Raw genomic sequence first — 56,241 nt, 5'->3', positions numbered from 1 at the left:
AGAAATGGTATATTATTGCATGAAAAGAAAATAGCGTAAAGGTATATTTTTACAGAGAATAGGAGGCTTATAACCTCCTATTTGTCGTGTCAAAAAACTTGTTCATTTAGAAATAATTTCATATAAATATATGAATAAAAAATAAAAAGACCGTCTACTGAAATGATTTTAAAAATCATTTCAGAGACAGCCCCATTTTTATACTATATTAAATGTTATACTCTCATAATCTTCATAGTTTACCTTCTTATAAAAACTCTTACTTAATACTAAAAGTCTATATTGCCCTTTTGAAAATGGTAAAAATGTATAGTAATTCTTCTTACTATATTCCTGAACTAAAACCCAATTATTTTCCTTCATCATGTAAAATTCATAACACACATTTTTTCCACCTTTACTAGTTACTTCAAATGTAACTTCTTCCCCAACCTTAATTTCTTTTTTGTTAGCTACAACCTTTGTGGAATTTACAGGCATTACATCTTTAACATAAATTATTACTTCTCTTTTAGAATCATATTCTTCAGTAGATTTAATATTTTTAGCATAAATACTAAAGGCATACTTACCTGGACACTTTGGTTTTACTCTAATAGCTTTATTTTCAACATATCCTGTATCTTCGACATCTTGTCCATTAATCTTAGTTACAAACCTTACTACGGTATCTGTTGTGTTCTGTATTATAGCCTCCATTTCTATAGTATCATTAACTAAATATATTTCTTTATTATTAGTTAATACATAATCAATATTAGCTGGAATATAATCATTACACTTTATATATATAGATGTAGAAGAATCAAAATCTTTAATAGAATATAAATCTTTTACCCTAACTTCTACTTCATATTCTCCCTTTTCTTTTGGAACGAAATTAATCCAATTATTTTTAATATAATCCATTTCTTCTTTTTGGATTCCATCTTTATATACTATAAATTTATAAAGAGCCTTGCATCCACCTTCACATTTAACATTTATATTAAATGGTTGATTAACAAGCGCTGCTCTTCCTTTATCACACTTAACTTCAACTATACGTACTGGTCTATCTCCTTTTTTATCTACTTGATATCCAATAGAATTTATGCTTTCATAATCACCTTTAAAAGAAATATCTTTCACTTTTAAAGTAATATTATATTTTCCTTCTTCTGATGGTTCCCACAAATATCTATTACTTCTTATATAACCACTATCTTCTGAAACAGGTCCTTCAATAATATATCTGTATACTAATTCCCTACCACCATCTACTAATGCCTCTAAATTGATTCTTGTTCCTGTAACCTGAGGTGACTCTATATCAGCCTTAAAATTTCTTATCTTTATTTTTTCATATGGCATTACATCATATACTATAAGCGCTCTATCATCATACTCCTTATTAGAGAAAATATCTCTTACATAGCATAATAGTTTATACTCACCTTCAACTTCTTCTTTAAATGACACTATTGATTTAGATGAAAAATCTTGAACACAAGTATATTTTCCTTCTTTATTAATCTTTACAAATTTATAAAGCAAAGGTCTATTTTCCTCATGATTAGTTTCAACTTTAAATATAAGTTCTTCATTTACTATCATCTTATGAGATAACAACTTAAAATCTGTTATTTCTATAACTTCTAATCCCTTAACATCTATTTTTAATCTTATATAATCATCTACATTATTAGTTGAATCAACCTTTTTACATTCAACTAATATTTCTTTATTACCAGGTTCAGTTGCAGTAAATATATACTTATTATCTGTTGAATAATCATTTAAAATTTCCCACTCATCTTTATTTTTCAGCCAAAATCTATATAAAAGTAATTCTTCTCTTCCTTTAACATTTATTAAAACTTTGTCTCCAACAGTTACTTTGTTTTTATCTATATCTACATTTTCTATTAACTTACTATCTTCAATAATATCGAATTCCAACCTTGCACTATAATCATACGGCTTTGTTGATCCTTTAACCTTTCCTTGGACAAGAATCATATGCTTTCCAGAATTTTTAGGAGTCCATTTACATATCTTTTTTTCTGAAAAGTCTTGTATTGGAGTCCATACTTTATTGTATCCTTCGATAAATTTATACTCTATATCATCTTTTATATTTAAATTAGCCTCAATATTTATATCATTATTTACATAAATAGGCCCTTTATTATCAAAATCTAATAGTAACTCCTTCATAAATTTCTCACCCCACCAAATTTCATCATTTTATTTTACATCAATTAACATAATTTCCTATTTTTAATTATACTCCTTATCCGTTGCAATAAAAATTGAAATTTGTCTATCAGAGATAAAAAAAAGAAATAACCTTTAGATATATTTCTACAGATTATTCCTTCAAATTACTTTTTATTAAAAATAATAAGTTTTTCTTCAATCTTTCATCATCTTCTGATGTTCTTTTTCTAGCATTAGGTGTTCTTCCACCAGCTTTTCTAATTTTTTGCGAGATATGTCTTTGCTCTAACATACCGCTAATATTCTCATTAGTATAAATAGTCCCTCTTGGATTTATGACATGAGCTTTTTTTCCAAGACATATTGCCGCTACTCCATAATCTTGAGAAACTACAATATCATTTTCCATACACTCATTAGATACCTTCATATCTACACTTTGAAATCCACTATCCACAATTTTCACATCACCATAATCCAAAACTATATAGTGATGTATATCACAATATACAATTAGTTCTAAGTTATAATCTTTTGCACACCTTTCAATTATTGAAATTCCAGGACATGCATCTCCATCAACTATAATCCTCATAAACTTTCCTCTTTTATTTCAATTAACCCCAGTAGTTTATAATTATCCACAAACTACTGGGGTAATATTATAATTTTTCTATATTAATTGTTAATAGAATTTAGATTACTATTTTAATCTAGCTTCTAATTCTGCTTTTAATTCTTCGTATCCTGGCTTACCAAGTAAAGCAAACATGTTTTTCTTGTATGCTTCAACACCTGGTTGATCGAATGGGTTAACTCCTAGTAAATATCCGCTTATAGCGCATGCTTTTTCAAAGAAGTAAACCATTTGTCCAAAGTAGTATGGACTTAATTCCGGAATGTTTAGTATCATGTTTGGAACTCCACCATCACAGTGAGCTAATAATGTTCCATTGAAAGCTTGCTTGTTAACGAAGTCAACAGTTTTTCCAGCTAAGAAGTTTAATCCATCAACGTTTCCTTCTGCTTCTTCTATAACTATTTCTTTGTTAGCTTTCTCTACATTAAGAACTGTTTCAAACATTATTCTTGTACCATCTTGTATAAATTGTCCCATTGAGTGTAAATCTGTTGAGAAATCTACTGCAGCTGGGAATATACCCTTTTGGTCTTTACCTTCTGATTCTCCATATAATTGCTTCCACCATTCGTTAAAGTAGTGTAAGCATGGTTCATAGTTAACCATAACTTCAACTTTCTTACCTTTATTATATAAAGCATTTCTCATTGCAGCATATTGGTAACATTCGTTTTCTTTTAATGATGGGTTTGAGTATACTTCTCTAGCATCTGCAGCTCCTTGCATCATTTCATCTATGTTAATTCCAGCAACTGCTATTGGTAATAAACCAACTGCTGTTAAAACTGAGAATCTTCCACCTACGTCATCTGGAACAACGAAAGTTTCGTAACCCATAGTATCTGCTAATCCTTTTAAAGCTCCTCTAGCTTTATCAGTTGTAGCAAATATTCTTTCTTTAGCTCCATTAACTCCATATTTCTTTTCCATGAAGTCTTTGAACATTCTGAAAGCTATTGCTGGTTCAGTTGTAGTACCTGATTTAGATATAACGTTAACTGAAACATCTAACCCTTCGATTGCTTCAAATAAATCAGTTATATATGTTGAACTTATGTTATTTCCAACGAAAAATACCTTTGGAGTCTTTCTCTTATCGCTTGATAACATGTTATAGAAGTTGTTAGTTAACATTTCTATAGCAGCTCTAGCTCCTAAGTATGATCCACCGATACCGATAACTATTAAAACATCTGAATTTGATTTTATCTTTTCAGCAGCAACTTTAATTCTTTCAAATTCATCTTTATCATAATTTACAGGTAGGTCTAACCATCCTAAGAAGTCGTTACCTGCTCCTGTTTTTTCATGAACTGTATCATGAGCATATTTAACCATACCTTCCATCATATCTAATTCTGAAAGATTAGCATATGGTTGAACTTTTGATAAATCTAAGCTTAAACCTTTATTCATTCTTTTACCTCCAAATTTTCTGGAATAATTACCATTTTAATTATATCATAAATTATTAAAACCTAATATTTTTTTCTAATATTTTATTACCTAATAAATACAAATAAAGATTTACATTTTATAAATTCTATTTACTCTATTTACTAAATATATTATATGTAAAAAAGAATTAAGTTATTAATCCAACAAAAAAGAGCTGTTCATAATAAACAACTCTTCATTAACACTATATCTTATAATCCTAAATTAGTTTTTACAGCTTCTATAGCAGCTTCATCTAATTTACTTGCTTTTCCAATTTCTCCATCAAGGTTTTTCCATACATAGTTATGTACTTCTACACCATTACTGAAGTCTCCTTCTTTCCATTTGCTTATTTCTTTATACAAATACCAATCAACTTCTTCTACCATACTCAAAGCTTCATCTATAGTTTCCATAGTAATTTTCTTTGTCCCATTTATTTTACCATCAATAGCTAATATTATAGTATTTGCCATATGATGAACATATTCATTTATTTCTATCATTCTCTGCTCATCAACAGTAATTGTGTGATTCTCATCTTGTGAAGGTTCTTCTTCAGAATCTTCTTTATTATTTCCTACAACTTGATTAGGTTCACCTTCCGGTTTGTTATATGTCGGTGCTTGAGATAAATCATAAAACTTCATTCCACTCCAAGCCATTCCACCTAAAATAATGACTATAGCTATAACAATTCCAATCGCCTTTAATACATTTGAGCCTTTGTGTTCAGATTTTTGAACAACCTTCCAATCATCACTACTGTTAACATTCTGAGCATCACTAATACTTTTTTGTGAGATTTCTTCTACTGAATCTACTACATCATTATCATTTCCATCTATTACTTTATTATCTTTATCCATTTTCTCACCTCATACCTAATTTTTCCCACATTTATACTATAAAGCACACGATATGTCATGTCAATTATTACCATAATACCTTTTACAACAAAATACTACATTTAAAAATAAAGAGAACCCCTGAAATTATTTCAATGGTTCTCTTTTGTTTGATTTAAAATTTATATTTTATGTATATTATTCAAATTCAATAGTTGCTGGTGGTTTTCCTGTACAATCGTACATTACTCTGTTAACACCTTTAACTTCATTTACTATTCTAGTTGTTACCTTTCCAAGTACCTCCCATGGAAGATCTGCTGATTCTGCAGTCATGAAATCACTAGTAGTTACAGCTCTTAAAGCTATAGCATAATCATAAGTTCTTTCATCTCCCATAACCCCTACTGATCTCATATTAGTTAATGCAGCAAAGTATTGTCCTATTTCCTTATCAATTCCTGCTTTAACTATTTCTTCTCTATAGATATAGTCAGCATCTTGAACTATTCTAACTTTTTCAGCTGTTACTTCACCTATTATTCTTATTCCAAGTCCTGGTCCTGGGAATGGTTGTCTGAATACTAAGTGTTCTGGAATGTTTAGTTCAAGTCCTGCTTTTCTAACTTCATCCTTAAATAATAATCTTAATGGCTCTATTATTTCTTTAAAATCAACATGGTCAGGAAGTCCTCCAACATTATGGTGAGACTTAATAACTGCTGATTCTCCAAGTCCACTTTCAATTATATCTGGGTAAATTGTACCTTGAACAAGGAAATCAACTGTACCAATCTTCTTAGCTTCTTCTTCAAATACTCTAATAAATTCTTCACCAATAATTTTTCTTTTAGTTTCTGGATCTTCTACTCCAGCAAGAGCTTCATAGAATCTTTCTTGAGCATTTACTCTTATAAAGTTTAAGTCATATTGACCTTCTGGTCCAAATATAGCTTCTACTTCATCACCTTCATTTTTTCTAAGTAGACCGTGGTCAACAAATACACAAGTTAATTGCTTACCTACGGCTTTTGATAAAAGTACTGCAGCTACAGATGAGTCAACTCCACCTGATAATGCACATAATACTTTACCATCTCCAACTTTTTCTCTAACTTCTTGTATTGTCTTTTCAACGAAAGAATCCATTGTCCAATCTCCAGAACAGTTACAGATATTCTTAACAAAGTTAGTTAACATCTTAGTACCTTCTTGAGTATGCATAACTTCTGGATGGAATTGAACTGCATAAAGGTTCTTTTCTTCACATTCCATAGCAGCTACTGGACATACTGGAGTGTGTCCTATTATATTAAAGTTTTCTGGAGCTCTTTCTATGTAGTCAGTATGACTCATCCAACATATAGTTGAAGATTGTACTCCATCAAATAATTTAGATTTATTATTTACAGCAACTTCTGTCTTACCATATTCACTTACAGGAGCAGTTGCAACACTTCCACCTAAAACATGAGCCATAAGTTGTGAACCGTAGCAGATACCAAGTACAGGTATTCCTAATTCAAATATAGCTTTATCACATAATGGAGAATCTTCTCCATAAACACTGTTAGGTCCACCAGTGAATATTATTCCCTTTGGATTCATTTCTCTTATTTTTTCAATGCTTAAATTATATGGATGAACTTCACAATAAACGTTACATTCTCTTACTCTTCTTGCTATTAATTGATTATATTGACCACCAAAGTCAAGTACTAATACTAATTCTTTATTCATTAAGAATCCCCCTAATGTATTTTTCTTTATTATCTCGTAAAATTGTACATTTTTCAACATAAATATGAACAATTACTTTATTTTTTTAAAAATAATTCGCATATATAACGTAATAAGAGAAAAAATATAAAAACTTTGTTTGTATATAAGCCTATATATCTTTTCTCCCCAATTTCAAATCTATTAATTTTAAATATAAATTATCTCTAAAACTCTATTTTAATAATTAATTAGAAACTATTAAATAGTCAAACTATTCACTTACACTGTAGTTTGGTGCTTCTTTAGTTATCTTTACATCATGTGGATGACTTTCTCTTATTCCTGAAGAAGTTTGGATAACAAAAGTTGCATTTTCATATAAGTCAACTAATGTAGGTGCTCCAAGGTAACCCATCCCTGATCTTATTCCACCCATTAATTGATATAATGTATCTGCTACATATCCTTTGTAAGCAACTCTTCCTTCAATTCCTTCCGGAACAAACTTCTTAGTTCCATTTTGGAAGTATCTATCAGATGAACCTTTCTCCATAGCCCCTAGAGAACCCATTCCTCTGTAAACTTTATATTGTCTTCCTTGATATATTTCTGTTTCACCTGGAGATTCTTCACAACCTGCAAGCATTGAACCCATCATACAAACAGATGCTCCAGCAGCTAATGCCTTAACTATATCTCCTGAATATTTTAATCCACCATCAGCTATTACTGGTATACCATATTTAACAGCTTCTTCAACACAATCCATAACTGCAGTTAATTGAGGTACACCAACACCTGCAACTATTCTTGTAGTACATATTGACCCAGGCCCTATACCAACCTTAACACAATCAGCACCAGCTTCTATTAAATCTTTTGTAGCTTCTGCTGTAGCTATGTTACCAGCTATTATTTGAAGTTCAGGGTATTTAGCTTTTATCTTCTTAACACCTTCAATAACACCTTTTGAATGACCGTGAGCTGTATCTAAAGTAATGACGTCTACCTGAGCTTTAACTAAAGCATCAACTCTATCCATCATATCAGCTGTTATCCCAACAGATGCTCCACAAAGAAGTCTACCTCTTGAATCCTTTGCTGCATTTGGAAACGCCCTAACCTTTTCTATATCTTTAATTGTTATAAGCCCCTTTAAGTTATTTTCATTATCAACTAAAGGTAATTTTTCAATTTTATGAGTCTTTAATATCTCTAAAGCTTGATCTAACGTTGTTCCTTCTGGAGCAGTAACTAATGGACTCTTAGTCATAACTTCTGAAACTAATCTATCATAATTTGTTTCAAATACTATGTCTCTGTTAGTTATTATTCCAACTAATTGAGTTCCTCTTGTAACAGGAACCCCAGATATTCTATATCTAGCCATTAAATCTAAAGCTTCTCTTACTGTATGATTTTCATTTAAGAAAATAGGGTCAGTTATTACACCATTTTCTTGTCTCTTAACTCTATCAACTTCTCTAGCTTGCTCTTCAATTGGCATGTTTTTATGTATAATTCCGATTCCGCCTTCTCTTGCCATAGCAATCGCCATCTTAGATTCAGTAACTGTATCCATACTAGCACTCATTAAAGGAATATTAAGAGTAATAGTTTTAGTTAACTTAGTTTTTAAACTAACTTGATTAGGTAACACTTCTGATTTATTTGGTACTAATAATACATCATCGAATGTATAAGCTGTTTTTAGTATTTTTGCCATAATCCTTCATCCCCTTAAACATTTAATTATAAAAAAAACAGACATATTATCTTCATTAAGTGAAGATAATATGCCTATGCTAAGAAATCCTTGCAAAAACAAGCTATATCAAACTTCACTTATAGTCGGAAATTTACGGCTTCCGGTAGATACTCCCCTCCATATTAGGGGGATATATAAGCAGTCTTTATTGTTCGTATTTTGTTATTGTTACTATTATAGTTTATAGGTATTATCTTGTCAATATTTGTTTCATATAAAAAGCAAGCAATATTTACATCAAAATTTCAATGTTTATACTGCTTGCGTTTAATATGTTAATTTTTAGTTAGAATAGGTCTGGTAGAGTTATACTCTTTTTAGTAGTATATACTTTAACATCCTTACTTTCTCCATTAATCGTAATGTTATTAGTATATTGTCTTTCAAAAATACTACTTTCTTTAGGTATCTTTCCTGTATATCTTATTAAAATTTGAGTATCACTTTGAATATTTTCATTTATTCTAATTTTATATCCAACAGCTTCATACATTACACTTATTTTATTCTTATCTATCTCCTGTAATTTAGCTTCACCAGAACCTTCAACTACTTTATATACCTTTATATTATTTTTTGAATCAGTATCTAGTAATTCATTAGCTACCTTTAATCTAATTTCAACACCATTTCCACTTAATTTAAAAGTAGAACCAAAATTAATATTAGCTTCAGCAGCCATTTCAAAACCATTAATATTTTCATTTATTAAAATTGAATTCCCAGAAACACCTTCATATAAACCGTGAGTCATATCTGCTATCTTTGGAACTAACTTAGCATAGACAATTTGTGAATTTTTTTCATAGTTTAATGTAAATTTATTTGTTGGCAATACTTCTGATATTGTATACCCCTCGCTTTCACCAATACTTACACTGTAACTACCACTTTTAACTGAGTTAAACCTCACTTGTCCATCACTTTCTGATACTCTTCCTTTGATTTGCTCACCATTAGTATTTTCTAATATAACTTCAGTATTTATCGCTAAATTTTCTCCATTTACTCCAGTTACTATAACAGTTACTTCACCTTGTTTACTATTAACTATAATTTTAGCAGTAGTTGTTTTAATATTAGCTTTACTTGTATAGCTTATAGCAATATTAATTTCATGCCCTGCTAAAACATTTTTAGCAACTAAATCTCCTACTAAGTAAGTCTTATTATCTTCATTTATTATATTTATATTATTAATAGAAATATAATCAGAGTTATAACTTTCTTCAGCATTTATATTAGATATATAGCTATTACCATCTTCATTTTGCTTATCTAATTCTATCTTAACTTGAACACTTTCACCTACTAATGTTTCTATATTTTGTTCACTTGCTACTAATAGAGGATCTAATGTAGGTATTACTACATAATCCTTAGTTGTTTTAGCTCCTCTCTTATCCTCAGCTTCAATTGTAATAATCATTTCTTCATCTATAGATCCAAACTTATTTTTAGAAATAGTTATAGGAAAAGATTATCCCTGTGTTTTAAATTCACTTGGAATATTATTACCTGAATTTATACTTTCACCATTTAGCTTAACATTTGTTACTTTAACTAAATCGCCATCAATATCTTTTACCACAATATTAAAATTCAAATCAACATTAGGCGATATCTCTGTTATATTTTCTAATGCAGTTATACTAGGTTTATGATTAGCACCTCTTTCAGCTTTTACTATTGTATTAACAAATAGCCTTAACTCTGAGTCTGGGTATTCTATAGCTTCTCTTTGATTTTCACCTGTTCCAGAAAAAGTAATATTTCCTCTAGAATAAGTATAATAATAATTTCGTGAATCATATTTATTTACTATACTATTTTTATATGCATTACTAAGACTTGAAATATCTCCATTATTATTTGTTAAATTAAATACCGGAACAACATCATCATCTTCAAAGTTAAGTTGTAAGTATTGTCCATGAGTTCTTCTAACTCTTATTGTTTCACCTAGACTAAATGGATAATTAGTTAGAAGTGTTTCATTTGTCTTATACACTTCTATACTATTTGTTAAATTAACCCCTTGAGAGCCATTAATTCCACCAGTTAAATTAGTCATTTCAGCTAAAGTTGCACCTGCTTCATTTGCATATGATTCCGTTGTATTATTAGTGGCTGGAACGTATGAATCATGTTCTATTTTCGTACCATCTAAATCTTTTTCTTCTGGGTTTAAAGGGTCTATATATCTAGACTGCCCTATATAATCTCTAAAAGTTTTAACCAATTCATTTGCTTTTCTAATATTAGCACCATACTGCCAAGTCTTATACCATATTGTATCATGTGTTAACATAAGTCCTTGACCTGTTGAAATAAATTCTTTAATTTCTTCTATTCCTTTCATGCTTATATTTTCTATAAAAGCATCTGCAAAGCCCATTATTACCATGTCATATTTGCTACCATTTAAAGAATCTTTACCAGGTCCTGCATAGTTTCCTTGATAGAAATCCTCATAACTTATTACTTCGACTATGATTTCATAATCTTGAACCTCTTTTTGCTTTAAAAGAGCCTGAAAAGCTGCATTAGTAGCTAAATTAAGATTCCCTCCCCTAGAACTAGCTGATGAATTTGCTCCACTATTCAGGTTTCCTCTTCCGAATGGTGAAATCTGCAATACATTAATAACTTGCTTTTCTTCTGTTAATCTTCTAAATAATATATTTCCATCAAAGTAAGATTTAATAGGTTCATAGTAATTTTCACTAATTTCTTTTACTACTTCTATTCTCCAATCTACATATCCTATAAATTGAGGATAATCATTATAAAAGTTATACTCTAACCTATATCCCTCTTCTGGAATTCTTACATTATTAACTTGTTTTACAATCTCTTCTTCCTTAAATAGTCCATCTCCATTAATATCTAAATATAAATTAATTTTTACATCCTCATCCATCACTGATGATTTAATATCAAATCTCATATTTCTTTTATAAACTACACCTAAAATATCCTCATGTGTATCACCAACAGGACTTGAAGATATTGTTATAGGTCTTTTTACACTAATATTTGAATTAATATAATTTACATATTTCTCAACTATATTGTCTATAGTTATTCTTTTACTATTATCATTTGTGCTAACTCTCATATCTTTTACCAAGTTAACCTTTTGTTGATTCCACTTACCATCTTCATTAACTGTATAATTATATATTTTAAAGCCCTCTGAATTAGTTAGATCATTTATAGCTTCATCTATATATACAAGTTGGCCAGAGTTAATAAATTCTTCAATCTCACTTGCCTTTTTATCAGTTATATCATTTTCTAAAGCTACATAATCCTTAAACCATAAAATGTTCTCACCGTAATTAGAAACACTAAATGAATTATCTACATATCTCCCCACTACTATTACATCGTATTTACCATTTAAGTCATCTACTTTACCGATGAACTCTGACATAGTCATGTGAGTTATTTCTACTTTATATTCATTGTCAAACTGGTTAATTAATACTTCTTCTGTTCCAGTTCCAACAGCTCCTGATTTCCTTGTTAATTTAAAACTATCTGCTGGTTCTATTTCTAATATTCTTATATCAGGTCCATTATATTCAGGTATAACTTCATTTTTAATAACTGTTATAGTTGGCATAGATATATCATTGATAATACTCTCATTATTAGATGATAGTATATTTTCAAATTCTATATTAGCACTCCTAAAAGTTAAGTCATTTCCATGAGTATTTGCTATTACCTTAAATGAAACTGTAAACTTATCAGCAATATATTTATCATTTACACTGTCATAAGTATATTTAATTTTATCTCTAAAATCTAAGCTATATTTTCCATCACTATCTTTAACTAATCCACCATCTTCAACAGCTGTGAACTTATCACCTAGATTAAATAATAATTTAGCATTATTAAAATTAATATTACCTGATTGTGATTTAACAAATTCTTTTGGATCAATTTCATAAGTTATTGTTATTTCATCACCTACATACGGATAACTAGGTGTATTACCTATTAGATTAGCTTGAATATCTAATTCACTTGAAGCAACAGTCCCAGTTACTTTAAATATATAGTTAACTACATTATTTGTATAATTAACTCCAACCTTAGCATTATTCCCACTTTCTAAAGGTGTACATCCATCAGGTAATGATTTAATTACTAGCTCATGATTTCCACTAGAAATATTATTGAATACTATACTACCTTCATTTAGTTCTCCATTTATTTCATTAGATAATTTATCTTTAATTACTATATTAGATAAATTAGTAATATCATTTCCTTCTTCATCTATCACCTTAACATTTATCTGACCTCTTTTTACATTAATAGCTAAACTATTATCTCCATTTATTGATGTATTAGCACCGTTTTGATTTAATATATAGCTATAATTTCCACTTAATATATATACCTTTTCATTATCAGTAGTTACCTCTTCATCATCACCAATTTCAAATTCATATTCCTTACTAATTGTTTTATCAACAGTTCCAAAATACAACTCTACACCATTTTCACCAGTAAGGTTAAAGTTGTTTGGTATTTTGATTGCATTGAACTTTGCATTATTATAAATTATTCCATCCATACCAGGATGAGTTAAAGTAACACTAGCTCTTAAAGTATCACCTATTAAATATCCATTTGAATCCTTATGAAAATCAACACCTAACTTTTGTGCTTCAGAAGCCTCAAAAGGTTTTATAGATATTGTAGTATTTTCTACTGGAATTTCTTTCTTATTCCCATATATATCTGTATATGTTAATTTATCATTACCTTTAAATAAATTATAATCTCCTACTTTATTGGCTCTTATAGTAAATTCAATTATTTGAGTATCTGCTGTATACCAATTACCTTTACCTAGAACATAATTTATTGGATCTACTTTTATTATATTTCCATTCCCATCATCTACTGAAAATCCATCAACAGCTTGTATACTATCTGATAAATTCAAATTTAACTGTGCATCTGAAAACGAATAACTTTTCTCTAAAGTATCAGCAATTTTACTAAATACAGAATCTATAGCACCTGTATCAGTAGCAAAAAAAGTGCTTTTCTCTCCTAATGTTATTCCTCCCATAGATTCATGGATAGTTTTCATTTTAATATTTGCATCACTATCTTCATCACCCAAACCATAACCAATGGTGAATACATTATATTTTTTATCCTTTATTATATTACCTATTGTAGTAGCATATCCAAGTGACATACCATCATTATCACTGCTACCCTTTCCTCCTACAGATTTATTATCATAATTCAATGTTGTATAATACTTATTTACTGTTTCAGTTACTTCTTTACAATTTTTATTCCATCCATGACTATATTTACATGGATTACTACTAGTACATTGAATTCTACCACATCCATTATTTTCAATTCCTGTACAATTACACTTCCAATAACTTTGATTTGTAGTTCCTTCATATGTATAATATGTAGGCTCTCCATCCCCCATAAATATTATAGCTTTATTTGCATCGGATTTTGACTCATAAAGCATATTAGCTCCTTTTCTTAATCCATCACCAGTATTAGTTCCTCCATCTGCTTTTAACCCTTCTATTTCTTTTATTAAATTCTCAACATTTTTTGAATTAACACTACTTTCATTTGTTACTTCAACTAAATCATATTCCTTTTTACCATTTTTACTATAAGTTATTATTCCAATTTTTAAATTACTTATCTTTGGTGTAATTTTATCATCTAATGTATCACTCATTGTATTTATAAAGTTTTTAGCCGCTATCTTTAAATTACTTATTTTAGTTCCCGCCATACTTCCAGATACATCTAAAACCATAACTATTTCTTTCGGCTTTGATAAATTATGTTGAAATGGATGTGGTACTATTTGATATCTAACCTTAAAATCTTGTCCTTCCATTGGATTACTGGGAGTTGTCCCTAAATAATTTATATCAATTTGTGGCTTAATAGTCTCAGAAGCATATAATTCAAGCTCTTCATCATGATTATCTTCATTTATATGTTGATGTTCTTCTACTTCATTAACAGTATCATCAGCCTTAACAATGTCCCCAGACATCCACCCTACAATTAAAAGAAAAATCAATAAAAAGCTAATAATTTTATTCTTATTTATTTCAAATTTATTAAACATTCTCTTCCCTCCCCTTATTAATTATTTCTAAATTTCACCAAAATAGTGCTTTCATATTTAACATCTGAATAGCCCTTTTTCTTAGCTAAAGTTATGTTAAATTCAAGTCCAGGTGAATCACTTAATAGTGTACTTTCCATCTTAATAATCCCTTCATTAACAATCATTCTCACATCTAAAGGTCTTATTTTTATATCTATAACATTAGTTGATAGAATCGTTTCTGCTATATCACTTGTACCACTTTCATCATTAAAACTAGTCTTTAATGTTCCATTACTTTCTAATGTTAATTCAAACCTACTTGTATCTTCATAATTTAAAACTATATTATTTATAGACTTCTTATAGTTCTTTTCTTCAACACTATTAATAGGTAACAACGAATATTTATTAAGTGGATCATTAGCAGCTATATTATCAACAATTTCAATATTCTTAGCCTGAGTTCCTAAGTTTAATAATAACTTTTCAATATTTTCTGCTTCGTATTGAAGTTCTGAATTTATCTCTGTAGTGTTTAAGGTTTTATTATTTGTGAAAAAGAAAGTATATGCTACTCCTATAATCATTGTGGTAATAGCTAGTGTTATTACTAATTCTATTACCGTAAACCCTGTTGATTTTTTCTTCAAATAATTCACCTCTTTACTTTAGTATCTTCCAATTATTTGTTGATAAGTATGAGTCTACCTCATATCCATTTGTAGTAGTTTCTACATTTATTAATTCTCCAACATTAACTTCAGCGTCATTTATTTTGCTTCCTATAAAAATATTCTTTAATACATCATAATTTGATGCTATTACTTTTCTTACTATATTTTCATCATATTCTATCTTTACAGTATTTGAAACTGTATTTTTAAATTCAACATCTCCACCGGCTATAATAATTCCTTTAAAATCAAAATCATCTTCAATATTAATATTATTTTTTACTATAATAACGCCTTCTTTTATTTCCTTATTTCCTATCTTGTTATCTATTATTGTTACTTCTGAAGCTGTATTATCTAAATATACTTGTCCGTACTTTTCATTTAATGTAATACCTTCTACAATTTTTGAAAAATCAACTTGATTACTTACAGTATTAACAACTTGCCCAGCAGAATACAATTCGCTATTATCTTTATCAGAATCTACTCCATTTGTATTTCCCATTGCAAATACATTCCTAGCAAATTCGCTTCTTATTCCATCAATAACAGCATCTCCGCTCCAACTATTGTCATATTGCACTTTGCCAGCTTTATCAATATAAGCTCCAACTGAAGATACATTTCCTTTTAGATTTACTCCACCTGTTTTTAATTCACTTGAATTAGCAGCATAATATTCTTTAATATATTCAGCTTTCTTTTTTAAAGTATCATCCCCATCAATAAATTCAATTAACTGTAAAGGATTGTAATATTTCATAGTTACATTATCTTCATATTCAGCTAATATATCTGTATAAGCTAAGTAATTGCCTTTAACTGCTACAGATTCACCGGTTTGATATTTATTTCCCTCATTATCAGTAGCATTTATATATGCAACTCCCATAATATACGAATCACCATTAACTGTTATTGAAGATGTAGGTGTATTATCTTCTTTAAGTCCAATTTCATTTACAATAATACTACTTGATTTCATTGCTTTTTCTGCAGTATCTGCTACTGTAGTTTTATCATTTATTCCATAAAAATTAGTATCTATATTTATACTACTTTCAGTTGCATTTAAAGCTAAATCATTATTTACCACTAAATTTTTATTTACATTTAAAATGTTATTTGAAGATGTAGCATCCGTGTTATCTTTACCTACATAAGTATTTAAGGCATAAATATCATTTGTTACAGTAACATTTGTATTATTTTTTAATTGTAGCGTATTAGCAGTATATATATTTCCGTCTATATTTAAAGTGCTGTTATCTACTATTACTCCCCCTCTATATTTATCAAAAACATAATTAGGATTTTCTATATTTTCTTGATTACCCTTAATCCAAATATCACCTTTTATACTTACATTACCAGTTACATTCATATTTCCATCTGCCGTTATAGCTTTACCGTCAAATACAGGTTGAATTTCTATATTTTCCGTATTAGTAGATGCTACTAAACTTCCTTCATAATCTGGAGTTTTTATAACAAATTCTGTAGATATTGTTTTTGTGTTTTTAAATTCACCAGTTAAACTTTCAAAGGTAGATTTAACTTTAATTCTTATCTCACCTTTGCCTTCTTCTATTGACGTATCCCTATACTCGTAATCTAATATTTCTATTACAGGATTAGCAGTTACATCAGCACTTCTCTCATAATTTTTCCAACCAAAACTATCAGTATCTTCACTAAATATCATATATTTATTATTAACTATACCTTGCGCTAGTAATGCATCTGTATCTTTATTTTCTCCTTTATTAGCAGCGCTTTTACCTAAAAACTTAATAAACTCTTCTTTAAAGTCTTTGTTCATTTTTTCATACAAACTACTTATATCTTCAGTAGAATCCTTATACTTTTTAGTTACTTCTTTACTAGCCTTCAATATTGCAGCTTCGCTATTTTTTACTATAACGTTATAAACAACATCAAGCCCTGAATCTGCCTTATACATATTCTCAATACGTCTACTCTCATTAATTCTCATCTTATAATCACTTGTTACTAAAGTAAGTATTGCTGTACTTGTAGTAAATAATATTGCCATAACAACAGTTATAACAACTAAGCTAGAACCTTTTTTCTTTAACTTATTACTCATCAAACTCCCCCCCTACTTTTTAATTATTGTATCCATATATTTTGAGATACTATTCCATTAAATAATGTATTTCCTCTATTACTAACTGTAACTTCTACATTATATAAATCACCTAATGTATTTTTAGTGCTCGATATTATGTTATTAAATATTTTTATCTTACCTATATATGAATTAACTTCAACTTTTCCTGTAGTTGATGAATTCTTTTTAATATATATATTTTTTTCAATATCTGTTTGGTTATAAAAATCTAATTTAATATTTCCTGTAAAGTTATCATTTAAATCAATTAAAATATTATTATCATTACTTATAGGTACCCCAGAATCATTAATCATTTCAATTTCATTATTTAACAAGATAAGTATTCCATTACCTATTTTTAAATTTAAATTATTATTTACTATTGGATAATAGCTGCTTACTTCAGACAATCCTGATTCAGTATTTTTGTATAAAGTAACTGTTTTTGAAGCATCCCCTTTAAACTCTAATTTATAATCAAATACTATATTTTCTAAAGGATCTTTACTAATATCTTCATAAGTAAATTCATCGTCTTTAATTAATTTAATTTCTACAGCATATTTATCTATACTGAACTTCCCATTAAAATTATTAAAATCAGCAGCCCTTTCATCAGTATTAACTCTTTTTATTCCCTGACCATTTAGTAACTGAAAATTACCATTACTATCTAGCTTTATCTTGTCATAAACCTTCATTTCTTCTAAAAGCTTTTGTCCTAAAAATGTAGCTTCTTGTTTTATTTCAGCTCTCTTATTTGTATTAACTGAAGTCATTACTAATCCTGAAATAGGAACTATTAAAATTGATAAAAGGGCAACACTAATGATTGCCTCTATTAATGTCATCCCTTTCTTTTTATGCTTACATATTCTCATTTCAACACCTACTTATTTTTAACATTAACTGAGTTACCCGAGCTTTGAATTTCAATTCTTGGATTAGATGTATCGTCTTTTTCCACAAATACTTCTACTTTTCTTTCAGTGTTGTTGATAACTTTCAGCTTTACTTGTGAATTATCGTCTGTTCCAACTCTTGCTTCACTTGTTATATTAATTACTATGTTATCTGATTTAGTAGTAAACTCTGCACCTGTCGAAGTATTATCCTTTGGATAATATCCTGAAGTTGTTTTGTATTTGTAATATAATTTACCATCTAACTCATTAAATTCTATCTCTGCTTCTTCAGTTTTTACATTATCTGAATATAAATATGTTGTTCTATCACTATCATTAGCTCTACCTAAAGTTAAAGTAGGTAATTCTGATGCTGGTGCTCTTAGTAGCATTACAAAATCATTAATATCTGCCTCTGTCCCAAGCTGTTCAATAGTTGAACTATAAGCACCATTAGCTGCTCCTACTGTAAATGGAGTATCTTTTCCATAAGTATTTTCTAATTCCCATTTTAAGTATTCAATATCCTTATCATTAAGCTTTGGAATACCATATAGCTCTAAACTCATACTTCCAGTAACATCAGTAGTTGATGTTGGAGTTATAGCTAAATTAGTTATATTAATCTTTCTGCTATATCCTTCTAACAATCCTATAAATCTCTTCAATGCATCATAAGAACCATTAAAGCTTATTCCTATTTTTAATTGTTCAGCTGTTGCTGAATTATCTGTAGCAATAGCTTGAGAATTTCCTTCATTTGAAGTTTCCCCATTACTTAAAACAACATTGTTTTCAACTTTTTGTTCACCATTATTATCAGCTAAAGTTGTATCTCGTGAGCCTGTATAACTATCTGCTATAAACTGAAGTGTACTTTCTGTTTTTATAACCTCTGTTACAGTAAAAGTTTCAACTGCTGCGACTTCTATTGGATTAAATGATATATTTGCCTTTAATCCACTTGCAGTTATTAATGTATCTATTTCTAATATTATCTTTTCTTGAAGTATTGTTGGATAAAATATTCCTGATTTCTCTTCAATATTAGAGTTTATTACTTTTATTTCAGATTTCTTATTTTCTAAATTTGCAATAGTTTGCATTGTAGTTGTATATCTATTTTCAACTTCACTTAATTCTGCTCTTTTAATTTCTAGCTTTTCTACTTGATTAACATATACAAATTGATAATAAATAACACTTACTAATACAGTTCCTAATACTCCTAAAAGCATTTTTTCCTTTTTACTAATCTTCATGTTATTCACCATCCTTTAAAGTACATCTTATATCAAATGTATACTTCTCATCACCAGATATTGCACCTATGTAAACTTCTTGAATATTTTTAAGTTGCTTTAAATTATATTGAACTTCAGCAATAGCAGTTCTATTAGTAGATGTAGCTTGCATTGTTATTTCAGTATTAGTAAGATTTAAGCTGTTAAAACTAACTTCTGTTGGCAATGTTGAACTTATCATATTTAGAATCTCATTTGATACAACATCTCTACTCTCAACACCTTTATATATCGTATTTAATTGCTTTTCATAACTACTTAAAAGATTTAACTTAGCTTCTGTTTGCTCTGCTTCTAATACTTTCTCTACAATTGATGGATCTTCTAATTTAGCAGTATAATCAGCTATACTTTTATTAACCTTATATAAATTAATACTATTCCATGCTAATGTCCCAACAATAAATGCTGCTACAAATCCTGATAAGGAGTATTTATAAATATTCTGATTTTTTTGTTCTTTTTTCTTTCCTTGATAAGGGCTAAAAAAGTTAATATCTCTTCTCATATTTCCTCCCTATAATCTAATGATTGCACCTATGGCATTTAAATATCTATCCATAGAAAGCTCTTTTAGTTCCTTTGAAGTAAAATCAACATTATTAAGCTTGTCTATTTTTTTAACAGGCATATTAAATTTATCTTTAACATACTTTTCAATACCCTTAATGTTAGAAGTTCCACCATAAAGGTATATCTTATCTATTTTATTCCCTACACTTTTGCTTAAATAAAACTTAAATATTCTCTCAATCTCTAAAGAAATATTACCTAACACCTTTTTTAATGCTATATTAATAAAATCATCTTCTTTAATATCATCTAAATCTGATTTTTCAATCTTTAATGCTTCTGTTGATTTTGCAGCCATACCTAACTCTTCAGCTAAAGCAAAATTAATATTTTCTCCACCAACTCTCATCATTCTTGTAAAATCAAGCTTACCATTCTTTAAGATTATTATATTAGTAGTAGTTCCTCCCATATCTACAAAAGCAACAGTACACTCTTCATTTTCCTTAGCTAACTCTGAGTAATTAGCTATTTTATTAAGAGAATTATAAGTAACATCTAAAGCATATGGATTTAATCCTATTGAATTTATTAAATTATAATAATCTCTAGAAATCTTATCTGGGTAAGCAATAACATTAACTTTATACTTATTACCACTTTCAGCTTCAACCTCATCTAAAATAATAAATTGAATAACATAATCATTAAGATTAATAGGTAAATATTGCTGTATTTCATATCTTATAACAGTATCCAACTCTTCATCCTCAACCTTAGGAATCATAATTTCTCTGTTAATTATTAAAGATGAATTAGTAGTGATAATAGCATCTGCTGCTTTTACCTTAATATCCTTCAAAGAAAATTTAAGCATTTCAGATAACTGATTTTCATTAAGTATCTTCCCATCAGCAATAGTGCCTTCAGGCGTTACTATTTCAGTACAATTATTTATAACCAATTTACCCTTATGATACTTTCCTGAAGCTATCTTTATAGCACTAGCTCCAATATCAAAACTTACAACATTTCTTGGTTTTTCTATTTTAACATTAAGCTTAGACATAACGCCCTTGCTACTATCCTTGCTATTACCTATCTTAAGCTTTTTTAAATCCTTTAAATCCATTTGACCAAGTTCCTTTAACTTAGAAAAATCAAACTTCTTCTTATTTTCATCTGACATTACTTCACCCCTTAGGTATTATTTTAATCTTTAAGAGATTTACACCTTATCCTATAATTCAGTTTTATAATTTATAGGATAAAGTGTAAAGCTTATGCTTTACACTTTTCACACTATCTATTCAATAGCTTCTACATCAACATTTTGCTCTGGGAAAAATTCTTTTCCAGCTTCTTTTCCTGTTTCTGCGTCTTCTCCAACAGCTATTACTTTTACTGAGCCATCAGTATTAACTCTAACTGCAAAAAATCCATCTATTGATACACTTTTTGGTCTTGGTACACTTTGTAAATATTCTTCGATATCAGTTGAATCTGCTGCATCATTTTTCCCTAATATATAATAATCTGGTTCAATTTCCCCTTCAGCTAATAATGCTGTAGTAGCATTAGCAATTGTTTTAGCATTTGCTATATCTGATTTAATATTAGCATTTTTTCTAACCTCACCAAACTTTGGTATAGCTATTGCTGCTAATATAGCTATAATAGCAATTACAATAATTAACTCTATAAGAGTAAATCCTTTTTTCTTATTTATTTTCATACAAATCTCCACTTCCTATCTTTTTTATCTTGGGAAGAAAATTTCTCCATCAGCCTTAACAGTAACCTTAGCATCTGATGTTATTTCTACAATGAAACTTCCTGATTTTGATTTAGGCGTAGGCATACTTTGTAAATATCCTTCTATTTTACCTGCCTCTTCATTAGTATCTGAAGCTGATATAGTTAAAGTTTTAGTTGTAGACTTCGGAGCTGTAATCTCACCTTCTGCTAATAATGCCGTAGCTGCATTTGCTATTGTCTTTGCATTTGCTACATCAGAACTTACATATGATTTTTTTCTTACTTCTCCAAATTTTGGAATGGAAATAGCTGCCAATATTGCTATAATAGCAATAACAATAATTAACTCTATAAGAGTAAATCCTTTTTTCTTGTTTCTTAATTTCATCATTTTTATTTCCCCCTTAATATTATGTATTGTATTTATTTTAATTTTTAATTAAAACCTACATTGCAGTGTACATATCAAACATTGGTAGCATTATTGAAATTACTATAAATCCTATTACAAGTCCCATTACTACAATAAGCAATGGTTCTATTAATGCTGTTGTTGTTTGAATAGCTTGTTCTACTTCTTCATCATAGAAATCTGCTGTTTTGTTTAATATTTCATCTAATTGCCCAGTTTCTTCTCCTATGTTTATCATTGAAGATAACATTTCTGGGAATATTCCTGCTTCTTTTATTGGTTCACTTAAACCTTCACCTTTTGTTACTTCTTCTCTTACTTTATTAATTGCATCTTCTGCAATTTTATTTCCAAGAACTCCTGCAACTACAGGTAATGAATGAACTAATGATACCCCACTAGCAATTAGTGTAGACAATGTTCTTGTAAATCTTGAAACTATTATCTTTTTATTTAACTCACCTATTATAGGTAAATGTAACTTCAATTTACTTATTGTATATATTCCATGTTCTGTTCTGCTATAAAATTTAAATCCTACAGCTGCAAATATAATACAAATTATTATAAATAAGAAATTCTTTTGTAATATTGCACTAATATTTATAAGAATCTTTGTAGTTATCGGAAGTACAACTCCTTCACTTTCAAACATTTCTATAAATGTAGGCATTACAAATGTCATAATAAACATTACGGCACATACTGCTACAATTCCTAATATTGTTGGATATGTCATTGCAGCTTTTATTTTATTATTTAGCTTATTTTCCTTTTCAAAATGAGTAGACATTCTTAACATCATAGTGTCAAGGTTACTACTTATTTCTCCTGACTCAACCATACTTATAAGAAGTTGTGGAAATACATCATCATGCTTCTTTATTGCTGCTGAAAGCATTTCACCTTTTTTAACATCTTCTTCTATTTCAGAAGTTACTTTTCTAAGTTTTTTATTAGTAAGCTGGTTTGCCATAATATTTAAAGATCTATTTATAGATACCCCTGCATCAATCATTGTATATAGTTGTCTACAGAATATAGCAATATCTTTAGTTGTTACTTTCTCACCAAATCCTAATTCAATATTAGTGCTCTCTACTACTTCTTCTATCATAAGTGGATAATATCCATTAGACGTTATCATTTGAATAACTTCATCTCTTGAATTGGCAACATGATTTCCTTCAATCTTTTTACCATTCCCACTCATGGCTCTATATTTAAACTTCGCCATTATTCATTACCACCTTTATATATCACTTAGTAAAGTAATCGTAGCAAGTTCATTTATTGTAGTTATTCCTTTTAGAACTAACTCTTTACACTCTTGCCCTAGTGTAGTCATTCCATTTTCTAAAGATAAATCTTTAAGAACATTTGGATTTTTAGTTTCATTAATTAAATCTCTATGTTTTCTGGTTATATCCATAATTTCATAGACCCCAATTCTCCCCAAATAGCCTGTACCATTACAATGTCCACAACCTTGTCCTTTATATAAAATAAGATTCTCTTCAATGTTACCGATTAAAATTTTCTTTTCATAATCAGTTGCTTCATAAGCTTCTTTACAGTTAGGACAAATTCTTCTTACAAGTCTTTGTGCAATAACTCCACAGATTGATGTAGATACTAAATACGGCTCTATCCCCATATCTATAAGCCTTGTTATAGATGATGCTGAATCATTTGTATGTAGTGTACTTAAAACTAAGTGACCTGTTATAGCTGCTTTTATTGCTATTTGAGCAGTTTCCTCATCTCTAATTTCTCCTATCATGACTATATCAGGATCTTGTCTTAGAATACTTCTAAGCCCAGATGCAAATGTCATTCCTGATTTAGAATTAACATTAACTTGATTTATACCATCTAACGTATATTCAACTGGATCTTCAATAGTAACAATATTAACATCATCTGAATTTAATTCATTTAATACGGTATAAAGTGTAGTTGATTTACCACTTCCTGTTGGTCCAGTAACTAGTACAATACCATGAGGATTAGAAATTATGTTCTTAAGTTTATTAAGATTATTTTCATTCATCCCTAAATGTTCTTTCCCTAATTTATAACTACTTCTATTAAGTATTCTTATAACTATTTTTTCTCCACTAACTACTGGTAAAATAGAAACTCTTAGATCAACATCATTATTACCTACTCTAGTAATAATTCTTCCATCTTGAGGTACTCTTTTTTCCGCTATATTAAGACCAGCTAGTATTTTAATTCTAGCTACTAATGGAGCTAAGCTTTCTATTCCTAACGTATTAACAGTTTGAAGCTCGCCATCTATTCTATATCTTATTCTTATTTCCTTTTCGAAAGGTTCTATATGTATATCTGATGCTCTCATCTCTATAGAGTTTCTAAACATATAATCTATCATTTTAACAACTGGAGCATTTTTAACATCATCAATTTCTTCAATATTATCAGCTATATTTTTAGATTCTAATGTCTCCTTAGTAAGCTCTTGAGCTGCCTTAAAAACTTGCTCTGTACTATAGTTAAGATCTATAAATTTTTGTATATCACTTTTTGATGATATATAGATTTCTGGTTCTATACCTGTTGATATATTTACATCATCTATAGCAAATATATTTAATGGATCAGACATAGCAATTTGAATTTTATTATTTTTAAATCCAAATGGAATTAATATATGCCTTCTACATAGATTTTCTGTAACTAAATTTAATGTCTTATTATCAAATTCAATACTATTTAAATCTATTTTTTCTATTCCTGTCTGAGTTTCAATAGCTTCGAGTATATCTTCTTCACTAATTATCCTGCTTTCAACTAATACCTCTCCAAGCTTCTTTCCTAAAACTCTTTGAGATTTCAAAGCCTCTTGTAATTGATATATCGTTATTTTCCCAGCATCAATTAATATATCACCTAACCTACGTTTTTCACCTAACGCCATTAAAGACCTCCTAAATACTTATATAATCATCTTTTGCGCAATTGTATTCTTAATATTATTTATCTATTTTTATTCGATAAGTAATTATTTAACTTCTATTTATATTTAAATTTCTATTATTTCTTACTAAAATAATCCTAAGTAATATTCTATTAATCTACTTCCATAAATTGATGCTATTATTCCTCCAATAGCTAAATACGGTCCGAAAGCCATCTCAGCTTTTCTATCTTTAAGCTTTAATATCAATATAATTGCCCCTACCAATCCTCCAAATATGAAGGCTAAAAATAAAGTAACCACTATTCCTTTAATACCTAGAAATAATCCACATATAAGTGCTATATCTATATCACCTTCACCCATTCCTCCAGTTAAGGCAACTATAGCCCATATAACACCCAAACCAATTGCGGCTCCTGCAATATTTGTCCAAGGAATATTTTTAATAATTATCCATTCAGCTAATAAAAAAACAATTCCGCTTATTACTCCAAAGATAACTGTTGAATTAAATACATATTTCGTATCAAAATCTATAAATCCAATAACTATCATAAGTGAAGCAAACACTGCAAACTTAAACAGTTCAAAACTAAATCCGTAGTTTAAATAAATTACTACATATAATAAAGCATTTAACAATTCTATTAGTGGATATCTAATACTTATCTTTTCTTTGCAGCTTCTACATTTCCCACCTAAAAAAGCATAGCTTAATACTGGAACTAAATCTTTAGGTTTAAGTTCATACCCACAGCTTGTACAACGAGATGGTGGAAAGGAAATAGACTCCTCTCTAGCAATTCTATATATACATACATTTAAAAAACTTCCTATACAAAGCCCAAATAATACGACAAAAAATAACTCCAATATTTATCACCATTTTCATTTATATTATACTTTTCCATTAATTCACCTAAAATTATACACGAAAAAAAATGATACTTCCACGTAAACTTTATATTTGTCGATAATTTCTATTAATACTATTTTTTATCGCTCTATTTATATCTTTATTAAAATTTGCATTAAACTCACATTTTATTAATACTTTTTACTTAACTCTTTCAAATAAAAAAGAAACTGCATTAATTAACCATACTCTGTCAAATAAACAGAGTAGTTAATAAAGCAGTTTCTTTATCAACTCTAGCAATTAATTATTCTCCAATTAATCATCAAATAATCTTTAACGATTATTAAATTGATTCATAATTGCATTGATACTAATCTTTAGTTATCTCAAATTAATTGCTAATTATTCTTTTTAATTATTTTAGTACATTCCATCCATTCCGCCCATTCCTGGTGCTGGCATTGCAGGTTCTTTTGCTGGAATGTCAACAACTGCAGCTTCAGTTGTTAAGAATGTAGATGCTACTGATGCAGCATTTTGAAGTGCTGATCTTGTAACCTTAGTTGGGTCAACGATACCAGCTTTAATCATATTTACATATTCTCCATGTAAAGCATCATATCCAATTCCATTTTCGCTATTCTTAACTTTATCTACTATAACAGAAGCTTCATCTCCTGCATTTGTAGCTATTTGTCTCATTGGCTCTTCTAAAGCTCTTAATATTATATTTATACCAACTTGAGTATCTGCAACATCTGAAGTTAATTCAGCTACCTTGTTAATTATGCTAACATAAGCTGTTCCTCCACCAGATACTATACCTTCTTCAACAGCTGCTTTTGTTGCTGCTAAAGCATCTTCTATTCTAAGCTTTCTTTCTTTTAATTCTGTCTCTGTAGCTGCACCAACTTTAATTACAGCAACTCCACCAGCAAGCTTAGCTAATCTTTCTTGTAACTTTTCTCTATCAAACTCAGAAGTTGTTTCTTCTATTTGAGTTCTTATTTGATGAATTCTTTCTTTTATAGTTTCTTTACTTCCTCTACCATTTACTATAGTAGTGTTTTCTTTAGTCACTTTAACACTTTCTGCTTGACCAAGCATGTCTAAAGTAACTTCTTTTAAATCTCTTCCTAATTCTTCAGATATAACTTCTCCACCAGTAAGTATAGCTATATCTTGAAGCATTTCTTTTCTTCTATCTCCGAATCCAGGAGCTTTAACAGCTACACAATTGAAAGTTCCTCTTAACTTATTAACTACTAATGTAGTCATAGCTTCCCCTTCAATATCTTCAGCTATAATTAATAACTTTCTTCCTGATTGAACTATTTGCTCTAATATTGGAAGTATTTCTTGTATATTAGAAATCTTCTTATCAGTTATTAAGATAAGTGGATTATCTAAAACAGCTTCCATTTTTTCTGTATCAGTTACCATGTAAGCTGATACATATCCTCTATCAAATTGCATACCTTCAACTACTTCTAGTTCAGTACCCATTGATTTAGATTCTTCTACAGTTATAACGCCCTCGTTACCTACTGTTTCCATAGCCTCTGCTATAAGATTACCTATTTCATCATCTGCAGCTGATATAGCAGCAACTCTAGCTATATCTTCTTTACCATTTACAGGCTTAGAACTATTTTTAATTTCTTCTACTGCAACATCAACAGCTTTTTTTATACCATTTCTAAGTAATATTGGATTTGCTCCTGCAGTTACGTTCTTTAACCCTTCTCTTATAATAGCTTGAGCTAAAAGAGTAGCTGTAGTTGTACCATCCCCTGCAACATCGTTAGTTTTAGTTGCAACTTCTTTAACTAATTGAGCTCCCATATTTTCATATGGATCTTCTAATTCTATTTCTCTTGCAATTGATACACCATCGTTAGTTATAAGTGGTGAACCAAATTTTTTATCTAATACTACATTTCTTCCTTTAGGTCCTAAAGTAACCTTTACTGTATCAGCTAGCTTATCAACACCAGCTTGCATAGCTCTTCTTGCTTCTTCTCCAAATTGAATCATCTTTGCCATCTCTCAAAAACCTCCCTATTCAACTATAGCTAAAATATCATCTTGTTTTAATATTGTGTATTCTTCTCCATCAACCTTAACTTCTGTTCCTGCATATTTAGAATATAATACTTTATCTCCAACTTTAACTTCCATTTCTATTCTCTTACCTTCATGAATAGCTCCTGGTCCTACAGCCATAACTTCAGCTTCTTGTGGTCTTTCTTTCGCTGTACCTGATAAAACTATTCCACTCTTTGTTGTAGTTTCAGCTTCTAATTTTTTAATTACTACTCTATCACCTAATGGTTTTATATTCATCTTATTTCCTCCTAAAAATATACTTTTATTTTTAGCACTCACCATTATTGAGTGCTAACAACTTATATTTATAATATATCTTTTTAGTCTAAATCTTTCAACAACTACTTTTTATATTATTACCTTAATATGGTTAAATATTACCAATTAGAACTATTTATTTTATTATAACTCATTTTTTCATTCATTCTTATAACTTTTCAAACTATTACAAAAATATAAGAGGAACTGAAATTTTCAATTCCTCTTATGTTACTATTCTCTCTCAAGATTTATATCTTCAAACTCACTTAATGTACTATTCTTAAGAACAGCCTTAATTGTAGTTCTATTATTAATCTTAGTAAAAGCTCCTCTTGCTCTAAGTGGTGGCACTATTGTTCCAGCACCATTTATACATCCACCTTCACACATCATACCTTCTATAAAATTACCTTGTAATTTGCCCATTTTAGCAAGATTCATGGTTTTCTTACAATCTAATCCTGAAACTTGAACTGGTTTAAATTCTGCCTTACATCCACTATCAGATACATAGTTTTGTATAGCTGCTGTAAGTCCTCCAGCCATACCAAATCCTCTTCCAAATACTGAAGCATCATTAACATTTTCGTCTTCCATATCAAAAGGATTTACATCAAAGGCTTCAAATAAAGCTAATAACTCTTCAAATGTTAATACATAATCTACTGCCTCACTTACTCCTAATCTAACTGCTTCTCCTTTTTTAGCCGTGCATGGTCCAATAAATACTACCTTAGCATCTGGTTCTTTGCTCTTAATATATCTTGCAGTTGCTACCATAGGAGATACTGTTTTTGATATTCTATCTTTTTCACTTGGATTTGTCTTTTCTATAAAGCTTAGAAATCCTGGACAGCAAGAGTTAGTCATATACTTATCTCCTCTTTCCATTCTTTCTACAAATTCATTACTTTCATGAACTGTAACAGCATCAGCCCCTAAAGCTGCTTCAACCATATCTTCAAATCCTAAAGCTTTAAAAGCATTTCTTATCTTACCATAATTCATAGTTGGTCCAAATTGCCCTGTTATAGCTGGTGCTACTACTGCATACATCTTTCTATGTCTTCCCAGTCTCTTAGCAACAGGAACTATTAAACTCTTATCTGATATAGCTCCAAAAGGACATGATCTCATACAAGATCCACAGTTTACACATATCTCTTCCTTTATAATAGCTCTTCTATCTTCTTCATTTATATCTAAAGCACCTGTAGGACATGACTTCTTACATGGTCTCATAACTTCGGATATAGCATCATAAGGGCACTCCCTTTTACACATACCACATTCTTTACATAATTCTTGATTTATATATGCTCTTCCTGCAACTATATTTATCGCCCCAAAATTACAAGCTTCTTTACATCTATGAGCAAGACAGTTTCTACAAGAATCTGTAACATTAAATTTATCTATTGGACACCTATCACAAGCTGCTTCAATAATATATATAATTTGTTCATCCGGTCTTATGTCTATAAGTTCTGTGTCAAAATTATCCCCGTTTGCAAGGTAACCTGCAGCAAGCTTAGCTCTTTCTAGAACAATTGCTCTTTCTTTATATACACAACATCTATACTGTGCCTTATCACCTTTAATAACTTCATAAGGAACTTTTTCGATACTTTCTAAGGATATTTCATTCTTTTTGGCAAGTTTCGCTACTTCAGTTAATACTTCATGCTTAAGCTTTTTTAATTGGGTTTCAAACTGAAACATATAATCACTCCCTCTCATAAACCTTGTTAATTTTATTATACAATATTTCCCTATTTATTTCTATTTTTTTAATTTTCTGATAACTTTTGCAGTTGTCGAAATCATTGTAAATAATAACTTATAAATCACAACTTATTATTTTTAAAATAAAAAGTGGCAAGTTAAAGTTAAAATACTACACAGCTTCTTGATTTTTTTTAATCTAATTTAGCTGATTTAACTAATTAACTTGCCATCTATTACATTTAATTTATTCTTAAATTTAATTCATCTGTAACACTTTATGATTCTCAACAGCATAAATATAGTCATCTATATATTCACCTATTCTATCTTTAAGTAGATTTTCTACTGTTAACTCCATTTTTCCGCTTCTAATCTTCTTATATTGATTATGCATATATTGACTTACTAAAGTTAATGGAATATCAACTTGTTTTAAATTTTCTATCATTTTCTCTAAACTATAGTTAACTTCTTCTATCGGTAAGTAATATCTACATCTATCGGACAAACCATATATTCTATCAAATTTTATCTTTTCTTGAGTACCAGAGTAATGATTTTTCCAGTATCCATTATTCTTTACCATATTAAATTCTAATATTTCTCTAAACTTTGAAAGTTCAATATTAGCATTATATTTTAATAGTTCATTTTCCATTAAGTTTAATTCAAATGCTGCTTCTCTAAATCCGTAAGTTAATGCAGGTCCAACCTTTAAAATAATAAATCCATCTTCAACCATCTCATTTAAAGCTTCATCCGTTTGATAATCTGTTGAATGAGCTTCAAATACTAATTCTGGATAATCTTTTAAAGCTTCTGATAATTCTCTTGCTTTCTCTCTATCATATTTCCATACTTGCTCGCTACCAAACTCAACTCCTGGTTGGACAACAACTCCAACAACATATTGCCAAGCATCACCTACTCCATGACTTTCAAAGGCATTTTTAAATGTCTCTATTGTATTAACTAAGTTTTCTACCTTAGTTACTGCTATTCCTTCTTCCTCTTCTTCATCAGCTTGAGCTCCTCCAGGTATCGGTACTTCACTGCCTATAACATACACAGGATGTACACTTTCTGGCTTTTCATTTAAAAGTTCAGTATAAGAATCTTCTGCCACTTTACATAACGTTGCAGCTCTTTCTGCAATTAAATCATCTCCAAATACACCATTTTCAAAATCACCGATTATTGGCATGCTTGTATCTATATGAATTTTTGTAAATCCAGCTAATACATATTCTCTAATTAATGTTTTAGAGTTTTCCATAGCTTTTTCTTCACCTAATTTAGTCCATGTTAATGGTCCTAAATGATCCCCACCTAATATAATTCTATCCACAGGAAAATTATTTTCTTCAGCTAAATTGTGAATATATTTCATAAAATCTTTAGGAGTCATTCCTGTATATCCCCCAAATTGATCAACTTGATTTGCTGTAGATTCTATTAATAAGTGCATATCTTTATCTCTTAATCTATCCATAGCTGCCTCTATAACATACTTATTAGAAGAACACACTGAAAATATTCCTGCTTTTTCTCCACTTTTATACTTTGAAACTAATTCTTTAATAGGATGCATAATATAACCACCTCTCACATTTAATTAATATTTTATTTCTCAATCCCATATTTCTATAGGTAATTACCAGTTGTCGTATAGATTTACAATTCTATTTAGTTATCTCTTCTATAACCCATTTAATTAAAGATAACTAACTTTATTTTTATATACAAATCTCATTAAGTAAAATCTATATTATTATTTGTTTAATAATTGAACTCTATATTTGAACTTATCACCACGAGCTATCCCAATTGTATATTCTATTAAAGTATCATGATCGTAAGTAAATCTCTCTATTCTTAAACTAGGAGCCCCTTCAGGTATCTCTAAATATATGCTTTCTAATTTTTTAGTAATAATAGGTTCAAAATACTCCTCTGCTGAAGTAAGCTTTGCACTAAACTCATTTACAAGCACATCATACATAGGCATAATCTCTAATTTATCTTTACTTAGTCCAATAAATAAATTATATGGTAAATATGTTGTCTCATACATCATCGGTATATCATCAGCTTTTCTTATTCTAGTAATTTTATATACAAGCTCATAATCACTAATCTTAAACATACGACTAATCTTTTCTTCAGCCCTTATTATTTCAAATCCTACAACTTCTGAATTAGGTTTCTTTCCTAGTTTCTTCATCTCTTCAGTAAATGAATAAAAAGAAATTAGGTCCTGATTTAACCTTTTTGGTGATACGAAAGTACCCTTTCCATGAACTTTATATATATAACCTTCCTTTTCAAGTTGATCTAAAGCTTGGCGAACTGTAGTCCTACTAACATCATATATATCACATATCTCTCTTTCAGAAAGAATTTGCTCATGCTCTTCCATATTTTTTTCTATTTTTTCTACTAATATATTTACTAACTGTAAATATAGTGGTGTCTTTAAATTCTTATCTATACTATTCATTCTTATCTCCTAAACTGGTAATGACCACTTAATATTATTATAATTCTTTTCCTAATATATTCCAACTAGATTTTCTATTATCTAATAAACTTTTCAACGACCTTTTTAGATTCTTTTCTAATTGCAAACACTTAAACTTAAATATCTAAAAAATTTGTCTAAAGCTCAAAAAAATACAATATGTAATTATTAGACAACTTATTGCCCATAACTACATATTGTTAATTGTTTTTTATATGATTATAAATTTTAACTAGCAGTCTTATAGCTACTTCTAAAGAATAATTGATAATTTAAAATATTAATAATTGATATTATAACTAAGAACAATCCTGTAAATTCAATTGATATAACAACCATGCTAATCATATATAGAAGTAAACTAGCTAAAAATATTATTACTACATTCCATATTTTTATATTAGCTTGTTTTTTGCTTATTATCTCCATCATTTGAGCTTCTGATAAATCTTCATTACTATACTTTTTAGAAAGCATATTAGTTCCAATATTTGTGATAAGCTGTTTACTAACAAAATCACAAATAAAGATTATAAATAATCCTATAATTGATAGTAAGAAAATTTGATAATTACTTACATCTAAAGAAAGCATAACTGTCGATGCTTTAAATGTAGCAAATAAGCTCACTGGAAGCAATAATATTATAGGTAACATTACTAGACTAAACATAAATGTTATTTTTAAGTTTTCTTTAAAAGACTTTCCTTTGTTTATCGTAGCTGTCAAAATAAAAGAAAAAATTAAAATTACTAGTATTGCTATTAATGCTGTAATAATGTACTTCATCCCATATCCCCCCTTAAATTCATTAATCCCTTTTATACTTTATATAATGTATTAATTATATAACATAATTTATGTATTTGTATATTTTTTATAATTTTACCTAATTTTTTAATAATTATATGCAATAAAAAACCTCTTTTTTATATAGTTTGTTTAAATCTTTTATCAACATTATATAATTCTATATAAAAAAAGCAGCAATAGCTGCTTTTTTACCATTAACTTATACTATTTTAAAGTTTTATATTATTTTCTCTAGCATAATAGAAAAGGTATTGTTGTGCTAGGCCTGATAATTCACCGAACTTATCTCTTCCAAAAACTCTAATCTTGTTTAATGATACATCTGGAGCTAAATAAAAATGAATCATTGCTCTCTTAACCCAAACATCAACTGGGAATGCTGACTTCTTTGCCATTGAGAATAACATTATACAATCTGCCACTTTAGCACCTACTCCCATAAATTGTTGAAGAGCTACGTGACATTCATCGGTATTTAATGACTTTATATAATCTAAATTATAAATCTTTAATTCCTCATTATCTGGATTTTCTAATGCTTCATTAACTTTTCCTATAGTATCTAATATGTACTTACTTCTAAACGATGCGCCTGTATCTTTTATTTCTTCTAAAGTTGCATCTTTGATTTGTTCTGGAGTTGGGAATGCATAATAAGTATTTCCTTTATACTCAATTTTATCTCCCCATCTTTCAGAGATTTTCTTAATTGTCTTCATGATAGCCGGAATACTATTTCTTGCAGATACTATGAAACTTATTAACATTTCAAAAGGTTCTTGATTTAAAATTCTTATTCCATATCCAAATTCAACACTTTTTCTTAAAATTTCATCTTTCGCAAGTTCTTCTTTTAATTCAGAGTAATTTGTATTTAAATCTAAATAATCTTTCCATATCTCTTCGAAATCATTAAGATTCGTATTATATATAGTTACATCATCTCCATTTTGTACAATTTCAATAACTCTTCTGTATGCAACTACAATATAATTTGTATCAGATATCTTTTCCCATCTAAAACATTGTCCACACTCAAGTATTTGCTTTATATCAAAGTTTTTTACACCTTTTATCATTATAGAATTATCATCAATTTGTATTACTTCTTTATAATCCATAAAACACCTCTGTTTGTTTAAAATAAATTTATGGCTTACGCTATATATTTAATTTTATCTTTTCTTTATTCCTTAATTAATATTCATTATCTATTAATAGCATAATGCTCGCTATACTCTTTAACTATTTCATCTAAAACCTCTGCTGCAGTGATCATCATTTTGGTACATCTTGGTACACCTTGCTCATAATACTTATCTTTTAATGGTAAACAATCTAAAGAGCCCATTCTTTTATAGTATTCATTCATAAATTTAACTGTCATAGCTCTTACTTGCGGACTTTGATGTCCTCTTTCTGTAGTAAACATTATACCTAATGTTGCTATAGACCCAGTAATTGCACCACATATACTTCCAATAGCCATTCCACCACCAAATGATGCCATAGTCATTAAAGTTTGCTTAGATATATTTAAATCATATTCCTCATTTGCTGCAACAAGCATACATTCAGCACAATTCAAATCATATTCTTTATCATAATATTTAATCACTCTATCAACTAACATAAGTTTCTCCCTTCATAGTTATCTAGCTTTTCTTACGTATAATAATTATTATATATTAAATTTTATTATTTAACAAAATATATTATTTTTTATACAAATTTTGATAAGAAATTATAAAATGCGAAACTCCAAAAATTATCATAATTCCAACAGCTATATAATTATTCATCCATAAAGATGCAAAAATAAAATATAAAACTGGAAAAATAGCTAAAGGGATAGGTACAAATAAAAAGTTCTTTCCAAGTAAACTGTCATTCATACCACCTATAAAATATCTTATCCAAACCATATAATATAAAGCTAAAAATAATATACTTAAATATAAAAATGGATTTTTAAAATTTAATTCTTTATAGCTAACAAAAAAACAAATAAAAATTGCAAATAATATTCTACTTCCTTGCTCTATTACTTCAATAATAGAAGTTCCATTAGACGTAACTGTGCTTTCTTTTTTAGGAGCTACCATAAAATAAACAATATTTATAAGCATAGGTAATAAAAATATAATTAATCCTATAACAGAGAACTTAAACTTCAATTCAAACAATAAAAACACCCCTTTTTTAATATGGAACTATTTTATCACAAAAAAAGGATATAGAAGTGCTTTTACCAAAAACACTTCCATATCCTAGTTATCATTTAACGCTAGGCAAAATATATCTAATTTAAGTTAGTACTTTCTCTTCCTCTTTGCATTAGTAAATCTTTCACTTCTCGTAGAAATTTTTCACTTCGTTCAATGAATTCCATTTGGCGTAGTTACCTTTCACCTGAGACAGGGATTATTATATAACTACTTGCTATAATCGTAGAATCCTTTTCCTGTCTTTCTTCCTAACCATCCAGCTCTAACATACTTTCTTAATACGTTACTAGCTCTATATTTATTATCTCCAGTTTCATTATATAAAACATCCATAATAGCTAAACAAACATCTAATCCTATTAAATCACCTAAAGCTAAAGGTCCCATAGGATGATTTGCACCATATTTCATAGCTGTATCTATATCTTCAACAGATGCAATTCCTTCTTGAAGTATAAATGAAGCTTCATTTATCATAGGAATAAGTATTCTATTAACTACAAATCCTGGAGCTTCTTTAACTTCTACAGGTTCTTTTCCTATTGCTAAAGCTGCCTCTTTTACTACATCAAATGTCTCTTGAGATGTAGCCATCCCTCTTATAATTTCAACTAACTTCATTACTGGAGCAGGATTAAAGAAGTGCATTCCAATAACTTTATCAGGTCTTGATGTAGCTGAAGCTACTTCTGTTATAGATAAAGAAGAAGTATTTGAAGCTAATACAGCTTCTGGTTTACATATCTTATCTAATTCTGCGAATATTTCTTTCTTAATTTTCATATTTTCGATAGCTGCTTCAATAACTAAATCACAATCAGCAGCTAGATTCATATTAGTAGTTCCAGAAATTCTTGAAAGTATTTCTTCCTTAACTTCTTCAGTAATTTTTCCTTTAGCTACTTGTTTAGATAATCCTTTATTAATAACAGAAATTCCTCTTTCTACAAATTCATCTTTTATATCTCTAACTATAACTTCATATCCCTTTTGAGCAAAAGCTTGAACTATTCCAGCACCCATAGTTCCAGCACCTAAAACAAAAATCTTTTCCATATCCCTTATTTCCCCTCTCATATTAACATTTCATATAACTACACTAATTCTACAGCTATTTCTGATTCCTTAGATTCCATTGATTTTAATTCACTTATCATTTCTGGTATTACTTTATTTAAATCTCCAACTATTGCATAGTCTGCAACTTTCATTATTGGAGCAGTTTCATCTTTATTTATAGCAATAATCATATCTGATTCTTGCATACCAGCGACGTGTTGAATCGCTCCTGAAATACCACAAGCTATATATATGCTTGGTCTTACAGTTTTACCTGTTTGCCCAACTTGATAATCTCTTTCTATCCAACCTTTATCCACAGCACCTCTTGATCCTCCAACTACTCCACCAAAAGCATCTGCTAATTCTTGAAGTAATGTAAAGTTTTCTTTAGATCCTACTCCTCTACCACCTGATACTATAACCTTTGCTTCACTTATATCTACAACTTCCTTATTAGCTTTTACTATTTCTAAAATTGTAGTTCTTATATCTGAAGCTTCTAATTTAACTTCTACATTTTCTACTGTAAAATCATAATTTTTTTCAGTTAATCTAGAGAACACGCCTGGTCTTACAGTCGCCATTTGTGGTCTGTGATCAGGACAAGCTATTGTAGCCATAATATTTCCGCCAAAAGCAGGTCTTGTTGCTAATAATGCTCCATTTTCAACTTCAACAGCTAAAGATGTACAGTCTGCAGTTAATCCTGTTCTTAATCTTGCCGCAACTCTTGGTCCTAAATCTCTTCCTATAAACGTTGCTCCTATAAAGAATATTCCTGGCTTTTTATCATTAACTAAATCACAAAGAACTTTTGTGTATCCATCAGTAGTATAGTTTTCTAACTCAGCATGGTCAGCTACTAATACTTCATCAGCACCATACTCTCCTAATTTATTAGCTAAATGTCCAATATTATTTCCTAATAATACAGCTGTTAACTTAACTCCTAATTCGTTAGCTAATCTTCTACTTTCACCTAATATTTCTAAAGATACTTTTTGTAACTCACCATGTCTTTGTTCAGCGAATACCCAAACTCCTTGATAATCTGCTATATTCATCATAAATCCCTCCATTCTCTTAGATGTAATGTTTTTCTTTTAATCTGCTTAAAACATATGATACTGCTTCTGGTACTGAATCTTTAACTATTTCTCCTGCACCTTTTGCTTCCTTAGTCATTGATTTCTTAACCTTTGTAGGTGATCCATTCAATCCTATTTCATTAGCTTCTACATCTAAGTCAGCTGATGTCATTATCTTTACTTCTTTATTTGCTGTATCAAATATTAATCCAACATTCATATATCTTGGATGATTTAATTCTTCAATAGCTGTTAAAAGGCATGGTGTCTTAACCTTTATTAATTCATATCCATCTTCTAAATCTCTATTTACTATTAAGTCACTTCCATCAAATTCAACATTTTGTACATAAGTTACTTGAGGAATTTCTAAATGTTCTGCTATTTCTGGACCAACTTGAGCTGTATCTCCATCAATAGCTTGTCTTCCTCCAAATATTATGTCATAGTCTAATGTTTTAATAGCTGCTGCTAAAGTCTTCGATGTTGCAAGTGTATCTGCTCCTCCAAAGGCTCTATCTGTTAAAAGTATAGCTTCATCAGCACCCATACATAACGCTTCTCTTAAAGCTTCTTTAGCTTGTGGAGGTCCCATACTTATTACTGTAATATGAGCTCCATTTTTTTCTTTTATTTGTAATGCAGCTTCTAAGGCATTCTTATCTTCTGGATTTATTATTGAAGGTACACCTTCTCTTATTAAAGTTCCCTTAACTGGATCTATTTTTACTACTGTTGTATCTGGTACTTGTTTTAAACAAACTACTATATTCATATAAAATACCTCCCTATCTTAATGCTGCGCCTGAGATAACCATCTTTTGAACTTCTGAAGTTCCTTCATAAATCTCAGTTATCTTAGCATCTCTCATCATTCTTTCTACTGGATAATCCTTAGTGTATCCATATCCACCATGGATTTGAACAGCCTTAGTTGTTACTTCCATAGCAACTTCAGCAGCAAATAATTTAGCTCTTGCAGCATCTACTGTGTAAGGTAATTTATTTTGTTTAAGCCATGCAGCTTTATATACAAGGTGTCTAGCAGCCTCAATCTTAGTGTCCATTTCAGCTATCATCCATTGTAATCCTTGGAAAGCACCTAAATTTCTACCAAATTGTTTTCTTTCTTTCATGTATTTAATAGCTTCTTCATAAGCTCCTTCAGCTATTCCTAATGCTTGAGCTGCTATACCTATTCTTCCTCCATCAAGAGTCTTCATAGCCATACCAAAGCCTTTTCCTTCTTTACCAAGTAAATTTTCCTTTGGAACTATACAATTTTCAAATATAAGTTCAGTAGTTGAAGATCCTCTTATTCCTAGCTTCTCTTCTACTTTACCAATAGAGAATCCTGGGAATGACTTTTCAACTATAAATGCCGATATACCTCTAGTTCCTTGTTTTTTATCCGTCATCGCAAAAATTACAAATATATCTGCAACTCCTCCATTAGTTATAAATATTTTTGAACCATTTAAAACGTAATGATCTCCTTCTAATACAGCTGTTGTTTGTTGACCTGCAGCATCCGTCCCAGCTCCTGGCTCTGTTAATCCAAAAGCACCTATCTTTTCTCCTTTAGCAAGTGGAACTAAATATTTTTGTTTTTGTTCCTCTGTACCAAAATCATTTATTGCTCCAGCACTTAATGAAGTATGTGCAGAAACTATAACCCCAGTAGTCGCACAAACCTTAGATAATTCTTCTACCATTAAGATGTAAGATAAAACATCTCCACCTGCTCCACCATATTCCTTAGGAAATGGGATTCCCATCATTCCAAGCTCACCCATTTTCTTAACATTATCTATTGGGAACTTTTCAGTTTCATCAACTTCAGCAGCTATAGGTTTTACTTCATTTAAAGCAAAGTTTTTAACCATTTGCTTTACTAGTTCTTGTTCCTTAGTCAATCCAAATTCCATATTTGTTACCTCCTACTCCTTACATCCCTTTTTATCTATCTATTTTGGAAGTTCTTAGCTCTTTTTTCTAAAAATGCAGTCATTCCTTCTAATTGATCCTCTGAATCAAAACACTTACCAAAATCTTCAGCTTCAACTTTAATAGCTGAATCTATATCTACTTGAGTTCCTCTATTTATTGCATCCTTACATAACTTAACTGCTATTGGTGCATTTGCAATTATTGAACCTGCCATTTTTTTAGCTTCATCCATTAAACTTTCGACAGGCACCACTTTATTAACTAATCCTATTCTTAAAGCTTCTTCAGCATTTATCATCGCACACGTATATATAAGTTCCTTAGCTTTTCCTGCTCCAACTAATCTTGGAAGTCTTTGAGTTCCACCAAATCCTGGAGTTATTCCAAGTCCTGCTTCTGGTTGCGCAAACCTAGCTTTTTCTGATGCTATTCTTATATCGCATGCCATTGCAAGTTCACAACCTCCCCCTAAAGCAAATCCAGGTATAGCCGCAATTACAGGCTTGTCTAATGTTTCTAATCTTCTAAATACTTTATTACCAAGTAATCCAAACTCCTCAGCCTCTGTTGAATTTAAATCTTTCATTTCTGCAATATCAGCTCCAGCTACAAAAGCTTTTTGACCAGCTCCTGTAACTATTACACAATAAATATCACTATTATTTTCAATGCTATCTATTACTATGTCTAACTCTCTCAAAGTGTCTGAATTTAAGGCATTTAAAGCTTTTGGTCTATTAATAGTAATAGTCGCTAAATTACCTTCAGTTTCAAAAATTACATTTTTTAACTCAACATCAACTTGCATTCTCAACATTCCTCTCTTTTATACAAAATTCATCATCAAAAAAAGCATAAATCATCACCAATTGTTAATTTTATAACAATTATCGCTAAAAAAATATACTTTCTTGTCGTCTTCAGTATAGTAATTGGAATAATTTAATTTCTGTGATTATTATATTACTTTACAAAGAGCTTTTCAATAACTTTTTACATTTAAGTTATTTTTTACCATATTTAATTTTATCTGCTCTTTTCACAATCAAAATTAAATATAATCCTCCTAAAAAATAAAAAAATATACTTTCAAAATAGTAAATTATTACTACTTTGAAAGTATATATGTATATATTATGTTCTCATTAAATAAATATTCTTTTTCTAAGACTATTCATCCTGTTGATCTTGTTCATGTTCTGCTGCTTCGCTATGCATTAGATATATTAAAGTTAATAAACTCTCTGATAGGTGTACATTTTCAACTATTACGTCACTTGGCACTTTTAAATCTACAGGGGCAAAATTCCATATTCCCTTTATTCCACATTTAACTAGAATATCACATACCTTTTGGGCATTTATTCTTGGTACACAAATAATTCCAACGTCTGTTGGGTTTGCTTGTGCATATCTTTCTAACTCATCAATATCTTGTATCTCAATATCTCTAATCTTCATTCCTAATAATTTTGGATTTGCATCAAAAATTGCATTAATATTTAATCCTGCTTTAGAAAATCTATAGTTAGCAATTGCTTGACCTATATTACCAGCTCCAACTATTAAAGCTTTATATTCTCTGTCTAACCCTAATATTAATCCTATTTGGTTATAAAGATCTTTTACATTATATCCATAGCCTTGTTGTCCGAAATCTCCAAAATTATTTAAATCTTGTCTTATTTGTGAAGCTGTAAAACCTATTTTTTCCCCAAGCTCTTTTGAAGAAATTCTATCTACATCATTTGCCATTAACTCTTGTAGATATCTATGGTATTTAGGTAATCTTTTAATTACAGCCATAGAAACGTGTTTTTTTCTTTCCATAATCTAAATTCTCCTTAAAGTATCTTATATTTAATTAAGTCCACTTTCTCTACTTTTATACATTGATAATATAATAACATACTTTTAGCAAGTATTCTATATATCAAAATAATATAGATGAGCTATTTTCGTAAATATTTTTTTATTAAATGTATATCAAACAAGTAATAGTGTATATTATTTTTTAAAATATTCCAAGGTGTTCTAATAAAATTTTTACCCCTATTAATATCAGAATAACTCCACCAACCATTTCAGCTTTACCTGAAAATAAATCTCCAAATATCTTTCCTATTATAACACCTATAGCTGAAGTTACAAGGGTTATTATTCCAATAATCAATACAGCAGTTATAATATTTACATTTAGAAATGCAAAACTAACTCCTACAGCTAATGCATCTATACTTGTTGCAATAGCTAATATAAACATTCTTTTCATTCCAGTATCTACTTCATCATCCCCATCTTCATCAGGATGAATTGCTTCATAAATCATTTTTCCTCCGATAATAGATAAAAGAATAAATGCTATCCAATGATCAAACTTTTCGATATAGCTACTAAATCCATTTCCTAATATCCATCCAATTAAAGGCATAACTCCTTGTGCTATACCAAAAAACAATCCTGCCTTTAATGCTATTCTCCATTTCTCCTTTACTGGAATTTTTAGACCTAATGCTACTGAAACAGCAAAAGCATCCATCGCTAACCCTACTGCTAAAAAAACTAAACTTAATAAATCCATAATCTCCTCCACATTTTAAACTCTTATATTTTTATATTTAAATTAATATTAATACCTATCAATTATTTTACTTAAAGTTTCATCTTATTTTTCCTAAAAAAATAGAGACTTATGTATAACGTAGCAGATTCGTTATACATAAGTCTCACAATTTAAAACAAAGCCAGATGTATTCACATCAATATGTTGACTTTGTTACAAGATGCGATGATCTTGCATGCTACTCCCTTATGCCCAAATATTCTCGACTTTTAAATTATAATTAAAGTAAATTTCTTTGTCAACTTTTATCTAAGACATCTTATAGAGTTAATTACAGCTAATATTGTGACACCAACATCAGCAAATACAGCTTCCCACATAGTACCAATTCCAAATGCAACTAATATCATTACTATAGTTTTTACAGCTAATGCAAATATTATATTTTGCCAAAGTATTTTATTTGTTTTTCTTGCTGCTTTTATAGCATCAACTATAGATTTAGGATCATCTTTCATTAATACGACATCTGCAGCCTCAATAGCCGCATCTGAACCAATTCCTCCCATAGCTATTCCAATATCTGCTCTTGCAAGTACTGGGGCGTCATTTATTCCATCACCAACAAAAACAAGCTTTCCTTTTGAAGATTTAATATTCATTAACTTTTCAACTTGTTCTACTTTATCAGCTGGTAATAATTCTGAATAAACTTGATCTAAACCTATTATCTTACCTACTTTATCAGCTACAACTTTATTATCCCCAGTAAGCATTACAGTATTTTTTATTCCAATGCTCTTTAATGTTTCTATTGCTTCTTTAGATGTTTCTTTTATCTCATCTGATATAACTATATTTCCCTTATACTCACCATTGATAGCCACATGGACTATTGTACCAATAGTATCTACTTCATTAAATTTGATATTAAATTTATTCATTAATTTGTAGTTACCTAAAAGTACTTCATTTCCTTCGATATTAACTTTTATTCCATGACCTGAAATTTCTTCATAATTAATTAAGCTTTCTTTATTTATTTCTTTTCCATAAGCCTTAACTATTGACAAAGCTATAGGGTGATTAGAATTACTTTCACCATACGCCGCTAACTTTAACAACTCATCTTTATCTATATTATTTGTATTTATTTCTGTTACTTTAAATACTCCTTTAGTTAAAGTACCTGTTTTATCAAAAACTACTGTTTCCACATCTTTTAATGCTTCAAGATAGTTACCACCTTTAACTAATACACCTTTTTTAGATGCACCGCCTATTCCTGCAAATATTCCTAGAGGAACTGATACTACTAATGCACAAGGACATGAAACTACTAATAAAGATAATGCTCTATATATCCATACAGAAAATGTTTGATCTTTCATAATTAATGGTGGAACTACAGCAACTAATAAAGCTATTAAACAAACTACAGGTGTGTAAATCTTAGAGAACTTCGTTATGAACTTTTCTGTTAAAGCTTTTTTATTTGAAGCATTTTCAACAAGTTCTAAAATTCTTGCAACAGTTGATTCTCCATACTCTTTTGTAACTCTTACTTTTAATACTCCAGTGTTATTTATAGCACCAGCTAATATTTCTGTATCAACAGTTATTTCTCTAGGAACTGATTCTCCTGTTAGTGCAGACGTATCTATAAAACTTGTTCCATCTACAACTATTCCATCTAAAGGAACTCTTTCACCTGGTTTTATTATTATTATTTCATCGATTTCAACATCTTCCGGATCTACTCTTATCTCATTTCCATTTTCTAATACAGTTGCATAATCTGCTCTTATATTCATTAAAGAAGATATAGATTTTCTTGATCTTTCAACTGCATACTTTTGGAATGCTTCTCCTATTTCAAAGAATAACATAACTGCTACAGCTTCTGGATATTCCCCTATAGCAAAAGCTCCTAAAGTAGCTATAGCCATTAAGAAGTTTTCATCAAATACTTCTCCTCTTAATATATTCTTTGCTGCTGTTATCAGAACATTCTTACCAATAATCAAATAGGTTACCGCAAAAAATATAAAGGCTATTAACGGATAACTTTCTAACATAACAGCAAGAACAAATCCTACAGTACCTATAACTAGAGATATATTTTCTTTTATATAAGACATTGTAGTTTTCTTTTCTTTTTCACATACTACTTCATTTGAAGAACTTGCATCACTTAAAATAGTTCTATTACTTTTTCCTCTCTTACTTGTTTCTTGTAATTCAACTTCAACATCAGGTTCTAAACTTTTTACTATTTTATTAATTTCTTTAAATACTTCCTCTATTTGATATCCTTTATTTAACTCCACTAATAGAGTTGTAGTTGCAAAGTTTATATTAGCGTATTTTATACTATCAAGTTTTTTAACTTTCGCTTCAATTTTATTTGCACAATTTGCACAAGTTAATCCTTTTAATAATATCCTATTACTTTTATTTACTGTTTTATCATTTGTATAATTATCGCTATGATTATTTATGGTGCAGCAACCATCTTCACACCTACTTATTGTTCTAGCAGGACGCTTTATAATACCTTTTACTTCTTCAACAATAACATCTTTTTCAATAGACTTAACTATATCTTTTATTTGATTTATTATTTCTTCTTTATTATAATTAACAAAAACTTCAGCAATTAAAGTACTCGTAGCGAAGTTTACAGTAGCTTCTTTTATTCCATTTATATTACTTACTTTGCTTTCTATTTTATTAGCACAATTTGCGCAACTTAAACCTTTTAATAACAGCTTAACCTTTTTAACACCATCATCCATATAAATACTCCTCCTTTATTCTGAAATATGTCTAAATCCTTCATCAAAAATGTGCTTAATATGTTCATCATCTAATGAATAATAAACAACTTTACCTTCTCTTCTAAATTTGACTATTCTTGCAGCTTTTAATCCTCTTAATTGGTGTGATATAGCCGATTGGCTTATATTTAGAAGCGCCGATAAATCACATACGCACATTTCAGCTTCAAATAGTGCACAAAGTATTCTTATTCTTGTTGTATCTCCAAACACTTTGAAAAATTCAGCTAGTTCATAAAGCGTCTCCTCTTTTGGCAATTTCTCTCTTACTTCTTCTACTACATCTTTGTGTATCACATTACATAAACAGCTTTCATTTTTCTCTTCCATCTTAATCCTCCATTCATATGAATAGTTGTTCATATGTTCATACTTATATATTATGCTTACCCTAGTATTTTTGTCAACATTATCTCTATATTAAATTTTCAAAATATGAAATTTTTTCATTCTATTCACAATAAATTAACATATAAATATAAAGTAAATATTTTAGACATTATTTTTATTATTCACAATTTTTAATATAAAAATCGAGGAGATGATTTAATGGTATCGCTGATAATTGGAACACATGGTAGTTTTTCTAGAGAGCTTATTAATTCCGCTGAGCTTATTTATGGAAAGTTAGAAAATGTTAGCTATATAACCTTTCTTCCTGGAGAAGGTCAAAAAGATTTGATTGATAAATACAACACTATAATAAATAAGCTTGATAAAAATTCTGAAGCTCTTTTTTTAGTAGATTTATTTGGTGGTAGTCCATTTAATGCAGCTAGTATGCTATCAATAGATAACGTTAACATGGATGTTGTTACTGGAGTAAATCTTCCTATGTTATTAGAGGTTTATTCAAATATTGATAATTCTTCATTAGAAGAATTGGTATCAATTGCTGTTAATTCAGCTCAAAAAAGTATCTGCTCATTAAAGAAATCTATAGATTTAAATAGAGAGGATGATGATTTATTATGAAAATTGGATTAGCTAGGATTGATGACAGGTTAATTCACGGACAAGTTGTAACAGTATGGACAAAAGAATGTAAATGCCAAAGAATAATTGTTTGCAATGATGAAGTTGCTAACGATAATCTTAGAAAAACTTTATTAACTCAAGTTGCTCCTCCTGGAGTAAAATCTCATGTTGTAAGTATAGATAAAGCTGTGAGGGTTTACAATAATCCTACTTATGCAAATGATACCGTATTATTATTATTTACTAATCCTACCGATGTAGTAAGACTTATAGATGCCGGAGTAGATATTAAATCTGTAAACATTGGTGGTATGTGCTTTAAAGAAGGTAAAAAACAATTAACTACTGCAGTCTCTGTAAACGAAGAAGATGTTAAAGCTTTTAGATATCTTGATAGCAAAGGTATTGAATTAGAAATAAGAAAGGTTGCATCAGATTCAAAAACTAATATTATGCCTCTGATAAATAAAAATTTTTAATTAGCCTATAAATTTTTTATATAAAAAAGGGAGGTTTATTTATGTCAACTATTCAAATTATCCTTATCTTCATAGTTGCATGTATATCTGGTATGGGTAGCGTTCTTGATGAATTTCAAACTCATAGACCACTTATAGCGTGTACACTTGTCGGACTTATTTTAGGTGATCTTAAAACCGGTATCATCATTGGTGGTACCCTAGAAATGATGGCACTTGGATGGATGAACATCGGTGCTGCAATGGCTCCTGATGCTGCTCTAGCATCAATTATCTCTACAATTATAGTTATATCAGGAAAACAAGAAATGGGTGCTGGTATTGCTCTAGCAGTTCCACTAGCTGCTGCAGGTCAAGTTTTAACTATATTCGCTAGAACTATAACAGTATTCTTCCAACATCAAGCTGATAAATATGCTGAAAAAGGTGATTTAAAAGGAATTGATATGTGTCATCTATTAGCATTAATAATTCAAGCTCTACGTGTATCTATTCCTGCATTAATAGTTGCTATATTTATAGGAACTGAAGCTGTTCAAAACATGCTTAATGCTATTCCTCAATGGTTAAGTGGAGGACTTGGAGTTGCTGGTGGTTTTATAGTTGTTGTAGGATATGCAATGGTTATAAATATGATGGAGGCAAAATATCTAATGCCTTTCCTATTCTTAGGATTCGTAGTTGCTGCATTTACTGACTTTAATCTTATAGCTCTTGGTGTTTTAGGAACAGTAGCTGCAATAGTTTATATTCAATTAAATCCTAAATATAACGAATCTAAAACTGTTACAGTAGTAAGCAATACTGATAATGATGATTTATTAGACTAAGAAAGGAGTGTAAATAATGAGTGAAATAAAATTAACAAAACAAGATCGTATTCATGTATTTCTTCGTTCTAATCTTCATCAAGGTTCTTGGAACTTTGAAAGAATGCAAGCTTTAGGATATTGCTATGCTATGATACCTGCAATAAAAAGATTATATCAAGGTGAAGATAGAAAAAAAGCTTTAAAAAGACACTTAGAATTCTTTAATACTCAACCATTTGTAACTGCTCCTATATTAGGGGTTAACCTTGCTATGGAAGAACAAAAAGCAAACGGTGCAAATATAGATGATGGTTCAATTAATGGTTTAAAAGTTGGTTTAATGGGGCCTTTAGCAGGTGTTGGTGACCCAATATTCTGGGGTACTTTAAGGCCTGTAACTGCTGCATTAGGAGCTTCCTTAGCACTTACTGGAAGCTTACTTGGCCCTATTCTTTTCTTCCTTCTATTTAATGTAGTTCGTCTTGGATTTAGATGGATAGGTATCGAATATGGTTACACTAAAGGTACTGATATAATCAAAGATATGGCTGGAAATAAACTTCAAAAATTAACTGAAGGAGCTTCAATCCTTGGTTTATTCGTAATTGGAGCTTTAATTTGTAAATGGACAACTGTTAATATTCCATTTGTATTAGCAGAATACACTGCTCAAGATGGTACAAACGTAGTTACTACAGTTCAAAGCGTACTTGATAGCTTACTTCCAGGATTAATTCCTTTATTGATGACTTTTGGTTGTATGAAACTTCTTAAGAAAAAAGTTAATCCTTTATGGATAATCTTCGGATTATTTGCTATTGGAATTATAGGATACTATTTTGGCTTCTTAGCTTAATTGAAATAAAGTGCGAAGCACTTTAGAGAAAAGTTTGACTTCGTCAAAGGAGAAAAGTTAGCTAACGCTGAAGGGAAAAGCTCACTTACGTAACAGGGAAAATATTGCTTTTCGCAATAATGAAAAGTCTGAGTATTGCACTTTTTTCTGCTACGCAAGTAGCATTTTCACCTTAACTTAAGTTAACTTTTCCCGGCTTCTTTAGCAGCCTTTTCACCTCGACGAAGTCGACTTTTCACTTGCGCACCTAGTGCGCACTTTATTTCTTTTCTTCATTAAAAATGTAGCTCCTAAGCTCATAAATGCAACTAAAACTAAAACATCTCCTACTTTACTATAAACTGTATCTTTATCAATAAATTGAATTTTAGTATTTATGTACCCACTTTCTAATGGTAGCAACATTCCAATAGCTTCTTTAGTTAATTATTCATATATTTTGAAGTGGTCATGTGTATCATTAATACTCCACTTTTCTTCTGTAGATAGATTTCCTTGAATAATAGATATATCTACTAAGTCATTATTATTAATGCTATTAATTTTTATTAACCCAAATACTAAATTAACTATAAATATGCTTACTGAAATTATTATATATTTATTTATAAAAATGGTATTAATCCTATCCTCATAAATAAGCTTAGATTATCATATGTAAAAGATAATCCAGCTATTATAGCAGATATTATTACTAATAATAACTCTTTATTTTTATTCAAAACTCTAATCATAACCTTCAATAATAATCCTTTATCCTTTGTACTAAATTAAATATATATCATTATTTAATTCATACCCATTGTAAACCATTTATATATTTTTGATTTAATAATAAATCAATATTATTAGAAAGTTAATACTTTAGTTATATCTAATCCTCATAGTTTCTATATAAATTCTTTATTAAAAATACACATACTATAAATAAAATAACTATGTAAATTATATATTCACCTATCATTGTATATAACGTCTTATCATTTATAATCTCTACAGATGAATTTATATATCCTTTCTTTAAGGTGCTTAACCTTTCTGCTATTCTTCCTTTATTATCTATAAAACAAGAAATTCCCGTATTAGCAGCGCTTACAACATATCTATTATTTTCAATAGCCCTTAGAACTGCATTATTGTTATGTTCATAAACTGCTTTAGAATCTTTAAACCAAGAGTCATTACTTGCTATAAATATTACTTCAGCTCCATCTTTTACACACTCTCTTACTAACCTTGGGAATACAGATTCATAGCATACTAAACACCCTATCTTAATATTACTATCATCAATAATTGCTAATTCCTCTCCTGCTTTAAGATCCCCATCTACAAGATTTAACTCTTTAATTATAGGAATATTATCTAGTAGAAATTCTTCAAAAGGTAGAACTTCCCCAAATGGTACTAGATGTCTCTTAAAGTAAATGTCTTCAATATCTCCATCACTATTTATGGCTACTATAGAATTATATTTATAACAATCATTTTTATAGTCTGTATAAAAAGTACCAGTCATAAATGTAACATTAAGACTTTTAGCTAACGCCTTATACTCCTGTAATATCCAGCTATTCTTTGAAATATCTATAGGTATAGCAGTCTCTGGCCATAATACTACTTCAGTCTTATCCCCATATGTACTACTATTTTCAACAGCCTCTACAGTTAACTCTTTATAAATATTAAAACTTTTAAATATGTCTCCTTTTTGCCATTTTTCAGTAGTATTTATATTTCCTTGCACAACAGTTACATTTACCTCTTTACTATCTACCCTCTCATTTAATTTGGCATATCCAAAAACTATATTAACAATAAAAATTAATATAGCTATAAAAACTAATTTCATAGCTACAGCTTTATTCTTCTTATAATTAACTAATCCCTCTAAAATCATTCCATTAAAAACTATTATTATAAAACTAATAAAGCTACTTCCAAAAAGAGAGATGCTTTGAATTATAGGTAAGTAATCTACCTGAGATATAGCAAGCTTTCCCCATGGAAATCCTAATAACCCTTGTTCCTGTATATACTCAATTACAACCCATAAACTTGCTATAGTAAAAATATTTAATAAGTTGTTTTTTACTTTTAGATATTTAAAAAATCCAAGAACTATACCTATTACTAAGCCTTCCAACAAACTAATTAATATCCATCCACAAAAAAGTATTATAATACTTTTTGTCTTACCTAAATCAAGCCATTCAAAAGGATATAGATTGAATATCCAATGTAATAACACTAAATAGTATGTAGTTCCAAATATAGTTCCAATTTTAAATATTTTTATAAAAGTATTCTCTTGTCTAATTAATATATTAATTAAAGGAATAAAACTTATCCACATAAGTATTCCTAAGTTATCAACAGTAAATGATATTCCGCTTATAATAGCTGATAAAATTATTATTAATATTTTACCTTTATATAAATCTGTTTTCATTGTACTATCCCCTAATAGATTTAATATTTTTAAGTATTAACATAAAACCTTTTATTAAACCAATCATATAAGTTAATTATTGATAATAAAAAAAGGCTGTGCCTAAGCACTAGCCTCCTTATAAAAATATCTGATAGCAGGTTACCTATTTGTTGCATAGCCTAAAATTATGGCTCTCTTCTGTGCTGCTATCTGACTTATATTTGAGAATTCCCTTTACTATAGTTTATTACCATATACAAAAAAGTTTACAATTTATTTTAAAATATTTATGATTATGCTATATTTTCTAAATTTTCTTCTTTTTCTATTATACTAATATTTTCTTTTCTATCAGCAATATTTTCTTTAACAATCTTAACGATTTGTATTATTATAGTTGGTATTATCGCTAATAAATATATTGTTCCATATTGATTTAATCTTAAGTTTTCAACTTGGAATAATCTTTGTAAGAAAGGTACAAATAAAACAGCATTTAAAAGTATTAATCCAATTCCAAAAGCTCCCCAAGTATATTTATTTGCAAATACACCTAATCTAAAGATTGAATTCTTACCTCTACAGTTAAATCCATGGAATAACCTAGCTAAACAAAGTGTTGCAAATGCCATAGTTGATGCTGTTAATGGAGTTCCTCCCTTAGCTCCTCCCATATAGAATGCTATTAAGGTTACTATTCCTATTAACAATCCTTCTAAACCAATACCTAATAAGAAATCTTTAGTTAATATTGATTCGCTTCTTCCTCTTGGCTTTTCATTTAACAATCCTTTATTAGCATTTTCCATACCTATTGCTATAGCAGGCAGACTATCAGTTAAAAGATTCATAAATAATAAATGTACTGGTGCAAATATCACTGGTAACGCCATTATTGATGAATATAAAACAGCTATTATCCCTGCAGTATTACCTGAAAGTAAAAATCTTATTGAGTTTTTAATATTGCTATAAACATTTCTACCATTAGAAACTGATTTAACTATAGTAGCAAAGTTATCATCAGTTAATATCATAGATGCTGCATCTTTTGAAACTTCCGTACCTGTAATACCCATTGCTATACCAATATCAGCCTGCTTTAATGCTGGCGCATCATTAACTCCATCACCAGTCATAGCAACTATTTCACCTTTTTCTTGCCATGCTTTTACTATTCTAATTTTGTGTTCTGGTGAAACTCTAGCATAAACTGATATATGCTCAATATTTTCTTTCAATTCTTCATCGGTCATCTTATCTATTTCTAGACCTTCAATAGCTCTGTCTCCATCTCTTAAAATACCAATTTCTTTTGCAATAGCTGAAGCTGTAATCTTATGGTCACCTGTAATCATAATTGGTTTAATACCTGCTCTTATACAATCCGCAACCGCTTGTTTGCTTTCTTCTCTTGGAGGGTCTATCATCGAAATTAATCCTATGAAAGTAAAGTTGTTTTCATCTTCTAAAGTTAAATCTCTAATCTCTGATAACTCCTTATATCCAAAAGCTAAAACTCTTAATCCATTTTCAGATAATTCTTTATTAGTTATTATTATATTTTGCTTATCTTCATAACTTATTTCTTTAACACCTTCTGAAGTCATAATATATTTAACTCTATCAAGCATTACATCTAATGCACCTTTTGTGAACATTATATTCTTGTTATCTATATTATGAAGAGTACTCATAAGTTTTCTATCTGAATCAAATGGAATTTCTGATAATCTTGAAATATCTCCACGTAAATTTAGTTCATTAATAGAAAGTTTATGACCTAAATTAACTAAAGCAACTTCTGTTGGGTCTCCAATTTCTCTTCCATCTTGTGATGTAGAATCATTACAAAGTATAGCATTCTTTAATAAGTATACTTGTACATTATTATCTAGGTTTAAACTTTCACCATCTATAAGTTCCCCATCAACATATACTTTTTTTACAGTCATTTTATTTTGAGTTAATGTACCTGTTTTATCAGAACATATTATAGATACTGAACCTAACCCTTCTACAGCTTTTAATTTTTTAATAATAGCATTTTCTTTTGCCATCTTTTGAGTACCTAAAGCAAGAACTATAGTTACTATTGAACTTAAAGCCTCTGGTATAGCTGCAACAGCAAGAGCAACAGCAAACATTAATGAATCAATTACTGGCATTTTTCTATATAAAGATAATCCAAATACAACAACACAAATAGCTAATATCATAAATGCTAGTTTCTTACTAAAATCATCTAAACTTACTTGTAATGGAGTCTTCTTTTCTTGAGTTTCTTCCATTAGAGTTGCTATCTTACCAATCTCTGTTTTCATACCTGTTGAAGTAACTAACACTAAAGCCCTACCGTATGTAACTAGAGATCCTGAGAATACCATATTTTTTTGATCACCTAAAGCTACTTCTTTTTTATCTATTGTTTCAGTTGTTTTATCAACACTTAATGATTCTCCAGTTAGTGAACTTTCATTTACTTGAAGTGAGTAATTTTCAATAATTCTACCATCAGCAGCTACTAAATCCCCAGCTTCTAATATTAATATATCCCCAGGGACTACATTTTTAGAATCTATCTCTATTTTAGCTCCATCTCTTATAACCTTTGCTGAAGGTGATGACAAAGCTTTAAGAGAATCTAAAGATTGTTCTGCCTTAAAATGTTGTACAGTTCCAAGTATTGCATTTAAAATAATAACTGCAAATATTACTAATGTACTTTCTACATTATCACTCATCATTGATATTATTCCTGCAATAATTAATATAAATACTAGCAAATCCTTAAACTGACTTAAAAACACTTGGATAACTGTTTGTTTCTTCTTCTCATTAAGTGCATTTAATCCATTTTTACTTAAGCTTTCCGTAACTTGTTGTGATGTTAAACCATCTTTTGTAACATTAAAATCTTTCAATGAATCCTCTACATTAATATTAAAATAACTTTTCATACTTTTTCCCCCTTATCAAATTTACAATAATATGAGTCAATATAAAAAGAGACTCTTAATATAGTTCTCATTAAAATAACATCTAAGTTATTTTTTTAAGAATTATATTAAAAGTCTCGTAACCTGGTAGGCATATAACACCAGACTTAAAAGTCGCGATTGTTGATGTTATATTTTAAACTACTCCCCTTTAATCAATATTCATTTTATATAGTATTATATACCACTTATTTGAAAATGTCAATTATTTATAATTCATTTTACAATTATTTAATAAATTTAAAAAAATTAGTTGCTTGTTAAAATATATACCTTTAATTGTATTTTTATGGTATAATAATTTCATAAACCTACCAGGCAAAAATAGGTTTGAAAACGAAGGTAATCTGCTAATGCCTTCGTTTTTTGTTTTATTTTTATATTTTTTGTAAACGTTTTAAAGGAATTTTTTTATTCTTAACGAATATTTATATTATAGAAAGTATTTAAAGAGGTGACTTATGAACCATATTTTTTATATTAGTAATGATTGCATTGAAGTGTTTTTATCAGATACTTCTTCTACTGAAGATGATGAATTATTAGCTAAAGCGTTAAATTTCATGAGAAACTCTGGTTTAACAGTTACTTTAAAAGGTTTTGATAAATATAATAGAGCTATAGTAGATATAGATGGTGTAATACATACTGCAGCTAAAAACGGAAGTCTATGTCAAAGTCAAAGATTTATTACTGCAAAACATAAAATTTCTGTTGTAGAAAACTCTGAAAGATATAATAATATAGTTAAGCTATTAGCATAATAGTTTAATTCAAGCAACCTCTAAAAATATAAATTTTATAATTTATATTTTTAGGGTTTGCTTACTTATACACCCTTTCTACTCTATCCAAAGCTGAGATGAATATATTCCTTTTTTGCCTGAAATAATTACGCTTATTATACAAACCACCATAGCAAAAACTATATTCACTGATCCAAAGAGTTCAAGATACATAATAAAACAGGCTATTGGCGCATTAGTGGCTCCTGCAAAAACACCAACTAATCCTAATGATGCTGCTACCGCTCTTGGTACTTCAAATATATTTGCTAATGTTGATCCTAAAGTGGCTCCTATTACAAATAAAGGTGTTACCTCTCCTCCTTGATAACCTGCTCCTAAACATAATGTTGTTAAAACCAACTTTATTAGAAATGCAAAATACGGTACTTCTTTATCAAATGCTCCTGTTAATAATCCTAAACTTAAATTGTTATATACTCTATTTCCAATAATTAATGTAACAATAGCCATTAAACTTCCACCTATGAAAGCTTTTAAATAGTTATTCTTAATATATTTTCCTAATATATACTTAAATAATTTAGTCATCTCAATAAATAATCTACTAACTAATCCAAAACATATAGACATAACTATTACTCTAAATATATTTGTAAATAAAAAAGGTTCAACTGGTGGAAAATCAAAATGTGTATGCTTTACGCCTAAAAATCTTACTACTCTATCTCCTACTATAGCTGCAGTTATTGCCGGTAACATAGAATTATAACTTATACTCCCTATAGCTGATACCTCTAATGCAAATATTGTCCCTGCAAGAGGAGTTCCAAATACTGATGAAAATCCAGCAGCCATACCAGTAATTAATAAAATTTTTTTATCTTCTTTGTAATTCAATAATTTACATAAAGAATTTGCTATAGTTCCCCCAATCTGAACTCCAGTCCCCTCTCTTCCTACAGAACCTCCAAATAGATGTGTTAGCACTGTACCTATAAAAACTAGAGGAGCCATAATAAATTTAACTTCCTCATTGCTTCCATTTATATTTTCAATTATTATATTATTTCCCTTATTAGAATTTCCTCCAAACTTCTTATAAAGAAATGTCATCAATGATCCTGAAACCGGTAAAAACCATATCAAATTATAATAAGTTAAATTTAAATTAATTGACTTTTCTAATAGTATTAAAAACACTCCTATTGAAACTCCTGATAGTAACCCAATTACAATTGCCACAAATGTTAATCTTAAAATTTTTACAAGTCTCATATACATTACCCCATAAATTTAATCGATCTGTTAAGTTATATGAACATTGCTCTTCTCAGCCCAAGGAAATACAATAGGTTTGCGATACTAAATAATACCCCCTTCGAAAAGGAGAGAAGAACAATGAGCAAAACTAATATAAAATGCCCACGCTGTAATTCTGATAAACTATACAAGTTTGGTATGAATAAGCAGGCTAAACAAAAGTATCAATGTAAGCAGTGT

48 protein-coding genes and 1 riboswitch are annotated in these 56,241 nt (G+C 29.2%); of the genes, 6 read left to right on the top strand and 42 right to left on the bottom strand.

The window, feature by feature from the left end; genetic code table 11:
* Positions 1-198: 198 nt before the first annotated feature.
* From H8S10_RS09805 to H8S10_RS09625, 37 genes are all read right to left on the bottom strand, one after another.
* Positions 199-2,199: a triple tyrosine motif-containing protein gene (locus tag H8S10_RS09805; RefSeq protein WP_186838737.1), complete on the bottom strand. Its 2,001-nt coding sequence runs from the start codon at positions 2,197-2,199 to the stop codon at positions 199-201.
* Positions 2,200-2,353: 154 nt separating this feature from the next.
* Complete coding sequence (locus tag H8S10_RS09800; RefSeq protein WP_055266542.1) at positions 2,354-2,797, bottom strand: YaiI/YqxD family protein; 444 nt, start codon at positions 2,795-2,797, stop codon at positions 2,354-2,356.
* Between the two features lie 108 nt (positions 2,798-2,905).
* Positions 2,906-4,258: a glucose-6-phosphate isomerase gene (locus tag H8S10_RS09795; protein ID WP_186838736.1), complete on the bottom strand. Its 1,353-nt coding sequence runs from the start codon at positions 4,256-4,258 to the stop codon at positions 2,906-2,908.
* Positions 4,259-4,491: 233 nt separating this feature from the next.
* Positions 4,492-5,151: a DUF6241 domain-containing protein gene (locus H8S10_RS09790; RefSeq protein WP_186838735.1), complete on the bottom strand. Its 660-nt coding sequence runs from the start codon at positions 5,149-5,151 to the stop codon at positions 4,492-4,494.
* Between the two features lie 177 nt (positions 5,152-5,328).
* The gene (gene guaA / locus H8S10_RS09785; RefSeq protein WP_186838734.1) at positions 5,329-6,870 is read right to left on the bottom strand and encodes a glutamine-hydrolyzing GMP synthase; all 1,542 of its coding nucleotides are present in this window, start codon (positions 6,868-6,870) and stop codon (positions 5,329-5,331) included.
* A 253-nt stretch (positions 6,871-7,123) separates the two neighbouring features.
* Positions 7,124-8,578 (bottom strand): IMP dehydrogenase, encoded by a 1,455-nt coding sequence (gene guaB / locus H8S10_RS09780; protein ID WP_055266549.1) that lies wholly within the window; start codon positions 8,576-8,578, stop codon positions 7,124-7,126.
* Positions 8,579-8,680: 102 nt separating this feature from the next.
* Positions 8,681-8,778: riboswitch (purine riboswitch) on the bottom strand.
* Between the two features lie 128 nt (positions 8,779-8,906).
* On the bottom strand, positions 8,907-10,049 hold the full coding sequence (locus H8S10_RS09775) for a carboxypeptidase-like regulatory domain-containing protein (RefSeq protein ID WP_186838733.1): 1,143 nt from the start codon (positions 10,047-10,049) through the stop codon (positions 8,907-8,909).
* A gap of 51 nt (positions 10,050-10,100) precedes the next feature.
* Positions 10,101-14,774 carry a DUF5057 domain-containing protein gene (locus H8S10_RS09770; protein WP_186838732.1) on the bottom strand — a complete coding sequence of 1,558 codons (4,674 nt, stop codon included), beginning with the start codon at positions 14,772-14,774 and terminating at the stop codon, positions 10,101-10,103.
* Positions 14,775-14,791: 17 nt separating this feature from the next.
* Positions 14,792-15,409 carry a prepilin-type N-terminal cleavage/methylation domain-containing protein gene (locus tag H8S10_RS09765; protein WP_186838731.1) on the bottom strand — a complete coding sequence of 206 codons (618 nt, stop codon included), beginning with the start codon at positions 15,407-15,409 and terminating at the stop codon, positions 14,792-14,794.
* Between the two features lie 13 nt (positions 15,410-15,422).
* Complete coding sequence (locus H8S10_RS09760) at positions 15,423-17,546, bottom strand: hypothetical protein (protein ID WP_186838730.1); 2,124 nt, start codon at positions 17,544-17,546, stop codon at positions 15,423-15,425.
* A 23-nt stretch (positions 17,547-17,569) separates the two neighbouring features.
* A complete protein-coding gene (locus H8S10_RS09755; protein WP_186838729.1) occupies positions 17,570-18,454 on the bottom strand; it encodes a type II secretion system protein in 885 nt (294 codons plus the stop codon).
* An 8-nt stretch (positions 18,455-18,462) separates the two neighbouring features.
* Positions 18,463-19,740 (bottom strand): hypothetical protein, encoded by a 1,278-nt coding sequence (locus tag H8S10_RS09750; RefSeq protein WP_186838728.1) that lies wholly within the window; start codon positions 19,738-19,740, stop codon positions 18,463-18,465.
* Position 19,741: 1 nt separating this feature from the next.
* Positions 19,742-20,290 carry a PilN domain-containing protein gene (locus H8S10_RS09745; protein WP_186838727.1) on the bottom strand — a complete coding sequence of 183 codons (549 nt, stop codon included), beginning with the start codon at positions 20,288-20,290 and terminating at the stop codon, positions 19,742-19,744.
* A gap of 9 nt (positions 20,291-20,299) precedes the next feature.
* On the bottom strand, positions 20,300-21,484 hold the full coding sequence (pilM, locus tag H8S10_RS09740) for a type IV pilus assembly protein PilM (RefSeq protein WP_186838726.1): 1,185 nt from the start codon (positions 21,482-21,484) through the stop codon (positions 20,300-20,302).
* A 117-nt stretch (positions 21,485-21,601) separates the two neighbouring features.
* Positions 21,602-22,030 (bottom strand): prepilin-type N-terminal cleavage/methylation domain-containing protein, encoded by a 429-nt coding sequence (locus tag H8S10_RS18275; protein WP_207731868.1) that lies wholly within the window; start codon positions 22,028-22,030, stop codon positions 21,602-21,604.
* Between the two features lie 24 nt (positions 22,031-22,054).
* The gene (locus H8S10_RS18270) at positions 22,055-22,444 is read right to left on the bottom strand and encodes a prepilin-type N-terminal cleavage/methylation domain-containing protein (protein ID WP_279287170.1); all 390 of its coding nucleotides are present in this window, start codon (positions 22,442-22,444) and stop codon (positions 22,055-22,057) included.
* Positions 22,445-22,499: 55 nt separating this feature from the next.
* A complete protein-coding gene (locus H8S10_RS09725; RefSeq protein WP_186838725.1) occupies positions 22,500-23,702 on the bottom strand; it encodes a type II secretion system F family protein in 1,203 nt (400 codons plus the stop codon).
* Between the two features lie 15 nt (positions 23,703-23,717).
* Positions 23,718-25,409, bottom strand: a complete 1,692-nt coding sequence (locus H8S10_RS09720; RefSeq protein WP_186838724.1) for a GspE/PulE family protein — start codon at positions 25,407-25,409, stop codon at positions 23,718-23,720.
* A 126-nt stretch (positions 25,410-25,535) separates the two neighbouring features.
* Positions 25,536-26,285 (bottom strand): A24 family peptidase, encoded by a 750-nt coding sequence (locus H8S10_RS09715; protein ID WP_186838723.1) that lies wholly within the window; start codon positions 26,283-26,285, stop codon positions 25,536-25,538.
* 406 nt (positions 26,286-26,691) lie between these two features.
* Positions 26,692-28,317, bottom strand: a complete 1,626-nt coding sequence (gene groL / locus H8S10_RS09710; protein ID WP_186838722.1) for a chaperonin GroEL — start codon at positions 28,315-28,317, stop codon at positions 26,692-26,694.
* Between the two features lie 15 nt (positions 28,318-28,332).
* Positions 28,333-28,617 carry a co-chaperone GroES gene (gene groES, locus H8S10_RS09705; protein WP_055266578.1) on the bottom strand — a complete coding sequence of 95 codons (285 nt, stop codon included), beginning with the start codon at positions 28,615-28,617 and terminating at the stop codon, positions 28,333-28,335.
* Between the two features lie 255 nt (positions 28,618-28,872).
* The gene (locus H8S10_RS09700; protein ID WP_055266580.1) at positions 28,873-30,363 is read right to left on the bottom strand and encodes a 4Fe-4S dicluster domain-containing protein; all 1,491 of its coding nucleotides are present in this window, start codon (positions 30,361-30,363) and stop codon (positions 28,873-28,875) included.
* Between the two features lie 262 nt (positions 30,364-30,625).
* Positions 30,626-31,960, bottom strand: coding sequence for a class II D-tagatose-bisphosphate aldolase, non-catalytic subunit (locus H8S10_RS09695; RefSeq protein WP_055266582.1), 1,335 nt, complete (start codon positions 31,958-31,960; stop codon positions 30,626-30,628).
* A 180-nt stretch (positions 31,961-32,140) separates the two neighbouring features.
* Positions 32,141-32,869: a GntR family transcriptional regulator gene (locus tag H8S10_RS09690; protein WP_186838721.1), complete on the bottom strand. Its 729-nt coding sequence runs from the start codon at positions 32,867-32,869 to the stop codon at positions 32,141-32,143.
* Between the two features lie 249 nt (positions 32,870-33,118).
* On the bottom strand, positions 33,119-33,679 hold the full coding sequence (locus H8S10_RS09685) for a hypothetical protein (RefSeq protein WP_186838720.1): 561 nt from the start codon (positions 33,677-33,679) through the stop codon (positions 33,119-33,121).
* A gap of 233 nt (positions 33,680-33,912) precedes the next feature.
* A complete protein-coding gene (locus tag H8S10_RS09680) occupies positions 33,913-34,824 on the bottom strand; it encodes a DNA-3-methyladenine glycosylase 2 family protein (protein ID WP_186838719.1) in 912 nt (303 codons plus the stop codon).
* Between the two features lie 86 nt (positions 34,825-34,910).
* Entirely contained in the window at positions 34,911-35,336 is a 426-nt protein-coding gene (locus H8S10_RS09675) for a C-GCAxxG-C-C family (seleno)protein (RefSeq protein WP_055266590.1), read from the bottom strand.
* An 82-nt stretch (positions 35,337-35,418) separates the two neighbouring features.
* On the bottom strand, positions 35,419-35,889 hold the full coding sequence (locus H8S10_RS09670; protein ID WP_055266592.1) for a hypothetical protein: 471 nt from the start codon (positions 35,887-35,889) through the stop codon (positions 35,419-35,421).
* A gap of 249 nt (positions 35,890-36,138) precedes the next feature.
* The gene (locus H8S10_RS09665) at positions 36,139-36,987 is read right to left on the bottom strand and encodes a 3-hydroxybutyryl-CoA dehydrogenase (RefSeq protein ID WP_186838718.1); all 849 of its coding nucleotides are present in this window, start codon (positions 36,985-36,987) and stop codon (positions 36,139-36,141) included.
* Between the two features lie 38 nt (positions 36,988-37,025).
* Positions 37,026-38,057 (bottom strand): electron transfer flavoprotein subunit alpha/FixB family protein, encoded by a 1,032-nt coding sequence (locus H8S10_RS09660; protein ID WP_055266597.1) that lies wholly within the window; start codon positions 38,055-38,057, stop codon positions 37,026-37,028.
* 19 nt (positions 38,058-38,076) lie between these two features.
* A complete protein-coding gene (locus H8S10_RS09655; protein ID WP_186838717.1) occupies positions 38,077-38,856 on the bottom strand; it encodes an electron transfer flavoprotein subunit beta/FixA family protein in 780 nt (259 codons plus the stop codon).
* A gap of 13 nt (positions 38,857-38,869) precedes the next feature.
* On the bottom strand, positions 38,870-40,009 hold the full coding sequence (locus H8S10_RS09650; RefSeq protein ID WP_186838716.1) for an acyl-CoA dehydrogenase: 1,140 nt from the start codon (positions 40,007-40,009) through the stop codon (positions 38,870-38,872).
* Positions 40,010-40,044: 35 nt separating this feature from the next.
* Positions 40,045-40,839 (bottom strand): short-chain-enoyl-CoA hydratase, encoded by a 795-nt coding sequence (locus tag H8S10_RS09645; RefSeq protein ID WP_055266603.1) that lies wholly within the window; start codon positions 40,837-40,839, stop codon positions 40,045-40,047.
* Positions 40,840-41,201: 362 nt separating this feature from the next.
* Positions 41,202-41,861, bottom strand: a complete 660-nt coding sequence (locus H8S10_RS09640; RefSeq protein WP_055266605.1) for a redox-sensing transcriptional repressor Rex — start codon at positions 41,859-41,861, stop codon at positions 41,202-41,204.
* A 184-nt stretch (positions 41,862-42,045) separates the two neighbouring features.
* Complete coding sequence (locus H8S10_RS09635; protein ID WP_055266607.1) at positions 42,046-42,612, bottom strand: manganese efflux pump MntP family protein; 567 nt, start codon at positions 42,610-42,612, stop codon at positions 42,046-42,048.
* A gap of 287 nt (positions 42,613-42,899) precedes the next feature.
* Positions 42,900-45,392, bottom strand: a complete 2,493-nt coding sequence (locus H8S10_RS09630) for a heavy metal translocating P-type ATPase (protein WP_186838715.1) — start codon at positions 45,390-45,392, stop codon at positions 42,900-42,902.
* Between the two features lie 15 nt (positions 45,393-45,407).
* Complete coding sequence (locus H8S10_RS09625; protein WP_186838714.1) at positions 45,408-45,764, bottom strand: metalloregulator ArsR/SmtB family transcription factor; 357 nt, start codon at positions 45,762-45,764, stop codon at positions 45,408-45,410.
* A 219-nt stretch (positions 45,765-45,983) separates the two neighbouring features.
* On the opposite strand from H8S10_RS09625, the gene H8S10_RS09620 reads away from it, so the two are divergent.
* Genes H8S10_RS09620 through manZ form a run of 4 tightly spaced genes read left to right on the top strand, consistent with a single transcriptional unit; the run spans position 45,984 to position 48,559 of the window.
* Positions 45,984-46,409, top strand: coding sequence for a mannose/fructose/sorbose PTS transporter subunit IIA (locus H8S10_RS09620; protein WP_186838713.1), 426 nt, complete (start codon positions 45,984-45,986; stop codon positions 46,407-46,409).
* Positions 46,406-46,891, top strand: a complete 486-nt coding sequence (locus H8S10_RS09615; protein ID WP_055266616.1) for a mannose/fructose/sorbose PTS transporter subunit IIB — start codon at positions 46,406-46,408, stop codon at positions 46,889-46,891. The genes H8S10_RS09620 and H8S10_RS09615 overlap by 4 nt, the downstream gene beginning before the upstream one ends.
* A gap of 41 nt (positions 46,892-46,932) precedes the next feature.
* Positions 46,933-47,721, top strand: a complete 789-nt coding sequence (locus H8S10_RS09610; protein ID WP_055266618.1) for a PTS mannose/fructose/sorbose transporter subunit IIC — start codon at positions 46,933-46,935, stop codon at positions 47,719-47,721.
* A gap of 16 nt (positions 47,722-47,737) precedes the next feature.
* A complete protein-coding gene (manZ, locus tag H8S10_RS09605) occupies positions 47,738-48,559 on the top strand; it encodes a PTS mannose transporter subunit IID (protein ID WP_186838712.1) in 822 nt (273 codons plus the stop codon).
* Positions 48,560-48,772: 213 nt separating this feature from the next.
* On the opposite strand, the gene H8S10_RS09600 is transcribed toward manZ, so the two are convergent.
* The 4 genes from H8S10_RS09600 to H8S10_RS09590 all read right to left on the bottom strand — a co-directional run bounded on the left by H8S10_RS09600 (position 48,773) and on the right by H8S10_RS09590 (position 53,953).
* On the bottom strand, positions 48,773-48,964 hold the full coding sequence (locus H8S10_RS09600) for a hypothetical protein (RefSeq protein WP_186838711.1): 192 nt from the start codon (positions 48,962-48,964) through the stop codon (positions 48,773-48,775).
* A 200-nt stretch (positions 48,965-49,164) separates the two neighbouring features.
* Positions 49,165-49,293, bottom strand: a complete 129-nt coding sequence (locus tag H8S10_RS18265) for a hypothetical protein (RefSeq protein WP_269144361.1) — start codon at positions 49,291-49,293, stop codon at positions 49,165-49,167.
* Positions 49,294-49,433: 140 nt separating this feature from the next.
* The gene (lnt, locus tag H8S10_RS09595; protein WP_186838710.1) at positions 49,434-51,011 is read right to left on the bottom strand and encodes an apolipoprotein N-acyltransferase; all 1,578 of its coding nucleotides are present in this window, start codon (positions 51,009-51,011) and stop codon (positions 49,434-49,436) included.
* A 275-nt stretch (positions 51,012-51,286) separates the two neighbouring features.
* Positions 51,287-53,953 carry a cation-translocating P-type ATPase gene (locus H8S10_RS09590; RefSeq protein WP_186838709.1) on the bottom strand — a complete coding sequence of 889 codons (2,667 nt, stop codon included), beginning with the start codon at positions 53,951-53,953 and terminating at the stop codon, positions 51,287-51,289.
* Positions 53,954-54,453: 500 nt separating this feature from the next.
* On the opposite strand from H8S10_RS09590, the gene H8S10_RS09585 reads away from it, so the two are divergent.
* A complete protein-coding gene (locus H8S10_RS09585; protein WP_055266626.1) occupies positions 54,454-54,756 on the top strand; it encodes a hypothetical protein in 303 nt (100 codons plus the stop codon).
* Between the two features lie 78 nt (positions 54,757-54,834).
* Here the strand turns inward: H8S10_RS09585 and H8S10_RS09580 are convergent, their stop codons facing one another.
* Positions 54,835-56,016, bottom strand: a complete 1,182-nt coding sequence (locus H8S10_RS09580) for a chloride channel protein (RefSeq protein ID WP_243175859.1) — start codon at positions 56,014-56,016, stop codon at positions 54,835-54,837.
* A 123-nt stretch (positions 56,017-56,139) separates the two neighbouring features.
* Between H8S10_RS09580 and H8S10_RS09575 the strand changes: the two genes are divergently transcribed.
* On the top strand, positions 56,140-56,241 hold a 102-nt coding region (locus H8S10_RS09575; protein WP_347707662.1), incomplete at its 3' end, for an IS1 family transposase.

The organism is Clostridium sp. NSJ-49 (assembly GCF_014287725.1).
Lineage (GTDB): Bacteria > Bacillota > Clostridia > Clostridiales > Clostridiaceae > Clostridium > Clostridium disporicum_B.
This window is presented reverse-complemented; position numbering and strand designations above follow the sequence as displayed.

Excerpts from the sequence above, each read along its gene's own strand:
- H8S10_RS09805 (WP_186838737.1), bottom strand. The coding sequence starts at position 2,199 with ATGAAGGAGTTACTATTAGATTTTGATAATAAAGGGCCTATTTATGTA.
- H8S10_RS09800 (WP_055266542.1), bottom strand. The coding sequence starts at position 2,797 with ATGAGGATTATAGTTGATGGAGATGCATGTCCTGGAATTTCAATAATT.
- H8S10_RS09795 (WP_186838736.1), bottom strand. The coding sequence starts at position 4,258 with ATGAATAAAGGTTTAAGCTTAGATTTATCAAAAGTTCAACCATATGCT.
- H8S10_RS09790 (WP_186838735.1), bottom strand. The coding sequence starts at position 5,151 with ATGGATAAAGATAATAAAGTAATAGATGGAAATGATAATGATGTAGTA.
- guaA (WP_186838734.1), bottom strand. The coding sequence starts at position 6,870 with ATGAATAAAGAATTAGTATTAGTACTTGACTTTGGTGGTCAATATAAT.
- guaB (WP_055266549.1), bottom strand. The coding sequence starts at position 8,578 with ATGGCAAAAATACTAAAAACAGCTTATACATTCGATGATGTATTATTA.
- H8S10_RS09775 (WP_186838733.1), bottom strand. The coding sequence starts at position 10,049 with ATGATTATTACAATTGAAGCTGAGGATAAGAGAGGAGCTAAAACAACT.
- H8S10_RS09770 (WP_186838732.1), bottom strand. The coding sequence starts at position 14,774 with ATGTTTAATAAATTTGAAATAAATAAGAATAAAATTATTAGCTTTTTA.
- H8S10_RS09760 (WP_186838730.1), bottom strand. The coding sequence starts at position 17,546 with ATGAGTAATAAGTTAAAGAAAAAAGGTTCTAGCTTAGTTGTTATAACT.
- H8S10_RS09755 (WP_186838729.1), bottom strand. The coding sequence starts at position 18,454 with ATGAGAATATGTAAGCATAAAAAGAAAGGGATGACATTAATAGAGGCA.
- H8S10_RS09750 (WP_186838728.1), bottom strand. The coding sequence starts at position 19,740 with ATGAAGATTAGTAAAAAGGAAAAAATGCTTTTAGGAGTATTAGGAACT.
- H8S10_RS09745 (WP_186838727.1), bottom strand. The coding sequence starts at position 20,290 with ATGAGAAGAGATATTAACTTTTTTAGCCCTTATCAAGGAAAGAAAAAA.
- pilM (WP_186838726.1), bottom strand. The coding sequence starts at position 21,484 with ATGTCAGATGAAAATAAGAAGAAGTTTGATTTTTCTAAGTTAAAGGAA.
- H8S10_RS18275 (WP_207731868.1), bottom strand. The coding sequence starts at position 22,030 with ATGAAAATAAATAAGAAAAAAGGATTTACTCTTATAGAGTTAATTATT.
- H8S10_RS18270 (WP_279287170.1), bottom strand. The coding sequence starts at position 22,444 with ATGATGAAATTAAGAAACAAGAAAAAAGGATTTACTCTTATAGAGTTA.
- H8S10_RS09725 (WP_186838725.1), bottom strand. The coding sequence starts at position 23,702 with ATGGCGAAGTTTAAATATAGAGCCATGAGTGGGAATGGTAAAAAGATT.
- H8S10_RS09720 (WP_186838724.1), bottom strand. The coding sequence starts at position 25,409 with ATGGCGTTAGGTGAAAAACGTAGGTTAGGTGATATATTAATTGATGCT.
- groL (WP_186838722.1), bottom strand. The coding sequence starts at position 28,317 with ATGGCAAAGATGATTCAATTTGGAGAAGAAGCAAGAAGAGCTATGCAA.
- groES (WP_055266578.1), bottom strand. The coding sequence starts at position 28,617 with ATGAATATAAAACCATTAGGTGATAGAGTAGTAATTAAAAAATTAGAA.
- H8S10_RS09700 (WP_055266580.1), bottom strand. The coding sequence starts at position 30,363 with ATGTTTCAGTTTGAAACCCAATTAAAAAAGCTTAAGCATGAAGTATTA.
- H8S10_RS09695 (WP_055266582.1), bottom strand. The coding sequence starts at position 31,960 with ATGCATCCTATTAAAGAATTAGTTTCAAAGTATAAAAGTGGAGAAAAA.
- H8S10_RS09690 (WP_186838721.1), bottom strand. The coding sequence starts at position 32,869 with ATGAATAGTATAGATAAGAATTTAAAGACACCACTATATTTACAGTTA.
- H8S10_RS09685 (WP_186838720.1), bottom strand. The coding sequence starts at position 33,679 with ATGAAGTACATTATTACAGCATTAATAGCAATACTAGTAATTTTAATT.
- H8S10_RS09680 (WP_186838719.1), bottom strand. The coding sequence starts at position 34,824 with ATGGATTATAAAGAAGTAATACAAATTGATGATAATTCTATAATGATA.
- H8S10_RS09675 (WP_055266590.1), bottom strand. The coding sequence starts at position 35,336 with ATGTTAGTTGATAGAGTGATTAAATATTATGATAAAGAATATGATTTG.
- H8S10_RS09665 (WP_186838718.1), bottom strand. The coding sequence starts at position 36,987 with ATGGAAAAGATTTTTGTTTTAGGTGCTGGAACTATGGGTGCTGGAATA.
- H8S10_RS09660 (WP_055266597.1), bottom strand. The coding sequence starts at position 38,057 with ATGAATATAGCAGATTATCAAGGAGTTTGGGTATTCGCTGAACAAAGA.
- H8S10_RS09655 (WP_186838717.1), bottom strand. The coding sequence starts at position 38,856 with ATGAATATAGTAGTTTGTTTAAAACAAGTACCAGATACAACAGTAGTA.
- H8S10_RS09650 (WP_186838716.1), bottom strand. The coding sequence starts at position 40,009 with ATGGAATTTGGATTGACTAAGGAACAAGAACTAGTAAAGCAAATGGTT.
- H8S10_RS09645 (WP_055266603.1), bottom strand. The coding sequence starts at position 40,839 with ATGCAAGTTGATGTTGAGTTAAAAAATGTAATTTTTGAAACTGAAGGT.
- H8S10_RS09640 (WP_055266605.1), bottom strand. The coding sequence starts at position 41,861 with ATGGAAAGAAAAAAACACGTTTCTATGGCTGTAATTAAAAGATTACCT.
- H8S10_RS09635 (WP_055266607.1), bottom strand. The coding sequence starts at position 42,612 with ATGGATTTATTAAGTTTAGTTTTTTTAGCAGTAGGGTTAGCGATGGAT.
- H8S10_RS09630 (WP_186838715.1), bottom strand. The coding sequence starts at position 45,392 with ATGGATGATGGTGTTAAAAAGGTTAAGCTGTTATTAAAAGGTTTAAGT.
- H8S10_RS09625 (WP_186838714.1), bottom strand. The coding sequence starts at position 45,764 with ATGGAAGAGAAAAATGAAAGCTGTTTATGTAATGTGATACACAAAGAT.
- H8S10_RS09620 (WP_186838713.1), top strand. The coding sequence starts at position 45,984 with ATGGTATCGCTGATAATTGGAACACATGGTAGTTTTTCTAGAGAGCTT.
- H8S10_RS09615 (WP_055266616.1), top strand. The coding sequence starts at position 46,406 with ATGAAAATTGGATTAGCTAGGATTGATGACAGGTTAATTCACGGACAA.
- H8S10_RS09610 (WP_055266618.1), top strand. The coding sequence starts at position 46,933 with ATGTCAACTATTCAAATTATCCTTATCTTCATAGTTGCATGTATATCT.
- manZ (WP_186838712.1), top strand. The coding sequence starts at position 47,738 with ATGAGTGAAATAAAATTAACAAAACAAGATCGTATTCATGTATTTCTT.
- H8S10_RS09600 (WP_186838711.1), bottom strand. The coding sequence starts at position 48,964 with ATGTTGCTACCATTAGAAAGTGGGTACATAAATACTAAAATTCAATTT.
- H8S10_RS18265 (WP_269144361.1), bottom strand. The coding sequence starts at position 49,293 with ATGATTAGAGTTTTGAATAAAAATAAAGAGTTATTATTAGTAATAATA.
- lnt (WP_186838710.1), bottom strand. The coding sequence starts at position 51,011 with ATGAAAACAGATTTATATAAAGGTAAAATATTAATAATAATTTTATCA.
- H8S10_RS09590 (WP_186838709.1), bottom strand. The coding sequence starts at position 53,953 with ATGAAAAGTTATTTTAATATTAATGTAGAGGATTCATTGAAAGATTTT.
- H8S10_RS09585 (WP_055266626.1), top strand. The coding sequence starts at position 54,454 with ATGAACCATATTTTTTATATTAGTAATGATTGCATTGAAGTGTTTTTA.
- H8S10_RS09580 (WP_243175859.1), bottom strand. The coding sequence starts at position 56,016 with ATGAGACTTGTAAAAATTTTAAGATTAACATTTGTGGCAATTGTAATT.